We start from the raw sequence: 57,671 nt of genomic DNA on the forward strand, positions 1-57,671 counted from the left end.
GAATTGGCTCTTTCTTTACAGTAGATAGTTTTTAGAATATCAATTTAGCTGAAAAGTGATAGTTTTTCAGCAGCCTCCATAAAACAGGAAGTTCTCTTCTCTCGATTCTCTTAGGCTTCTTGGATTTCAATGCCTTCAATAACCACATCATGCACCGGTTTGTCTTGTGGTCCCCGTTGCACGTTTTGAATTTCGTCTACCACGTCCATGCCTTCAACCACATGGCCGAAAACCGTATGACAGAAGTCCAACCAAGGCGTGCCCCCTTGTTTGTAAGCTTCAATGACTTCTGATGGATAGCCCGCGCCTTCCAATTGACCTAACATGTTGCCAGGAACGTTTTGATTAGAAACGATGAAAAACTGGCTGCCGTTGGTATTTGGCCCCCGGTTAGCCATGGACAAAGCGCCCCGAAGATTGAAGAGTTCTTTGGAAAACTCATCTTCAAAATCGCCGCCAAATGAGCTATCCCCACCCATACCAGTACCGGTTGGGTCGCCCCCTTGGATCATAAAATCAGGGATTACTCGGTGGAAAATCACCCCATCGTAATAGCCTTGTTTGGCCAATGTTTCAAAGTTTTCAACAGTTTTTGGGGCAATTTCAGGAAACAATTGAACCAAGATATTGCCACGGTTGGTTTTGATTAAGGCTTTGTGGCCAGTTTGTGCTGCTAAAGATAATTGTGGAAATTCAGACATCTGCGTCACTCCTTCAAAATTTAGTACGTCACTTCCTACGTACACACTTCCCCTGCTTCATCCACTTGACTGGATCAATGACAGGGCTTTTCCTAGTACCATGATAGCAGAAAAGCATAAGTTTGCCACCAAAAAACTCATTATCATTGAAACTCCAGATAAGGGTTGCTATAATGCCAGTTAGAAAATGAGAAAGATTCTCAATTAAAACGCTCGGCTCTCTTTACCAGCCGTGCCTCTTGAAATCAACATTTTCCCAAACCAACCTTACTGGAGGATATTCCATGGAAATATATGACATCACCATCGTCGGCGCCGGGCCAGCTGGGCTTTTTGCAGGCTTTTATGCTGGCATGCGCCAAGCCAAGACCAAGATAATCGATAGCTTGCCCCAACTAGGCGGACAGCTGGCCGCCCTTTACCCCGAAAAAATGATTTACGATATTCCCGGCTACCAAGCCATCAAAGCCGGCGATCTAGTCACCAATTTGAAGGAACAGCTAGCGACTTTTTCTCATACGTATGCTTTGGAACAAGAAGTGACTGGTATTCAGCCTTCAGCAACTGGCTTGATCACCGTCACTACCAACCGGGAAACCCACTATACCCGGTCTTTAGTGTTGGCTTTGGGAAATGGCTCCTTTAGCCCCCGCCGCCTAAAACTCCCAGAAGCCCCCCAATATGAAGGCCATGGCTTGGATTATTTCGTCGCTGATTTGGCAAGCTATGCCGGAAAAGACGTCGTAATTGCCGGTGGTGGCGATTCTGCTTTGGACTGGGCGCTGCTGCTAGCCCCCAGCGCCGCTTCTGTGACCCTCGTGCATCGTCGTGATAATTTCCGTGGCCACGAACACACCTTAGCTCAAGTTCTGGCGCACGACAATATCACGTTGAAGACCCCATTTATCATTGATCAGCTTACTGGCCAAGAGCACCTCCAACAGCTTACTTTGACTCATACCAAAAGTGGGGAAAAAGAAACACTGGCTTGCGATCAATTATTGGTCAGCTATGGCTTTACCAGTAGCCTCGATCTTAGGGATTGGCAGCTAGAGGGGGATCGTCGCGGCATCACGGTAGCTTCTGATATGAGTACTTCGCTGCCAGGCGTCTATGCTTGTGGTGATATCGCCAGCTACCAAGGGAAGGTCAAACTGATTGCCGCAGGATTTGGGGAAGCCCCCACTGCCGTCAACAACGCCCTTTATTACTTAAATCCAGAACAGCATCTCCATCCCGGTCACTCCACTAGCCTGTTCAAAAAAGTGAGCAATGGTGACGAAAAATGACAACAGCTTTCCCCACTGTCTGTCGCTTTGTATCAGGGCTTCTGAATGTTTAGGAAAACATAAGATGAGATATTTTTGACAAAGAAGCAGTGTTCAAATATGCTTAATTATGGTACGATATCTTTATGTAAGTGTTTTCAAAACGAGGACAGCCCACCTGAAAATCCAGAAAATCCCACAGCTATTTGCATTTTCAAGTACCTGTCTCTCACGAAAAAGGCTGTCACCTGGTGTTCGCCAAATTTTCAAGAACACGGTATAAAAGGTTGCGACAGCAGTTATTGGAGGAATGAAACATGGTAATCGAAACAAAAACATTAGAAGAAGAAGCCCGGGAACTATTAAATAGTCGCGGAGTTAGCTTGAAAGACATCGGGGATTTGGTTTATTTTCTCCAAAAAGACTACATCCCGAACATCACTTTGGCCGAATGCATCGCCTCCGTCGAATCGGTATTGACGAAACGGGAAGTCCACAATACGATCCTCACTGGTATTCAACTGGATATCTTAGCAGAAAAAGGCGAATTACTGGCTCCGTTGCAAGAAATCGTCGCGGAAGATGAAGGCTTATACGGCATCGACGAAATCCTCGCTTTGTCCATCGTCAATGTCTACGGCTCCATCGGCTTTACCAATTACGGCTACATCGACAAAGTGAAACCAGGCATCTTGGCAGAACTTAACGCCCATGACGGCAAAAACGTCCACACCTTCTTAGATGATATCGTGGGTGCCATCGCCGCTGCGGCTGCCAGTCGTCTAGCTCACTCCCACCCATCGAAATCCCATTATATTGTGCAATAATAGCATAAGAAAGGCTGAACGAACTCGTTCAGCTCTCGAGAATTAAGGCGAAACCGACACATGATGTTCTTTATCATGAGTCGGTTTCGCCTTAATTTTAGAAGATGCTAGCTGGACTTAGCGACTCTTGCTTAGTCCAACTGTATGCGGTAGCTGAGCTAGTTCGTGAAGCCAGACATTGTTAGACTAAGGTATTATAGAATTTTCACTTGTGAAAATTTTATAATACCTTAGTCTAAGAAAAAAAAGGCCACCAACTGAAAAGTGCTTCGGTTGGTGGTCTTTGTTTGGAAATATAAAAACAGCCACTAATCCGACCTACTGGAAAAGCGACTGTTCATGCTGGTCTATGCTAGTCTATTTCTTCAAAGAGCGGCGGCCCCAGATGACCATGGCCAAAAAGAAGACTTCTAACAAGACAAAGGCCAAAATAAAGCAATGCATGAAGAAGGTTTCGGGCAAGACGTTGATGATGGGGTCAGTGGCAGGATCAAACAGCCAGTCGTCATTGGCAAAAAATAACTCGTGGAACTTGACGAAAAAGGTATCGAAACCCACTGCCATCACGGAACCCAATAACACGGGAATGATCATCCCCCATTGAAACGGCCGCACCAATTTAAATAAGCGCCCTGTCTTTTTCAATCGACGAAGATACCAAATCGCTGGTATAACTGAAAGAATCAAGACAGCATAATTCAAAATAAAGAGCTTCTTCACATCGACAAAATGCCCCCGCCCAGCCTCTGACATCGGAAAGTCCGGCAGTGCTAAGGTCTGATTGAAGGGATTATTCAAAAAAGCCATCAGCTGATCGAAGTTTTTCAATAACGTCTCCCGGCTCATATCCACCCAATCCAAAATGTCTAAATGCTGAATGTCAAACACATACAGCGGGCGAAAATTGATCGTGATAGTGATCGCCAAGGTCAGTAAAAATAAAAACAAGCAAAGTAAGCCGAAGATTTCGCTAATGCGCCGTGAATCCTTCACCGCCGCCGTCATCGGTCAAACTCCCATTCATCCAAGGAGTCAATCACAAACGTCGGGGCTACTGGCAAGCTAGGTACCGCTTCTTTCGGGGTAAAGCCAGAGAGGACCAACAAGGAGTCGATGCCGTTATTGATCCCGGAACGGATATCCGTTTCATAGTTGTCGCCGACCATCAAGACTTCTTCTTTCGATAGACCGATGCGTTGGACGGCTTTTTCCATGATGACGGCTTCTGGTTTGCCGATAAAGATCGGTTTTGTTTGCGTTGCCGTCTCCATGAAAGCAATCAAAGCCCCTGCTCCAGGCATCAAGCCGCGTTCTGTCGGGATGTTTTTATCAGGATTCGTGCCGATAAACATCGCCCCTTTTTGAATGGCTAAGGTAGCGATCACAAACTTCTCGTAAGTCACATCATTATCCAAGCCCACCACGACATAATCGGGTGCCTCTTCATCCCAGACAAAGCCTGCCGCCAATAGCAAATCAATCAAGCCGGCTTCACCGATGGCATACACTTTGTTGCCACGGCCGGCATCTTTCATGTAATCGATGGTTGCCAAACTTGCGGTATAGATAGTCTCGGCCGCCACATGGATATCAAACATCTTGGCCAACCGCTCTTGGACGGTCTCCGGGCTGCGGGTGGTGTTGTTGGTCACGAACAAAAAGGGCAAGTTGCGCCGTTGCAGTTCTTCCACGAAGCGTTTGCCTGCTGGAATCGGTTCGCTGCCGCGGTAAATCGTACCATCTAAATCAATCAAATAACCTTTATATGTCAAAATTAATCTTCTCGTTTCCTGATAGTATAGCCGCCTTTTTTGCCACTCTTATGGGCTGGTTGGCTGGGCTTCGTCGGTGTTGCTGGTTTTTCTTGGCGATTTTTGATCACTGGTCGCCGTTTTTGGTTGAGCTTTTCGCGGCGTTCTTCGATAAAGGCTTGGCCGGTAGCCGGGCTTTGTCGTTTGTTTCGGGAGTCGCTAGTTTTGTTTTGCGAGTTGCCACGATTGTTGCTACGGCTGTCTGAGCGATTGTCGTTGCCCGTCCGTTTTTGATTGCCTCGTTGATTGCCCCGGTTGTTACGAGTAGCGCCGGACTTTTTGCTTGTGCCACTGGTATTGCCTTCATTGCTTCTTGGGGAACCTGCGGCATTTTCTTGGTAGCTTTCCTCGCGACTGCCCTTTTTACGACGGCGACGATTGGAAGTCTTCTCCCGCTTGCCGCCGATGCGCTTGATGACAAAGTAGGCGCAGCCAAAGTTACAGAACTCATACAGATAATCTTCCAAGGTGTCGATGCGTTGTTCCGGCAAGGCTTTGCGGTCATCGGCTTCAAAAAAGCCCTTCAGCCGCAACTGCTCATAGCCCCAATCCCCCACGATGTAATCGTAGCGGGCTAATACATCACTGAAACGCTCGCCAAGTTTTTCGGCATTGAAACCCTCTCGATGATTGGCTACCAACTTGTATTCCCGTTCGCCTACCATCAAATCGGTTTCGTTAAGCAGCGTCACCGGTTCACCTTTGGGAGGTGCCGCTGGTGTTTCATCTTGGGTCACTTCTTCAAGGACTTGCGCCAGTTCATCTGCGATAGTTGGCGTGTCGGTTTGTTTATTTTTTACCTCTGAGGTTGTTTTTTCATCAGAGTTTGCTTTGTTATTGGTCATTTTTCCACCACCTGATTGATGGACTTTTTCCCAGATTGGCAAAAAGTCTCGCTAGATTTCATTATACCTTGTTTTTAGGTCAAAGGGTAGTGACTGTGTAAATAGCTCGCCACCACCGAGCGGATAAACTCGGGGAACAAAAACTCATGGCGACCTTTCAGCTCAATCGTCGGGAAAAAAGGAACAAACATGAAATGATCCACGGTGGTAAAGGTGTAGTCCGCCTTAGGATCCACCGGCTTATCCAGCCACAAGACTTGGTGATTGACGTCATCATAAGTGATCCCGGAATAGACAATCTCCCCGAAAATCTTCCCGCGAAAGCCCATCCCCACCATGGGAAAACGCCGCAAGAAACCGCGATTTTTCTCCATTTCCAAAACCATCCGCTCCAAATCTTCCCCCGTCAAGGTCACGCGGATCAAATGCATCGGATGGGGCAAACTCTCATGAAGCATATCCTGATCCACTACCCCCGCTGGCAAAGGTGCCAAAAACAGCCCACTGCTGAGAATCGCAGCTGCGGTTTTCCCTCGCACTTTAGCCGCTTCTAACGCTGTCTGGATCAAAGGAAACTCAGCTTCCAAATCCAAGGATAAGTCATGAGGGAGTCTAGCCACTTTTTGTTCCTGCAATAAATGATGCCCCGTCGCCAGAAAGTTTGCCACTTCTTCCTCATCTTCAGGAAAGACCGTCAAACTAGCGGTAGCAATCGTGTGGGCCTTGGTTTCCACCACGTGATGCTGATCGTCAAGGAGAAGAGCCACCTCCCCGATATGCTCCCCAAACCGCCCCGCTGCCGCCAACTGGACCCCATTTTCCAGACGACCTTTCGCAAACAGATGATGGGTATGGGACCCCAAAATCACGTCAATGTCCGGCAGTTGCTGGGCGATATCCAAGTCATCGACTACCCCCAGATGGCTCATAAGCACCAAGACATCCACCTCTTTTTTCAATCGCAGACACAAGCTGGGTAAAATCTCCATCGGCTCCCGAATATCCCAACCATTGGGGGCATAAGTCAAAGGAAACGCCGCCGTCATGGCAATCAGGCCAATCTTCGTGCCAGCAGCCGTAGTGATTATTTTATAGGGTTTGCACCAAGCGGGCATTTGCAACGTGGTTTTATCGTAAAGATTAGCCAGTAACACATCAAAATTGGCTTCATCATAAAGATGATCCAAGTCCCGCTTGGAATTGCCCGTGCCTTCGTTATTGCCAATCGTCGCCGCATCGTAGTTCACTTGGTTCATCAATTGAATATTGGCTTGCCCATTGGTGGCCTCGGTCAAGGGGTGCCAACGATCCACAAAATCCCCCAGATCCACCGTGATCACTGTCTGCCCCCGGTCTTCAATCTCCTGTTTCCGTTGGTTAAGGTAACGGCGAATTTTGGGCCAGTTTTCCAGATGGGAATGCAAGTCGTTGGTATGAATTAACGTAATTTTTTCCATCAGTCATCCCTCGTTTCTTCAAGACTCAGTCTACCATAAGATATTCTAGACTGCTTACAAAAAGTACGCTTTGATTGGATTTTGACAAATATTTCACTGAAAACCTTTGTTAAATAAGGATTGACAGAGAACAGTCGTTATCAGTATACTAAAATGAAACAGTATCCGGCGGGTGTCAGATGCTGTTTTTACATGTTTTCAAGGAAAGGACGAATGCAATGCAAATCTTGGGCCTCCGTTTTGGCTTTCGTAATATTAAGACTGGAGTCAGTGTTTTTCTATGTATTTTGATCAGTTTTTTATTACAACGGGAAACCTATGTTGTGGCTTGTATCACGGCGATTTTTACCATCCGAGACGACCATGTGAATACCGTCCGCTATGGCAAACACCGCATCATGGGCAACACATTTGGCGCCATCGCTTCCATGATTTGTATCTTTATTTTCAAGACATTTGGCCAATCAAAACCTGTCCAGTTGGTGGCGATTCCGCTTGTGATTATGTTGATTATCGCCTTGTTGGCTCGCTTTGATTACCACGAAGGGACAGTGGGAGCTTGTGCGACGTTACTGACGATTCTCTTTATGATTCCCAGTTACGATTCCTACCATTATGCTTTCAACCGCGTCATCGATAGCATTATCGGCATGTTTATCGCCATCGCCGTCAACCGCATCTTACCCACACCGGAAACTTGTGAAAAAGCCTCGGCTGATGCTCCTTCAGCTGAAATCGACTAACATGCAAAAACCAGTTACCTCCTTGGCTGAGGCAACTGGTTTTTTGCTTATTTAAATTCGGTAATTTCGCTAGCGGACAAACGGACTGAGGAATAGCCCTCTTCTGCCCCTTTCCCAATAGACAAAATTATCACTGGCAAGTAGCGTTCCTTGTCCAAACCAACCGTTTCCGCTAACAACTCTGCTTCAAAGCCACCGATGGGATTGGTTTCGTAGCCGTGAGCACGGGCCACTAACATCAACTGCATCGCTGCTAGACTTGAGTCGATTTTCACCACGTCGTTCATATGTTCTTTGGAGAAATTTTTGTAATAAGGGATGATCGTTGCTAACTGTTGATCCCGCACTTCTGGAGGCATCTTGCCTTCCTCCACCGCCCGATTGTAAATCGTTTCCCCATATTCGTAACATTGCAAATCACCGAAAATCAAGATCATCGCTGAAGAAGTTGCGTTTTGGCGGGTATTGAAACGAAGCAAAGGTTGCAATTTGGCTTTTTCAGCTTCACTTTCCACCACCACAAAGCGCCAAGGCTGCATGTTGACCGAAGAAGGTGCCGTCACCGCTTCATCGATCATCGCTAGCATTTCTTCATGGGGAATTTTCACCGTTTCATCATATACCCGCACCGATTTTCTTTCAAAGACAATATTTTCAAAATCATTGTTGCTTCTTTCTGACATTTGAATCCTTCTTTCACTGTTGTATTTTTTTAAGCAATCCCAACAACATTTTTGCCTCTTCCTCACTTAAATTCAACTGTATCAAGGATGGCGCGTCACGATGCGTCCCTTCACACCGACTCAAAGCACTGCTGGCAGTCCCTGTCAGCTGCACAAAGACTTCTCGATGATTGTCAGGATTACGTTTCCGGAGCACATAGTTTTTCTCTTCCAACACTTTCAAGTGGCGAGTCACCGCTGCGCTATCGATTTTCAACACCTCTTGCAAAGCAGACTGCAAACAAGAACCGTTTTCTTTCAAAAACTGCAGCAACTCATAGCGGGTCAGACTAAACCCTGTTTCTTTTTCAAATTTGCTGGTCATTTCCTGATTGGCCAACTTCAATTGATAAAACAATTGGCTCGTTTCTCGTAAGTTCATCGTGTCCCCCTCGTTTACAATTGACTTGTCAATGATTGACCAGTCAACTATAAATAAAAGTCAGAAAAATGGGTAGTGATTTGCTTGTGAAGAGGAGGGTATGGATATACATCTAGTAAGGGAATCAAAAACAGCAAGCTCTAGGTCTGTTGTCCCATACTTGCTGTCTTTTTAAATATTTAACTAATTAAACGAATCACTTACTTCACGCAAAAGCTACTGTGCCACCTGAAAGACCACGTCGTCAAATCCTTCTTGCTCCAGGTAAATGTTGGCATCTTCTTTGTAGCCGGTGTAGTCAAAAATCCCATAAGTAATATTTCCCTCTTGATACCCGCGATTCCACTCATAATAGTTCGTTTCCCCATTTTGCTCCACTCGTAGACGCTGACTATTGTCTTTGCCTTCTTTCGCCCGCTGTCTTAATAAAGCACTACGTTTTTCAGCATCTGAAATTTTCACGACAAAGCCACTAGGATAAGCGATACCCTCTGCAACTGGCAACTCAGATTGATTTTTTTGTTTGTAACTGATTCCAGCAAACTTTTCCATATCCTTATTGGCGACCGTAAAGTTCCAGTTCCCTTTTGCCACCGCAAGGACCTCCACTGTCGACAATCCAGGCTGCGGATTTTCAATTTTTTCAAAGCCGCTAATCTTATCAATTGTGATGTTTAAGCCAGCAATTGTTGCATAGCCTGCAAAGTTTGCTGGATGGGCAGCCATAAAATAGAACATCACATGGTTAGCCGTATCCAAATGAGGCGTAATACTCATACTACCTTCATCTAGTGTTACACCCTCCGTCGTCTTAATGCTGATCTTTGGCCAAAACTCCCTCACCAAATCCTCGTTTTTCACCATCTCTTGATTTTTAGAATAATCAATTGTCAAGGTAAAACCTAGCTCGATATCATCCACATATATACGTTCCAAAGTTACTGACACGTCCTGATCGACAGCTACCAAGTTTTCCTCTCGCACAAAGTTGTCTTGCAGAACCGATTGTGGGAAGAACTTCATCTGGATAAATGCCAAAGCCGATGCCCCGGGTGCGGTCTGAGAAAATATCCCCCCGGCCACCAATAAGACTGCCGCCACGATTCCCAATCTTCCCAGCAGACGCCGCCGTTTTTGCTGCTTACGAATCTTCCCGTAAGCCGCCTCTATTTTCCCCCGAACTTCTGGTTCCATCGCCATCTTGGCATCTCCCTTCAAAGCTTTTTTTAGTTGTTGTTCAAATTCAGTCATACCATTTCCTCCTTTTTCAAATCCAGCGCCTTACTGTTTATAAGCGGCTTCCAACAAATTACGCCCGCGGGACAGCCGTGATTTCACGGTACCAATGGGGAGATCTAGAATCTCGGTAATTTCATTGAGACTTAAATCGTTGTAATAAAATAAAATCAACGGAATTTTGTAAGTGTCGGCAATCTCTCCGATTAACTCATTTAGCTCCAGTTTATCCGCCAAGTAATTCACGGATTGGTCGTGCTCCTCGTATGCCAACTTGTTATTCTTTTCCAAATACTTCTTGCAATTGTTCACCAGAATTTTGTAGATCCAAGTGTTGAAATATTTGGGACTTTTCAGCTTTTTGATATCTCGGTAACTGATGAGTATCGTCTCTTGCATCACATCGGCCACATCGTAGCTATTGTGTAAAAAACGCTTTGCTGTCAAATACAAGACCTGCTCATAGCCGGTGATCAGCTGGATAAATGCCTCATGATTCCCCCTTTGTGCCTGCCTGACTAAAAATTCAATGTCTTCCATAACGCCCGCTCCTTTTTGACTCTCTACTAATTAGAGTCGTTGGGGTGGTAAAAGGTTCCCAACAAGCACCTATTTTCTTGATTAAATATGCTGCTAGTTTTTATGTTGCTGTCGTCAAAAAAAAGCGTCCACAGAAAGTCACGTTTCTGGTGGACACTTCTTTACCAAATAAAACAAAAAAGACAGGCCCAAAAGCCTGTCCCATCACCTATGTATCGGACACATGGCTGCAACTGCTTAGGGCTGCTTTCTTCCGAATCTGACCCACTTCACTGCCCAGCCATTGTCCTAGCCTTTCGGCAAAAACTAGTATAACCCAAATTTAGTTCCTTGGCTAGTCTTTTTGAGAAAAATCATTTTTCACGGCTTTTCTTGCTTGTCTAAGGGTCAATCCAAATCGTCCCTCTCCTGCTGGTTAGTTGACAACTGTTGCAGGGCTTGGGTTTGTTGGGCGATCCGGGCAGCGACTTCAGCTTTGCGTTGTTGTTTCCGGAGTTTTTGTCGTTGCCGAATGCCCCGGAAAAAGTCCGTCAACAAAGCGCCACATTCCGCTTCCAAGATTCCCCCTTCCACGTAGGACCAATGATTGAAACGCTCATCTGTCAGCAAGTTCATAAAGGTGCCGGCCGTGCCACCTTTGGGATCGTAGGCGCCAAAGAAGACTTCCTCCACCCGGGATAAAAGCATCGCCCCACTGCACATGGGACAAGGCTCTAAGGTGACAAAGAGCTGTGACCGCTCCAAGCGCCAACTATCAATTTTGCTACAGGCTTCCCGGATAGCATACATCTCGGCATGAGCAGTGGCATCTTGGGTTTCTTCGCGACGATTGTGTCCCCGGCCGATGACTTCTCCATCTAGCACTAAGACACAACCGATGGGAACTTCCCCGATTGCTTCGGCTTTTTGGGCTTCGATCATCGCCAAGCGCATATAGTGTTCTTTTTCCCTCTGGCTAAGAGTCGTTGTTTTTTCCGTCATGATAGTTCTCATCTCCACCTTATTCACTGGTTGCGGATTCTAACAAGGTCAAGGTGCCGGCCTCTAGGTCTAGCTTAGCGGCGACCCCTAAAGGCAAGGTCCACTTCGGCTCGGTATGCCCAAAGTTACAATTGTAGACTACCGGCAAGTCTGGCAAATCAAATTCCCGTAAGACCTTTTGAATCACGTCTTGGTATTCCTGGAAGTAAGTTTCTTCTTGAGGTTTTCCAAATAAAATCCCGTTGACTCGGCTGAGGTTGCCCATGATCCCCATGGTTCGTAGTTCCCGTTCCACCAAATCAGGGACTGGCATTTCTTCTGAGGTTTCCAAAAGCAACAAGGCTCCGGCAAAATCCTCTGGTGTCGAATACAGCGGGGTGCCCCGCAACATGGCCAAGACTTCTAGGCAACCACCCAGCAAGCGACCAGTCACCTGACCTTTCCCTTGCAACACCAAAGGCCCGCGATCCGGTTGGAGCTGACGACGCAAGGGCTGGTTGGCGATTTCCCAAGGTAAAAATTCGCTGGTCCAGTTTTCCCGCCAAGGATAGACATAGCCGGTGGTATCTGCCATCAAAACTGCTTCAAAGACCTCACGAGTGAAGGCTGGAACCCCACCATTTTCTGCAAAATCCACCAGCAGACAGGGTCCGTAAAAAGAGCCCACTCCCGCCATACGAAACAACTGGTGAACCGAAGTCGAATCCGAATAGCCGATAAAAGGTTTCGGATGCTCCCGCAAAATCTGCAAATCCACATGCTGAAAAATACGATAACTTTCACTGCCGCCAATCGTCGACAGGATGGCTTTAATCTCTGGATCCAGCAAAGCTTGCTCCAAATCCCGCGCCCGCCCTTGCGGATCCGCATAGGCCGACTGGACATCTGCCAAGGTATGGGGCATTTCCACTACCTCAAACCCTAACTCCTGTAACTGGCGCTTGCCTTGTTCATAGCGCCACAAAATAGCTGGTTCACCGGCTAGTCCTGCCGATAAAGCGATGGTTGCGATTTTATCGCCAACGTGTAAACGGGCTGGTTTTTTCATCGAAAGGCCTCCTCCAAACGTTGCTAGTAGTATACCAAAAGTCTTCCCTTCTCGCGATAGCGGTGCATTTTTTTCATCTAAAAAATAACTCTTCTTTCCCATATTCCTACGGGTAAATCCCTTGTTCCTCGTTTCTGGCACCTTAATAAATAGCCCCATGACCCTAGTATTTCCTCTAAAAAACCAGTAAAATTATAACTAATCAGCACGCTAAAAATTCCCAAAGAAAGCCAGGTGCAAAGATGTTTGATACCGAGAAAGTCAAAGGCCTCAATGAATTGGAAATGGTGGTCTATCGCTATATTATCGAAAACGTCAGTACCCTTTCCTCCCTCACCATCCGGGAAATGACGGAAGCGGCTCATGTCTCCACGTCGACGATTTTGCGAACATTAACGAAACTTGGCTTTGGTGGCTTTTCCGAGTTTAAATACTTCATCAAAGAAGAACAGCAAAAAAAAGAGCGCTCCTTTGATTATTTCTATGATGCCACTGTGCAAGTGGATCATTTTTTGAAACGGGTCAATGATGACAACTACCGAGATGTTTTGCAGCCGGCAGTGAAGATGATTCTTAATAAGCGCCACATCGTCTTTACCGGCATCGGTACCAGTGGCACGCTGGGGTTGTACGGCAGTCGTTATTTTGCCAATATGGAACTCAATGCCTATAGTCTGGCAAATCCCTTTGCACCGATTCCGCCTCGTGGCTTGGAAAACACGTTAACTATTATTTTATCCGTCTCTGGTGAAACCGAGCAGATGATCGAACAGGCCATCGCCTTCAAGCGCTACGGTGCCCAAGTACTCAGCATTACCAATGATGAAAATTCCACCATTGCCCGCATGTCGGATTACAACATTTCCTATTATATGCCAGAAGTCGGTAGTCCCGTGGAAGATCATGTGAACCTCACCACCCAAGTCCCCGTCATCGCCTTGATCGAAATCTTAGCCCATCAAGTGGCAAAAAAATTGCATGTCATTGAAGAATGACTGCTACTATCGAAAAACTCAGCGACTCCCTAGTTGCTGAGTTTTTTTGGTAGACTTGTCACCTAAAAATCCTCAAGTTATAAAAATTTTCCCAAAAGCCAGTTCGCTAGTCTGAAGGTTGCTTTCCACCAGCAACCTTTTAACGGAAGGCGGGGTAATAAAGAGGCTCCACAGCGTCCCTTAGCTCTTCTAATCTGTCTTCTGATGCCTGCAATAGCCTCTTTTGTTTTTTCCTACGAAACATGTTTCATAAACTCCTCAACCGCTACCATTTCTTCTAAGCAGCCGGTATGATAAAGATGTAAACGGTACCCTTTAGTGCTAGCAGGATATCCGCAGGGCCCTTTCACGCTATTATTTCTTTTGGGAAGTCACTGTTGCGTCGGCCAACGTCACAGAAAAACTCACCGACTTGCCATCACTACATTTTTTGACAAGGAGAGAAGAAAATGAATGAATTTATTAATGAAAAAGTATTGCCCCCGGTCTTAAAATTTGTCAACACCAAGGCCATCACCGCCTTACGTAATGGGATGTTGTACACGATGCCTTTTACTATCGTCGGATCGATTTTCTTGCTTTTGGCAAACTTCCCGATTAAAAGCGTCAGCGATTGGGTGACCAACAGTGGTCTAGCCAACTATTTCAATGAAGCTTTTGGTGCTTCTTTTGCCATTATGGCGATTTTCGCCGTAGTGGGTATTGCCTATTCTTATGTGAGAGATTCCGGCTTTGAAGGTCTGCCAGCTGGGATGATCGCCTTAGTGGTTTTCTTGATGACCCAGACTTCTTCCGTCACTGATGGCCAATCCGGCGTGACGATTGGCAATGTTATCAACAAAACTTGGACAGGTGGTCAAGGGATGATCGCTGCCATCTTGGTCGGATTGTTTGTCGGTTGGGCCTATGTCTGGTTTTTGAAACGGGACATTCGCATCAAATTGCCTGAACAAGTTCCCACTAACGTCGCAAACTCCTTATAGTCGAAAATGGCTTTGGCGCCCGGGATGAGGTCTTGCCTAATGGTGAGATCCACGACGACTATCGGATTGCTTACCTCCAAGCCCATATAAAAAGCATGAAAGACGCTGTGGCTTATGATGGCATCGATTTGATGGGCTATACACCTTGGGGCTTCATCGATCTTGTTTCCGCTGGTACTGGCGAAATGTCCAAACGCTACGGCATGATTTATGTCGACTTGGATGATCAACTAGCAGGAAGTGGCCAACGCCTGAAAAAACAATCCTTTGACTGGTACCAACAAGTCATCCGATCCAACGGTGAAAAATTGGATTTCTAAGCTCCGTTTTCCCTCCTAATCGTCAAGCCGTCGACGAAAGCCAGACTCTCGTAACCAACACTTCTACTTTACGATTAGTTGCTATACACAAAACCACCACTAGCCTAGGTTACCCGTTCATTTCCTAGGCTGATGGTGGTTTTTTGTGATCCTGTGGGTTTACCTGTAGTCATTCCTTTACAGATAAGAAGACAAGAGGAACGTGCCTCCAGAGAATTCCCCGGGTGGTAGCGGGACCGACCAATGTCAACCAAGGTACATGTTTGTTTGGCTAGTACATCTTAGTGAACTCTGCTTAGATGAACTGTAGGCACAATGCTCCTTAGCCCGCCCAAATCCTGGTATATTAACCTTTTTGATGCTTAAATCTTTACCTTTATGTATCACAAAAGCCGGACGCCTATCGCAATAATTTGCGAAAGGCGCTGGGCTTTCATTTCTTATTTCTTCAACGTTGCCAATTGACTGTACACTTGGGAACGTTCTTCCATGTCTTTCACGGTTTGATCCAACATGTCGTCCACTTCTTCGCTGCTTTCTTTAATATTTCGCAACGCAGAGAAACGCACTTGGTTTTCCATGAAGGCCGTCATCTTGCTGTAATCTTGTTTTTTATAGTCGATACGCATTGGATCTTTGCCTTTTTCTTTGAGGCGTGGATCGTAGCGGTACAACTGCCAGTAACCAGATTCCACAGCTGCTTTGGCGTTGTCGATGGATTTGGACATGCCGCCGCGGATACCGTGGTTGATACAAGGGGTGTAACCGATAATCAATGATGGTCCAGGATATGCTTCTGCTTCCATGATGGCTTTGATGGCTTGCATTGGGTTTGCTTCAATGGAAATTTGGGCCACATAGACATCTTGGTAGGCAATCGCCATCATCCCTAGATCTTTTTTCTTGTTTTTCTTCCCGCCGGCTGCGAATTTCGCAATCGCTGCAGAAGGGGTCGCTTTCGACATTTGGCCGCCGGTATTGGCGTACAATTCATTGTCCATGACGAAGATGTTGACATCGGCACCGGTAGCCATCACATGATCGATCCCAGAGTAGCCGATATCATACGCCCAACCATCCCCACCAACAATCCATTGCGAAGTTTTGACAAACATGTCGGCTTGCGCCAAGATGTCGGCAAATGCTGGGTCGTTTTCGGATTTGACCGCAGCGATAGCTTTGGCCGCCCGTTGTTGGGTACCTTCACCTTCGTGGACGTGTTCCAACCAATCTTCTAACAAGTTTTGGGTTTCAATCGAGCCTTTTGCTTCCGCCAAGACTTTTTCTACAGCTGTCGCTAGGCGTTTGCGTTTGGTTTCATTGGCGATATACATCCCCAACCCATATTCGGCATTGTCTTCAAACAAAGAGTTACTCCAAGCAGGGCCGCGACCATCGGCATTGGTGGTATATGGTGTCGCTGGTGAAGAACCGCCCCAGATAGAAGAACAGCCCGTAGTATTGGCGATCATCATGCGATCTCCAAAGAGTTGTGTCAGCAATTTGATATATGGGGTTTCGCCACAACCAGCACAAGCTCCGGAGAATTCCATCAATGGTTGTTCCAATTGTGAGCCTTTGACTGAAGCTAGTTTGAACGGATTGGCCTTTTGCCGTAACGTCATAGCAAAGGCCCAGTTCATCGCTTCTTCCTTCATCTCTTCATAAGGTTTCAGCACCAACGCTTTTTCCTTGGCTGGGCAGACTTCCACACAAAGGCCACAACCGGTACAGTCTTCCACCGATACTTGGATGCGGTATTGCGTACCGTCTACCCCCTTCATATCCCGAGTGATAAAGCCAGCTGGCGCTTCTTGCATCTCTTGGTCATCCGCCATAAATGGACGAATCGCTGCATGAGGACAGATGAAGGCACATTCGTTACATTGGGTACAATTATCCGGCAGCCATTCCGGTACTTCCAAAGCGATACCGCGTTTTTCGTAAGCCGCGGTCCCCATCGGCATTTCGCCACCTAGCATGCCATTGTTGATCAAATCCCCGACTGACAAAGCATTGCCTTCTTGGCGATTGATTGGTTCCAAAATATTCTTCACATAAGCTGGTTTGTCACTGACATCTGTGACTTCTTCTTGCAAGACGATGTGGGCCCATTCTGCTGGCACAGCGACTTTCACCAAAGCTTCGAAGGTTTCATCGATCGCTGCCCAGTTGTTTTCGACAATCTTGCGGGATTTCTTCCCATAAGCTGCATCAACTTCGGCTTTCAACAACGGTAAGAAGGTCTCACGATCCATGATATCCGTCACTTCAAAGAACGCTGCCGAACAAACGGTGTTGATCCGGCGCCCTAAACCATTTTTCACAGAAATATCCATGGCGTTGATGATATAGAAGTTAATATCATGTTGGGCAATGTATTTTTTCAGGCGATTTGGTAAGTTTTGTTTGACTTTTTCTTCGTCCCAAACGGTGTTCAATAAGAAAGTCCCGCCGTCTTTCAAGCCTTTTAACAAGTCGTATTCGTGAATGTAGGCACTGTTATGACAAGCAATGTAGTCGGCCGCTTCCACATTGTAGGTAGATAAAATCGGATCATGACCGAAGCGCAGGTGAGAAATCGTTACCCCACCGGATTTTTTGGAATCGTAGGCAAAGTAAGCCTGGGCGTACATGTCGGTGTGGTTTCCGATAATCTTAATAGCCTGTTTGTTAGCCCCTACCGTCCCATCGGAACCAAAGCCCCAGAATTTCGCTTGGAAGGTGGAATCTGGTGTCAAATCTAATGTTTCCAACAATGGTAAGTTGGTATGGGTGACATCGTCATTGATGCCCAAAGTGAAGCGGAATTTCAACTGTTCCACTGGCAATAATAAATGATCAAAGACTGCCACGATTTGGTCAGGTGTCACGTCTTTTGAAGCAATCCCGTAGCGTCCACCGATAACCAATGGCCGATTTTCATGACGGAACAAGATGGATTGCACATCCAACAGCAATGGTTCCCCATCAGAGCCTGGTTCTTTGGTGCGGTCCAACACGGCAATTCGTTCCACGGTTTTCGGCAATTTTGCCAAAATATTTTCAGTTGGAAACGGCCGGTATAAGTGAATGTTGATATGTCCCACTTTGCGCCCTTGAGCGTTGAGGTAGGCCACTGTTTGTTGGATCGTCGGTGAAGCTGAACCCATAGAGATGATGACTTCCGTGGCTTCTGGGTCCCCGTAGTAGTCCACCAAATCATAGTTGGTGCCCCGTAACTCGTTGATTTTACCCATGTATTTTTGGACGATAGCCGGCATGTCATCATAATATTTATTGACCGTTTCCCGTTGTTGGAAATGAATATCTGGGTTTTGGGCAGTTCCAGAAACAGTCGGATGATTTGGGTTCATCCCCCGTTTGCGGAAGTTTTCTAGAGCTTCCCAAGGCATCATTTCTTTCAAATCTTCGTAGTCCAACACTTCGATTTTTTGCAATTCATGGGAAGTCCGGAACCCATCAAAGAAGTTCATAAAGGGCAAACTGCCTTCAATCGACGCCAAATGCGCGACTGCTGACAAGTCCATCACTTCTTGGACGCTACCTTCTGCCAACATACAAAAACCAGTTTGGCGGGCAGCCATCACGTCACTGTGGTCCCCAAAGATGGATAGCGCATTGGTGGATACCGCCCGCGCTGCCACATGAAAGACCGTTGGCAACAATTCACCAGCAATCTTAAACATGTTAGGAATCATCAGTAATAGCCCTTGTGAAGCCGTATAAGTGGTAGTTAAGACACCGGTTTTAAGTGAGCCGTGAACCGTACCTGAGGCGCCGGCTTCTGACTGCATTTCCACTAAGTTGACTGTTTCCCCGAAAATATTTTTTTGTTCATGGACGCTGGCCCATTCATCTACGACTTCCGCCATAGTGGAACTTGGTGTGATGGGATAAATTGCGGCAACTTCGGTAAAAGCGTATGAGACATAAGCTGCAGCAGTATTGCCATCCATCGTTTTCATTTTTTTCATGTCGCTGTTCCCCTCGATTCTGATTGATCGCCTGTCTGGTGTAACATTTCAGGCGGATGACAGTCCCCAAAAGGCCATCATCCCGTTTTCTAGCTATCAGTAAGCGCTTACTCCAACTGATAGTTTACTCCCCTGTGTCAAGTAGGCTGGAGGAACTCGTTACCCTTTCGAAAATACAGGGGCAACCGCGACATGGTTGGCAGATAGCTCTTCCCATGCATCGGTTGCGACTATATTTCCAAGGGACTAGTTCATGAAGCCAACCCTTGTAAGACTGGTGTTTCCTTGTTTTGACTTGTGAAATCTGATAATTTCTTAGTCCCGTAAAGCGTTTCGTTTGCCGTTGGATTAGCAAAAATCCTTATGGCCATCTAGGTTCCGCCGTAAGTAGCTGCTTCCGGCGGGCTGGTCCTATCGGAAAGTAGCGGTGATTAGACCGTCACTTCCGCTTTTTTCGTTTGAATATACTGGTCAATTTGGGTGGCTGCCACTTTCCCGGCTCCCATCGCCAAAATGACGGTCGCCGCGCCAGTCACGATATCTCCTCCGGCAAAGACCCCCGGAATCGACGTTGCCCCAGTGGCAGGATCAGCATCGATATAGCCCCAACGATTGAGTTGTAATTCTGGGAAAGTATCCAACAAGACCCGGTTCGCTCCTTGTCCGATGGCTTCAATGGCCGTATCGGCTTCCACGATAAATTCACTACCAGGAATGACTTGTGGACGGCGGCGTCCGGATTCATCCGGTTCCCCCAGCTCCATCTTGACGCATTTGACAGCGGTTAGTTTCCCTGTGCCGTCATTCAGGTATTCAATCGGATTGCTCAACCAATGGTAGTTGATGCCCTCTTCCACGGAATGATGGTACTCTTCTTCGCGGGCTGGTAATTCTTCCCGAGACCGACGATAGATGATGGAAACATTTTCTGCTCCCAAGCGTTTTGCCGAACGAGCGGCATCCATCGCCACGTTGCCGCCACCGATTACCACCACGTTTTTGGATTTTTGGACGGGGGTGTCATAGGTTGGAAATTCGTAGCCTTTCATCAAGTTGATGCGGGTCAAATATTCACTAGAACTGTAAACGCCATTCAATGACGTCCCCGGAATACCCATGAAGTTTGGTGCGCCGGCGCCAACAGAGAGATAACAAGCATCAAAGTCCGCCATGATTTCCTCCATCGTAATGGTTTTCCCCACCACCACGTTGGTTTCGATGGTTACGCCGGTCGCTTGAATCCGCTCGATTTCTTTTGAGACGATAGCTTTCGGCAAACGGAACTCAGGAATACCGTATGTCAGCACCCCACCGGGCATATGCAAGGCTTCAAAGATCGTCACTTCATAGCCTAGTTTAGCCAAATCACCGGCTGCCGTAAGTCCGGAAGGTCCTGAACCGATGACCGCAACCTTGCCTTTGTCGTGAGAAATAGCCAAAGGTTCGATGGGCTGTTGCAAAACCCAGTCAGCCACCAAGCGTTCCAACTTACCGATAGCTACCGGTTCAAACTTCTTGGATTGGCCTAAGCGGCAAACCATTTCACATTGTTTCTCTTGCGGGCAGACCCGGCCACAAATCGCTGGCAAATTGGTGTATTTGCTCAAGATTTCTGAAGCCGCAGCCATATCCCCTTCTTCAATCTGTTTGATAAAGCCTGGGATATCAATCATCACCGGGCAATTTTGGATACAGGGTGCGTTTTTACATTGGAGACAGCGACTTGCTTCTAGCTGCCCTTCTTCTAAGGAATACCCAAGAGCGACTTCCGAAAAGTTTTGATTACGAATTTCCGGTGCTTGTTCCTTCATGGGCGTTTTTGTATAACTGCGCTTAGCCATGTTGTGTCACCTTCTTTTCATAATCTTCGTTTGCTACGGTTTCCTCATTGCGATACTGACCCATCCGATTGACAAACTCATCCCAGTCAACTCCGGCCCCCAAAAATTCAGGGCCATCAACACAAGCAAACTTGATTTGATTGTCCACCGTCACCCGACAACCGCCACACATCCCGGTTCCATCCACCATGATTGGATTCAAGGAAACGTAAATCGGGACGCCGGCTGCTTCAGCGGTCAACGTACAGAATTTCATCATGACACTGGGACCAATCGCCCAAGCCATGTCGATGGTTTCTTTGGCAAAGACTTCCTTCATGGCATCGGTAACTAAGCCTTTTTGGCCTAGGGAACCGTCGTCGGTCATGAGGATCAGCTCATCAGAGTATTGGCCACACTCTTCTGCCAAAATCATCAAATCTTTATTTTTAGCACCGAGAACGGTAATCACATGATTGCCAGCTTCTTTCAAGGCTTTGACGATCGGGAACAAGGCCGCAATGCCGACCCCGCCTCCGACTAACAAAACGCTACCATAATTTTCAATATCAGTGGCTTTTCCTAATGGCCCCACCAAATCAGCTAGACTTTCACCAGCTGTTAAGGTGGCGAGTTCAGCCGTGGATTTGCCGATTACTTGAAAGATCAAACGGACAAGCCCCTTTTCAACATCGGTATCCACGACGGTCAATGGAATTCGTTCCCCATGTTCGTTGATGCGCAGGATGACAAATTGACCGGCTTTGGCCTTTTGTGCAATCCGTGGCGCTTCAACGTAAATCTCAAACTCGATTGGATTTAATTCTGTCTTTTTTACGATTTTAAACAACGAATGATTCCCCTATCTATGTGAGACTGCGCTACCCAAGCTTTACGCTCCCCCTTGCAGTCAGTCTTTTTCTAATCCTTAAGCGGTCGCTTCCACCATGGCTTTGACGAAGGCTTTCAAGACCACTTCATCTTCATCGTCATAAGCATTTTCGATCTTCACTAGGTCAGCACCTTTTGTCGCGCCAGTTTTGCCAAAAGCTTCTTCAAAGTCGATCGCTGCTTGGCAGAAGTAATCCGGGTACAACTCGCTGTCACCAGACCCAACGACACCAAAGACTTTGCCTTCCAGTTCTTGTTCAGGCAGTTCTTCAAAGAAATCTTCCAAGTCAAATGGAATTTCGCCATCGCCATCTGTATAAGTGGCTACCACGCAGATATCGGCCTCTTCGAAAGTATCTTCATCGGCATCGTCCGCTTCAACCAATTCCACGTCGACGTCCAAGGCTTTGAATTGTTCTTCTAAGAATTCGGCAATCCCTTCTGTGTTCCCAGTTGCGCTTGCGTATACAATTTTTGCTGCTGTCATTAAAATCTTCCTCCTTGATTTTTCTTTCACGGCAAAAGTGCCAGTTTTAAAAACATAAAATAGAATTAAGTAGATTTTACCTGATTCTATAATACTTCATTTGTGTGTATAACTGAACAAATTTTTAGGTTTTTTTTGCATTTTTATTGCTGCGGTTGACATCACTTGCTAAAAAAGCTTGGTGTATCGCTCTTTTAAACAAATAATGAAAATTAGCAATTTTCTCACATGTAATCGTTTTTATTTGGTACAATAACAATGTCCCCGAAACTAGCGGGAGCTTACTACGACAAACCGGCTATACTTGTGGACTGGTTCAGCCCTCTTGGTAGCCAAGTGAAAGGAAGTGAAGACACCTTTCTTGCCTGCAAGAAACTGTCGCAAACATGAACAATCATACCAAAAGCAATGCCCTCTGGATCACCCAAACAGCCATCATGATTGCCTTAATCGTCGTCATTCAAGCAACGACTAGTGGTCTAGGTCAATTTGTCACCGGGAGTCTGGTGAACCTGATTTTGATCCTGACGGTCGCCTTGGCAGGTTTTACCAGTGGCTTGACGGTGGCCTGTCTTTCACCAATCTTTGCCTTTATCTTTGGCATCGGGCCTCAGTTTCCCCAAATTATCGCCTGCATCATGGCGGGCAATGCCGTGTTGGTCACTGCTTGGTGGCTCATCTTAGGGAAAAACGGCCACACGCAGTACCCCCGAGTGGCAGCAGCGGCCCTTGTCGCAGCCCTCTTGAAATTTACCATCCTCTGGCTTTTAGTCGTCAAAATCGTCGCCCCTCTAGCCAGCAATATCCCGGCACCTGCTAAGCAAAACCTAGCAAAGATGTTTAGCACGCCGCAATTGATCACGGCCTTAATCGGTGGCGGAATCGCCTGCCTGCTCCTCCCCCAGTTAGCAAAAGCCTTAAAACACCGGCCAGCTAACCAAAAAACCACAAATTAATTTGCTAGGATAAAACGAGGATACAGTAAGTAAGGTGAGGTAGCGAACACGCTACGTCACCTTTTTTAGCACCAAATGGCTGATGACGGAGCTCTATCCTCAGGCACCAAATCAGTTGCTTTTTCCAAGGACTCGCTTTTTCGCCAAATAAAAAACTGGTAGAAGTTGCCCTTGGTAAAGGAGCGTCAGCAGGCTGACGGACCCTTTTGCACCAAGACAGACTTCAACCAGTTTCAGGATCATTTCAAGGGACGTAAGAGGAACAATAAAACTACTGGACTTCCAGTCGTTCTTGGTAACTCGTGTGTAACAGATGATGAGCTTTTAAGCTACCAGGTTCACCCAAGTATTCGGCGTACAGACGTTGCACCACCGGGCTTTCATGGGAGCGACGAAGGGTCTTCTTTTGATCCTCAGTATACAAGGCCGCAGCGCGCAAGCCTTGGAGATCGACGAAATTGCGGACCGAGGCTGGTTGGACTGGTTGACCACCACCATTGATACAGCCGCCAGGACAACCCATGACTTCGACAAAGTGATAGGTCTTTTCCCCTGGGATGATTTTCTCTTCCAAGAGACGTTTGGCATTGCTGATCCCGGAAGTCACGGCGATGTTGATATCTTGCCCATTAATCCGGTAAGTGGCTTCTTTAATGCCAGCCATTCCCCGGACTTCATTAAACTCTAAAGGCGCCGCTTGTTCGCCGACTAAGCGTTCCACCGCCGTCCGCAAGGCGGCTTCCATCACCCCACCAGATGCACCGAAGATATAGCCGGCACCAGTAGCTTCCCCTAAAGGATTGTCAAAGGCTTCATCTTCCAAATAGGCAAATTGAATCCCAGCTTTATCGATCATGCGGGCCAATTCCCGCGTCGTCAACGCCACATCCACATCAGGGAAACCGGCTGCCGCTTCGTCTTCCCGTGTGACTTCAAATTTCTTAGCGGTACAAGGCATGATTCCCACCACGAAAATCTTTTCCGGGTCGATGCCCATTTTTTCAGCATACCAAGTCTTGGTCAAGGCTCCAAACATCTGTTGCGGGGATTTACAGCTAGAGAGATTAGGAATCATTTCCGGATGGTAAGATTCACAATATTTTACCCAACCTGGGGAACAAGAGGTAAACAGCGGGAACGGCCCGTTGTTGTTGACTCGTTCAATAAATTCATTGGCTTCTTCAATGATGGTAAAGTCAGCGGCAACGTTGGTATCAAAGACTTTGTCGAAGCCTAAGCGCCGTAACGAAGCCACCATTTTGCCTTCCACATTGGTCCCAATCGGCATGCCAAATGCTTCACCTAGAGTCACCCGAATCGATGGTGCGGTTTGTACCACCACATATTTTTCTGGATCCGCCAAGGCTTGCCAGACTTCCGCCGTCTGGTCTTTTTCGTGAATCGCCCCTGTCGGACACACGACGATACACTGCCCACAGGAAATACACGCCACATCCCCTAAGCCTAGCTCATAGGCGGAACCGATGTGGGTGTTGAAGCCCCGGTCATTTGCGCCAATCACCGCTACGGCTTGGCACTTATCACAGGCCGCCACACAGCGTTTGCAAAGGATACATTTGTTGTCATTGCGAACCATGTGAACGGCACTATCATCGAATTCCCACTGGTTGTTTTCACCGTTGTAGTAGTCTTCATCATCGACGTTGAACTCTTTACACAGCTTTTGCAATTCACAATTGCCACTGCGAATACAAGAGAGGCATTTTCGCTCATGAGTGGACAAGATCAACTCCAAGGTCAATTTGCGGGAATCAAAGACTCGTTGGGAATTGGTGACGATTTTCATGCCTTCGCGAATCGGATAAACACAAGCCGTGGCGAGGTTTTTGACCCCTTCTACTTCCACGACGCAAATCCGACAGGCACCGATTTCATTGATTTCTTTCAGGTAACACAACGTCGGAATATCGATATTGTTTTCCCGCGCTGCTTGTAAAATAGTCGTGCCCTCTGTTGCATAGCAGGATTGACCATTGATAAAGATTTCGATTTTATTCATAGTAGTACTCCCCTCCTAATGCACATAGATGGCGTCAAAGCGACAAGTATCTTTACATAAACCACACTTGATACACGTTTCTTGATCAATTTCATAAACTTTTTTGACTTCTCCACTAATCGCTGACACCGGACAAACCCGGGCACAGGCAGAGCAACCGGTACATTTTTCCGGATCGATGCTGTACTGGATCAAGTTTTTACAGACTCCAGCTGGGCAACGACGCTCTTGCACGTGGGCCAAGTATTCTTCTTTAAAGTAATGATAAGTGGATAACACCGGGTTTGGCGCCGTTTGACCGAGTCCACACAGGGAGTTTTCTTTAATATGATGGCAAAGTTCTTCCATCTTATCCAAATCCGCCATCGTTGCTTTTCCGAGGGTAATTTTATCCAAAATTTCCAATAGGCGCTTGGTCCCAATCCGACATGGCGCACATTTCCCACAACTTTCTTCCACGGTAAACTCTAGGAAGAACTTGGCGATATCCACCATACAGTTGTCTTCGTCCATGACAATCAAGCCACCAGAACCCATCATCGAACCGATTTCCATCAAATTATCATAGTCAATCGGTACATCATAGTGTTCTTCGGGAATACAGCCCCCTGAAGGTCCCCCTGTTTGGGCGGCTTTAAAGGCTTTACCGTCAGGAATCCCACCGCCGATATCTTCGACGATTTCTCGCAAAGTGGTCCCCATCGGAATCTCCACCAAACCGGTATTTTGAATCTTGCCCCCCAAAGCAAACACTTTGGTCCCCTTCGACTTTTCGGTTCCCATGGCCGCAAACCACGCCGGGCCTTTGACGAAGATTTGCGGGATATTGGCTAACGTCTCCACGTTGTTTACCGTGGTTGGTTTGCCAAATAACCCCTTCACTGCTGGAAACGGTGGACGTGGCCGCGGTTCTCCCCGCCGACCTTCGATACTTTCCAACAAGGCGGTTTCTTCCCCGCAGACAAAAGCCCCCGATCCCAACCGGATATCCAATTGGAAGGAGAAGTTACTACCAAAAATATTGTCCCCCAATAAACCATTTTCCCGCGCTTGTTGGATGGCAATTTTCAACCGATTGACCGCCGTCGGATATTCCGCCCGCACGTAGACATAGCCTTGATTGGCCCCAATCGTGTACCCGGCAATCGCCATCGCTTCAATCACCGCGTGGGGATCGCCTTCTAACACCGAGCGATCCATAAAGGCGCCGGGGTCCCCTTCATCAGCGTTACAGACCACATATTTTTGATCCCCCGGGCTATTTTTGGCGAAGGTCCACTTCATATAAGTCGGGAAACCAGCTCCTCCCCGCCCCCGCAGACCAGAGATTTTCAGCTGATCCAACACGTCATCTGGTGAATACTCGTGAACCACTTTTGCTAACGCTTGATAGCCATCAAAGGCGATATATTCCTCGATTTTTTCCGGGTCAATCCGGCCACAATTTCGCAGCGCCACCCGTTCTTGTTTGTGATAAAAAGGTGTATCCATCAATTTACTGATGACTTCTTTGGTTTCATGGTCATGGTAGAGTAGTTTTTCGATGGGCTCACCACCGATTAAGTGTTTTTCCACGATCTTTTTGGCATCTTTAGGGCCCACTTGATGGTAAAACGTCCCTTCTGGATGGACGATCACGATTGGCCCTTGGGCACATAGCCCAAAACACCCCGTCGCCACCACTTCCACTTCATCAGCCAAGCCATGAGCGGCCAACTCCAGGTGTAGATTATCAATAAAGTCCCGGCTTTTAGAAGATAGACAGCCGGTCCCGGCACAGACCATGATTTCCCGTTTTTTCGTACCAAGAGCTGTCTCGCCGCCTTCATCCAGACGGATCGCGACTTTTTGGCGATATTGTTTTTTTAACTCATTTAGTTCTTGCCAAGTTTTCATAATGCAATCCTCGTTTTCTAGATTATTTGGCTATTCAGCCTTGCTTTCTTTGATATATGTCGCCAGCACCTTATCCCCTTTTTTAGTGGTAAGCCGACCGTAAACTTCTTCGTTTACCGTCAAGACTGGCGCCAAACCACACGCTCCGATACAGCGGCAGGATTCCAAGGTAAACAGCCGATCCCCAGTGGTTTCCCCAGCCTTGATTCCAAGCGTCGTCTCATAGGAATCTAAAATATTCCCCGCCCCTTTGACATAGCAGGCCGTCCCCATACACACACTAATCGTGTATTTGCCCCGCGGTACAAAGGTAAACTGAGAATAAAAGGTCGCGGTACTATATAACTTTTCCAACGGTACCGCCAATTCTTTGGAAATGCGTTGCAACACTTCAATCGGCAGATAGCCATAAATCCGTTGGGCTTCCTGTAATGCCGGCATTTGCCCCCCTGCCTGACATTTCAGTTTTTGTAAGACCTCGTTTAGTTCGTCGTACTGACTACTCGTTTCGACGAATTCAAAGGCAACCGTTTGTCCACTCATAATGAAATATTCCCTCCCCAAATGAAATAAATAGTTAAAATACAATAATTATAGCGCTTACAATTATCATTTTATCAAATTTTTCCGTGAAAATGTGAACTATCTCGGAAAATGAGGAGGATTATCGGTGATAATCGTTTTCAATCGTGGGCAGCAAAAGGAGAAAAAACGTCAAAAATCCTAATGTTTTACGACGTCTTGTGAACACTTGAGCGAGATTTAGCAGCTTCGTGGGACCCTTGCTGCGCCAAGATGATTCGTCAAAAATAGTCCCGAGTATTTTGGTCTGCTCCTGTTGGGTGATTTTTCGCCTGAGAAAGTCGGGCTTTTTTCAGCTGCTTTGTTTGCTAAAAAACAGTTGCCACTTTGGACCTTTCCCCCGAGCAAGTGAACATTTTCATGAAACCATCAAAAAGATATTGCATTTTTCTTAAAATCCCGTAAAGTAGTACACGGACTTATTAAATAGGTAAGGAAATCGCCTGTTACCTTAGCGAGAAGAGTGCTTTGATACGACTTATTTTTACATACGACTAGCCGTCAGTACCCCCTGCTTGGGATCAATGAGTGAGTTTCCACCTGACTTAGCGAAAGGAGCTCTTTTATGTTTTCACCTGCAGAAATTGTCGATATTTCCATCGACAATGGTATCAAAAAAATCCAAAAACCCCTAACCGCCAAGCTGATTTTAGGCTTTATCGGTGGTGCCATGATCTCTTTAGGCTATCTGGCATACATTCGAGTGGCTGCTTCGATTCCGGCTGATTTGGCCAGTGTGCAAGCTTTGGTAGGGGCCAGCGTCTTCCCGATTGGCCTAATCGTGATCTTACTAGCCGGCGGTGAGCTAATCACCGGTAACATGATGGCCGTGGGGATCGCCTTTTTTGACAAGAAAGTCAGTTTCAAGGAACTTTTCATCAACTGGGTCACCATCACCCTCGCCAATATCGTGGGAGCTTTGTTTGTGGCGTATTTCTTTGGTTATGTCGTGGGTTTGACTCACAGCGGGGTTTACTTGGAGATGTTGGTGAGTTTGGCTCATCATAAAATCGAAGCCAGCTGGGTCCAAGCCGTGATTTCCGGGATTGGTTGTAACTGGTTTGTCGGTCTGGCCTTATGGTTGTGCTACGGTGCCAAAGATGGCGCCGGCAAGATTTTGGGCATCTGGTTTCCTGTCATGATCTTCGTTGCCATCGGTTTTCAGCATAGTGTGGCCAACTGTTTTGTCATCCCCGGTGCGATTTTTGAAGGCCACGCCACTTGGATGGACTTCTTGAAAAATTTCGTCTTCGTCTATCTTGGCAACATCATCGGCGGTTCGATTTTTGTTTCTGGTTTCTATCATGCCAGTTACAAACACCATTAAGCAAAATAAGAAAAACGGTCCGATTCTCCAGCTTTGGCGGAGAATCGGACCGTTTTTGTTGTCTGTTTTGATTGTTTTTTACAAGACGTGGTCAAGCAACCCTTCTAGCTTGCCTTTCAAGCTATCGGTGGCTTCTTTGACATTTTCACCGTAAACGGAGATTTGCTTGCGGCTGTCTTTAATCTTGCCCATCACGTTCATCAATGAATCCAAATCGTCATCGGACAGATCATCCACGACGTTTAACATTTTTTCGTTGCCGTCAAACTTGTCGTCTACGAATTTTTTTACTTGGTGGCGATTTTTCTTGTGGCGAATCACATCTACCATAGTGTCGGATACGATTGCTGCCGAGACGATGCCGGCAACGGCTGCCACACTCAGACCGATAGCAACTTTTGTCGATGTTTTCATGAAAAAAACCTCCTGATTTAGTGGTAACGACGCTTCCTCCTCTATTCGAGAATCCGTATCACAAGCTATGCAAAAAGCAACGGCTAGGGAAGTTTCGTTACGCGATTTTTGGAGTAGTTTATCTGGCTACTCCCTACTCTTTCATGATAGCACAGGGGCTTTTTTTAGGATAACAATCGGCTTATCCTGCTGGAAAAATCAGCTATTTCCCACATTTTCGTGACCGTCCCAAGATATTGGCCGCAATGATTACTTGAGAGGGTCCACAACAAAACGCAGGCCTTTGGGATAAAAGTTTTTCACGACTCCTTGGACTTGTTTGCCAAAGCCCACTGGAATATCCGCCACCGTCAACAACACCCAACCTGCGTTGCCACTAGCGGTGAAAGTGGCACCGGCGACATATTTTTGCCAGTCCGCCAAGGTGATGGCTAGGCGCTGACTCGCAGCCACTGCTGGTGCCGTCATGGCTAGGTTGAAAGCCGGTTCTAGACGGTTCTTCTTCACCTGGGCCATTTGCACCCCGCTGCGCAAAACTCGGATTCCCCGCAAGTCAGGGGCACTTTCTGGCACCCACCAGATGTAGTCCCCAAACCGTTCGGGACGGCCAGTCTGGTTGGGTAGCGGAAACTCTTTAGTAAAGGCTTGCCAGAGCGGTTCTAGCTCTTTGGATAGCGGGGTTTTCTCGGCTTTTTTATGCTTGGCTTTTTTGGTTTTGGTGGCTACTTTGGGCGTGGGGTTTACCCCATGGAAGCGCAACTTAGCGGCAAAATGCCCTTCTCCTTGTCCTTGTTGGGGCCACAATCTGACGGTACCTTCCAAACCTGGGACGCTTCCCCACTCCGGCCGGCCATTCGCCGTGCCTTCGATGGCAAGGGGTATAATGGTCAAAGGAAAGTTTGTGACTAGCCAACTGATGATGGCTTCATTTTCTTCTGGCGCAAAGGTGCAAGTGGAATAAATCAGCTCTCCTTCTGGTGCCAACATCGAAACTGCCGCCGTCAAGATTTCTTTTTGCCGCGCCGCACACTTGGCTGGAGTATCCGCCTGCCACTCCGCCACTGCCACCGGATCTTTGCGGAACATCCCTTCACCTGAGCAAGGAGCGTCCACTACGATACGGTCAAAAAAGCCGCTAAATTTAGGGACCAATTCCGCCGGCGCATGGTTGGTGACCAGACAGTTGGTAGCCCCCCAGCGTTCGAGATTTTCTGAAAGAATCTTGGCTCGTTTGCTGAAGATTTCATTTGCTACCAGTAGGCCTTGGTTTTGCATCTGAGCCGCCAGCTGAGTGGATTTGCCCCCCGGCGCAGCACAGAGATCCAAGACTTTTTCTCCCGGTTGGGCTTGGGCAATCGCCGCGACAATCATGGCACTAGGCTCTTGGCTGTAGACATAGCCCGCCTGATGCAATAAACTATGGCCTCCCACCGTCCCCAGATAACTTTCTTCCCCAAAAGGAGCCGGGATCAGTTCTTCTGGGCCAAACTGGGTCAGCATTTGCCGATAAGCAGGTTTCAGAGAATTGACTCGAAAAGCTTTTTGGGGTGTCCCCGTGGCAATCGCCGCCAAAAAAGCCGGCGCCTCGTCACCTAGTAATTTGCTATATTTTTCGATAAATGGCTTCGGTAACTCCATTTTTGCCTCCATTTCCGGCACCACCATTAGGTCCCGAATCTTTGATAATTGGTCTAAGATAAAAGAAAAAGAAAAAAGGGCGATTCACTTCCCGAGAACGCCTTAGTCAGCAAGGAAAAGACCAGCTTTCCGCCAATCAGTCCTACACTGGCTAATTGCCACGCAAAATAAGACGAAACCAACTCCAGGCCTGTGCCTTGCTGCTAGTTGCGACGGGTATTTACTTTTAGCTGATACACTGCCAGCAATGAAATCCGGCTGTTTCATCCAGCTGAATAGTGGGGCCCTCTTTCAACGTGTTTTAGTATATACGGGATTGGCTAGGTTGTAAATTGGTAGCTTTTATTGAAGAACCCGACCAAAAATAAACAGATTTTTCGTTTGGCTTTTGCCGGTCTAGCTACCGTCAAGCCAATTCCTAGGTCGCTAAATTGCACCTTTTTTGTACCATCGAGAAAACAGGCTGAACTTCTCGATAATCCTTAGTCTATGAGAAAGCCGGCCGGTCTTGCTTCCGGAGAATGCCTCGGGTGATAGTGGGACCGGTAAGATTTAGCGGGCATCATAATGACGGCATGATAAGTCACTTAATTCCTGAACCATCAAGCTTTTTGAAGCTAAATTTTTTGTAAGTTCTTTATCTATAAATAAAACCTCCCAAACTCTTTTAAATCAGAGTTTGGGAGGTTTTTGGTATCCCGTCAGTGCCAAATAACTAAAGCAACTGTTGCTCAAAAAAGGCTGCGACTTCTTCCATAGTAGACACTTGCACCAAATGACGGGCATCTTCTTTAGCAAAGGCCAGCTGTTGTTCCGGATGTTTGTCCACAAAAGACGCGACTTCTTCAAAAGGAATCTTTTCATCTTGACGACCGTGCCAAAAGTACAAAGGCCGCTTTTCCAATGTTTCAGGATGCCGACTCAAATCATAATCTTCTATCCAAGAAAGCAAGTGAACAAAATCTTTCGGTAACTTCATCCCTTCTTGGGCTCCCCGGCGCAACATGTAATCTCGATATTTCGCCGGACTAGGCGTCCCCATTACACAAGCTGCGGCGGTGATTTCAGGGTGTTGGGTCAAAAGGGCACAGGTAGTCATGCCCCCCATGGAAACCCCGCCGACACCGATTTTATCCGTCACCAAGTTCAGTTTACGAAAATAATCCAGCAAATACTCAAACTCAAAAAGATTGCTATAAATGCTACTCCAAAAAGTTTGCGAAATAATGGGAGATACGGGTCGCAAGCGTTCCCCGTGATTGTCCGCATCGGGCAAAATCACCCGCATTCCCTTAGCCGCTAATTTCCGTCCTTGGGTCAAAACCAATTCTTTTCGCGTTTGCCAGCCATGGTAGTACACCACTAATGGCAACCGATTATGAACGTGTTCTTGGTTAACTACTTCAAGTAAAGGAATCGCTCCTACTTGTCGCTTCCGTACAGTCAATTTCATGTGGGACTCCTTTTCCTTACTACCTTAACCTTTTGATTACAAAACCGTATTTAGTTTAGATGCTTAGTTTAAACGGCTTAGTTTACATTCATTTTTGATCCAACAATCTTGCATTAATGGTTCTAGTATACTTTCTACCCACACATTTTGAAAGATATTCCACTTACTCTAAGTTTGAAGCTCAAAGGAAAATGACAAATTGCTTTGTACTTGACATTTGCCGGTCTAGCTACCGTCAACCCGATTACTCCGGAGCTAAATTTTATCAGCTCTTTATCTACAAGAAAGCCGCCACCGCGAATAAAATCGTGGCGAAGGCCTCCCCTAACTATTTATCTTCCTTGAAACCAGCGATACACGGTGACCATCGACCCTGCTGTCAGCTGCCTAGCTGGTGGTTGCTCCACCAAACAATTGCTATGGTGTATTTGTTGAAAACGAGCAACTGGTGGCTTTTTGGGGACCAAGGTGACTTGACCGTTGGCGCTGTAGCCGCTGATAAAGCGCCGCAGCTTGCTTCTTTTCCCTTCCCCGGCCAGTAAGAGTTGCTGTTCTTTTTTCAACTCAAAGATCGGTGCTTGATAAAAATGCGCCAACAGCGACCAATAAAACAAATGAAAATCCACGAGGGTTGCCAACGGGTTTCCCGACAAGCACAGTATGGGAATCCCTTCCCAGACTGCTGCCATGACGGGGGTGCCAGGTTTAAAGGCTACAAAATGAAACAAGCTTTCCGCTCCAAGCGCCGCAAAGGTCTGTGGCAAAAAATCTTTTTGCCCGACGGAGACCCCTCCTGTGGTGAGGATTAAATCGGCCTGGGGTGCCACTTGTTGGAGTTGTTGGGTAAATTGTTTTGGGTCATCCCCACAGATGCTTTGCCAGACCACCTCTCCACCAGACCGGCGAATATAGGAGGCTAAAACATAAGCTGAACTATTGTAGATTTCGGTGGCGGCTAAAGGGGTTCCCACTGCTTTTAGTTCGCTACCGGTGGCAATGATGGCTACCCGCAGCTTTTTTTTGACCGCGACGGTGGCTGCCCCGATACTGGCTAAAACCCCTAAGCTTTCACTTGTGATGTATTGGGAAGCCGCCAGAACCGCCTCTTGAGCTTGGAGGTCTTCGCCAATCCCGATATAGTGTTTGCCTCTGGGAATTTCTCGAAAAAGCTTGACCTGCGCCTGCCCGTAGTCAGTCCACTCCTGCGGCACGACACTATCCACCCCGACAGGTAAAGCCGCCCCCGTCATCACCCGGACAGCTGTGCCTGGTGGTATCTGCAAAGCTGATGGGTCATCGCCGGCAAATAAGCAGCCTACCACCGGCAAAACTACCGGCTGAGCAGCAGTGGTGCCCACGGTACTGCTAGCTGCGACCCCATAGCCATCCATCGCAGCTCGGGGAAAAGCCGGAACTGCCCTCGGAGCCCGCACAGTTTCAGCGGTGATCCGCCCTTCACAGTCGGCTAAAGGCAGCCGTTCGACTTTTGTTTGAGGGGCCAACCGTTCTTTGATAGCTAAGACCGCCGCTTCTAATTCAATCATTTTGTTTCCCCATCTCTTTATCTCGTCTCGTTAAGGCAATGGTTCGATGGCCACTGCACAAACTTTGTATTCCGGAATGATGGCGATGTCGTCAAAAACCGCATTGGTCAGTTCATTGGCATTGCCGTCTTCAAAATGGAAGGTCATGAAAGACGCTCCCGGAAGGACCTTGTCTCCCACGACTGCTCGGGTTTCGATCGTCCCTCGCCGGGAAGAGACCCGCACCCGACTGCCATCGCTGATTCCCATCATTTGGGCATCCTCACGATTGAGCTCGATATAAGAATCCGGAGCCAGCTGATTGATGCCAGCTGTTTTCTTGGTCATGGCTCCCGTGTTGTATTGATAAAGCATCCGGCCAGTGGATAGTAGATAAGGATAGTCCGCGTCAGGCAATTCTTTGGCCGCATGATAATGCAAGGCTTGAAACAGGCCTTTGCCACGGGCGAATTCGCCGATGTGCATGATGGCCGTACCTGGATCTTTGAGACTTCGACAAGGCCACTGGAGCCCTGCGATGTTTTCCAGACGTTCATAAGTGACTCCGGCAAACGTCGGTACTACGCTGGCAATCTCTTCCATAATTTCTTGGGGTCCTTGGTAAGCCATCGGATACCCCATGCGCGTAGCAACTTGGCAGAAGACGCGGAAGTCCTCCCAGCCAGAACCCACCGGAGCCACAGCTTGCCGCACTCGCTGAATCCGGCGCTCGGTATTGGTGAAGGTGCCGTCTTTTTCGGCAAAGCTAATCCCCGGCAAGACGACATCGGCATATTTGGCCGTTTCCGTCAGAAATAAATCTTGCACCACCAGAAATTCCAAACTCGTCAACGCATGGCGGACATGGCTTAAATCAGGATCGGTCACTGCTGGATCTTCCCCGAAAATATACAACCCTTTGATTTCGCCACGACTGGCTGCTGGTAAGACTTGGGTCGAGGTCAAACCGATTGCTGGATTGAGGCGAGTTTGCCATGCGCGACTGAATTTTTCAATCGTAGCTGGATCAGCGACCTTCTGATAGCCGGGAAAATCAAAGGGAGAACAGCCCATATCACAAGCCCCTTGGACATTGTTTTGACCCCTTAGTGGATTTACCCCACAGCCGGAACGTCCGAGTTTGCCTACCAACAAAGCGATATTGGACATACTCATGACGCCTTCTGTCCCACTGGAGTGTTCTGTTACCCCCAAACAATAAATGATCGGCGCCTTGTCCGCTTTGGCATATAAGCGAGCTGCCGCCACTAAATCGGCTTCGGCAATGCCACAGATTGCAGCGACCTTGGCAGGAGGATAGTCCGCGACCACTTGACGCAAAGCCGCAAAACCTTCCGTACGTTGGGCGATAAAGTCCATGTCCGCCAAGCCTTCTTCAATGATGACATGCATCAAGCCGTTAGCAAAGGCCACATTGGTACCGGCTTTGATTTGCAAATGCAAGGTAGCTTGATGGGCCAAGTCGATTTTCCGAGGATCGACGACGATCAGCTTGGTGCCTCGTTGCACCGCTTGGCGAATTTGCGCTCCGATCACCGGATGGGCTTCAGTCGGATTGGATCCCACCAACAAGATGACGTCCACATCTCCGGTGATATCGGCAATCGGATTGGTCATGGCGCCGCTACCTAAAGTCATCGCCAACCCATGGACGGAAGCCGAGTGACAGACCCGGGCACAGTTGTCGACATTGTTGGTTTGAAAAGCGGTGCGTACCATCTTTTGAAACACATAATTGTCTTCATTGGTGGAGCGAGAACAAGAAAAGCCCGCCAAACTATCGCCACCATAGGCTTCTTTCAGGAGACTAAAGCCTTCCACCACCGCATCGAGGGCTTCTTCCCATGTGGCTTCTTCAAACTGGCCATTGCGTTTGATGAGGGGTTGTTTCAGGCGCTCGCCGCTGGTGACAAATTTATAGGAGGCAAACTTCCCTTTGACACACAGCAGATTTTGATTGGCTGGTCCCTCTGCCGGCTCCACATCGACAATTTTGCCGTCTTTGACAATAAAGTAAAACTGACAACCAGTGCCGCAGTGAGGACAGGTGGTCAAAACTTTTTCCGTCTGCCATTTGCGATAGCTTTGATGGCCTTTGGTGCTCAAAGCCCCCGTCGGACAAACCGAGACACAGTTGCCACAGGATTCACACAGAGACTCGCTCCAATTGCCACCGCCACAAGGAAGCATCTTGGTATCAAAGCCTCGATTGGCGGTACGGATGACATCCCGGCCCTGCCGCATTTGACAAACTCGAGCGCACCGCCGACACATGATACATTTTTCCGGATCGTAATCAAAAAAGGGATTGCTAGTATCTTTTTGATTGGGCAATTGCCGTTTACCAGTAAAACTCGTGGCCCCGACCCCGTATTCGAGACAGTAATCTTGCAAGCGACAATCTCCGTTAGCACTACAAGTAAAGCAATCCAACTGATGGTTGCTGAGTAATAAGTCCAAAATAAACCGGCGAGCGTTGCGCACTTTCTCACTTTGGGTATAAATGACCATCTGCTCTTGGGCGTGGGCGGTACATGCAGTCACCAAGCCCCCCTTGCGTCCGCCTTCTACTTCCACGGTACACATCCGACACGAGCCGTCTGGGGACAGTTCTTTTAGATGGCACAAGGTGGGAATCGTAATCCCGGCTTGTTGGGCAGCTTCCAAAATCGTCTGGCCTTTTGCCACTGTGACTTCTTGACCGTCAATGGACAAAGTCACGGTCATCGTTTTTTCTGTTGTTTCAATCATAACCAAGTTACCTCGACTTTCCGCTGTTGGACTGTGGGTTGGATTTTTTCTTGAAAATCTTGAGGGAAAGCAGCCAAACCGCTGGCAATCGCATTTCCCGCTGACTGTCCGAGGCCGCAAGCCGACAACATGGTGATCTGGCTAATCATCCCTTGCAACACTGCCAGATCCTGACGATCAGCTTTTCCTTGTTGGATTTTTTCCATCAATTCCAACTGACGTAAGGTGCCCAGCCGACAAGGGGTACATTTGCCACAGGATTCATGGGCAAAAAAGGCGGCCACTTGCGTCAAGTAATCCACCAAGTTGACGCTGTCGTCCAGTACCACTAGGGCACCACACCCTACAGAAACGCCATGCTCCCACAAGTCTTCATAAGAATAGCGGCACGCTGCTAGAGCATTCAAATCACCAATCATCCCCGATTGACCGCCAAAATGAGCAAACTTCAGCGGACGCCCGGTGCTGCTACCACCGCCAAACGCCTCGCTATTGATCAGTTCCTCAAGGGGCGTCCCCAGTTTAATTTCATAGAGGCCCCGGTGTTTCACATGCCCGGTTAAGCAGACCAACTTCGTTCCCCCGCCGCCTGCTGTCCCTAGCTGGCGGAAATAACGGCCCCCTTCCCGCAAAATAACCGGAATACCAGCGAAGGATTCCACATTGTTCACTAAAGTGGGTTGGCCGTACAAGCCGACATCTGCCAAGTGAGGCGGTTTGACCCGAGGACGCCCCGTCTTGCCTTCGATGGAATTCAACAAAGCGGAGTTTTCCCCACAAACATACGCCCCCGCCCCTGAAATAATCTTGATTTCAAAATCAAAGCCGGGAATCCCCATGATGCTTTGTCCCAAAAACTGGGCCTTTCGCGCATTTTCCAAGGCTTGACTAAAGCGTTCATGCACCTGGCGATATTCGCCCCGGATATAGATATAGCCTTGGCGGGCATCAAATAATCGACCGGCAATAGTCATGCCTTCGATAATCGCCAGCGGGTCTTGTTCCAATAAAGCCTTGTCTTTGTATGTGCCTGGTTCCCCTTCGTCGGCATTACAGACGATGTACTTTTCTTTGCCCACAGCGTGGTAGAGATGGCGCCACTTTTTGCCTAAGGGATAAGAAGCCCCGCCACGCCCTAGCAGTAACGCTTCATCCAATTCGTCTAAAATCGCTTCTCCCGATAACTGCAACGCTTTTTGCAAGCCTTGATACCCGGCTTGTTGCACATATTCCGCCACTGCTGTCGGATCCTTGAGGCGACCAAAGCGGGCCGTCAGTACTTTTTCTTCCATGATTTTCCTCCTATAAATTCGGATACTGCCCATTACGCAAATCCGTCAGCAGCTGGTTTATTTTTTCCGGCGTCAACTGGGAAAATACCGTGTCCTTGATCTTGACTACCGGGTCTTGATTACACGCCCCAAAACAGGGAATCCCATGGTACATGAAGAGACCGTCGGGGGTTATTTGATTTTCTTTGACTCCCAGCTGTTTTTCCAACTGGGCAAAAACCAGCGGACCATGGGAAAAGTGACACGGGCTGCTATTACAGACTTTGATCACATATTTGGCTTGGGGCTGGTCTTTTAAGATGGCATAAAAGCTGACGATTTCAGACACGCGAGTCGGCGTCACATGCAGACAGTTCGCTACTAACTGAATCGTCTCGTCATCCAAGTAGCCTTGTGTTGAAGCAAACTGAAGGTCCACCAAAATGTTCAAGATTTGTTCCGGATTGGCCTGGTATTTTTCGATAATAGCTAATTTTTCATCCAAGGTTAAAGTCGTCATCATATCCTCCAAAATTATTTAGACATTGCCCAAGCAAGCTGGCGCCAATCAAAGTCAGTCGCTTTTTGCAGCACGACATCTGCCTGCTGAAAGACGACCGCCGCACTGGGTTTCGCCTTTTTTTGATTGTCCATCATCACAAATAACTGCGGACGGACAACTTTTCGTAACGTATTCGATTCACAAATCAGCCAAGCCTCTGGGGGAAGTTGTCGATAAATCTCAGCAAAACCCGCTGCTAACTGTTCCTCCACCGCCTTCAGTAAAAAGGTTTTGGTACTGCCGGCAGCCAGCATTTGGCAAGTATCTTTGGAGCCTTTGGTAACCGTCTCTTCCTGCCATTCATAGCCACCGGTAAAGGCGGTACAAATCCCACAGCCTAATCCACCTCGTTGGCAATGGCCCTTTTGCTGGGGCTTGATGGTAATGATTTTGAGGCTATACACCGGTCGTTCCTGACGCAAATGCCGAATCAACTCCAGAGCCAAAGTGGTCTTGCCACTATTGCGTCCGGTAGAACCGATCTGGATGACCCGAGGGAGATAGGGCTCAGACATGGTTTTCATGATCTACCTCCTGTGGGCGCGGATTCAGTAAAATCAACGGAAAAGCGACAAAAAGGGCCCCACCGATGGCATTCCCCAGCCCGACAAACAGCAAGTTTTCCCCGATTTGAGCCAGAGAAATCCCGCCGCCAGCAAAATAATAAGCTGGCAAAATAAAGGCATTGGCCACCACGTGTTGGAGGCCGCAGACGACAAAAATCATGATGGGAAACCATAAACTAAACATTTTTCCCAAAAAATCTTTGCTGACGGTGGCCATAAACACCGCCATACATACGAAAATATTACAGCCAATACCAGAAACCACCATCATCAAGGGCCCATCTGCCAGTTTGGCCGTAGCCACAGCTACGGTTTTAGCCAAAAAGCTGCCCTCGCTCAAGCCTACAAAATGCCCAAAAAAGAACGCTACCAAGGTGCCTCCCACGACATTTGTCAGAAAAACCAACAGCAAGTTTTTCACCAAATCTCGCAAAGCAATGCCGTGATCCAAAAACGCCAGCGTCATCACCAACATATTTCCCGTCAAGAGCTCTCCACCTAAAAAAGTCAAGGCGATCAAGCCGATAGGAAAGACGCAGGCTCCTAAAAAGGTGGCCACGCTCCCCCACTGCTGTGGCACGGCGCCACTGACTCGCAAAAAAGCCAAGTACCCAAAAGCAATCAAAGCCCCGGCATTGATCCCCAAAATCACCAGTTGGGCCAGAGAAAGTTTCGTCTTGGTCTTGGCTTTTTCAATCAAAAGATCCATGGCTTCTCTAGTCGTGTAACTGTTCATCCCATTCCCTCCGCTTTCTGCCAATGGCTTAGTTCTTCTGGGGTGTTGACGTTGGTAAACAGCAACTCCTCGGTGGCTACTTTTGCCACCTGTAATTGGGAAAACTGTTGTTTGATCCGTCTTTGCCCCTGATGCAATTGCTTTTGAAAAATCGGTAAACAGGACTGATGGTAAAAGCCAAAGAGGGGTTCCAAGCGCCCCTCTCGTTGATAAAGCACAACCTGCGACTGACTTCCCTGAGCTGCCAAAGCGGAAATCGCCGCCAGCGGTTGCTCCGGCATATCACAAGCCATCACAAAAGCATAGGGCGTCGTGATCTGCTCCAAAGCAGACGCAATTCCTCCTAAAGGACCACAAGCTGGGTAGCGATCTTCCCAAATCACCAGCTCACGAAAGGCCGCCTGCCCCGCAAAATGTCCAGCTTGATCCGTCATCAAAACTACTTTGGGGAAAAGCTGTTGCAAATGCTGGGCGCTCTTTGCCAAGACAAACTGACCATCGATTGTTAATAGCGCCTTGTTGAACCCCATCCGGCGACTTTTTCCCCCGCATAAAATCACCGCTGTTGCCTCTTTGATCTCCATCAACGACACCCTAACTTTTTTTCTGATTACCTAATTTTTTTTCAGTTTCAGTATAGTCACTTTCCCGTTTGAAGTCAACGGTAATTTGAAAGCGCTATCCAAAAAGTATTTGTGCCTCACTCTTTTGGAGGGAGTAGGAGCATAGAGCAGAGGCGGCTGATTTCCGGAAAGACCACCCTGTTTTCGTGATATTCCCTTGATTTTCTTGGTTACTTTCCCCGCTATTGGCTTCTTTTGAACAACTGCTCCCACCAGACGTAAAAAGCGCCCGACTCAAGCCCCTGTTGGAAGAAACGCTTTTAGCGCAAAAAAAGCCTATCTTCCAGCATGCAATGGAAAATAGGCTTCTTCTTTGTATTTGTTAGAGGACTTCTTCAACGCTAAGAAACATACTGTGCTTTGTCATTTCTCTTGGCTTGATTGTTCTGCTGTTGGTTTGGTCAGCGTTACAGGGTGTCGGTGCCCATCGATGGCCAAAGCCACCAAAGCGATGACCAAGAACGCAACATTGAGGTCTTTGGCCATTTCCAAGACGGCTTTTTCTTGCAGGCTAGCAGCGGTATAAGTCGTCAAAATCCGCAAAGCACTTTGAGGCAAGCCTTTCAACAACAGCAGTCCCGACAACATCACCAGCAAAATCCCTTGGTGAAGCAAACTGCCTTTGTTCTGCAAGGTAAACTTGGCTAAGAGGCGTTGATTTTCAGGCAAAGTCGGCTGCCTTTGATACACGTCGTTTAGCCAAGCGGTAGTCATGCTGCGAAACAGACTGAGGACTGCCAAACCCAAGCTGATTTTGGGAAACAAGAGGAAAAGAAGCAGTCCCACCACTTGTCCCAGCAGTAAAAGCTGTGGCGCCCACGTTTCCCCCACTCGAGCCAAAAGTAGTGGCCGAAGCAATAACCCCAGCACCATCCCTAAAATATACGGCAGAAAGACCCGCATCGGCACTTGGCTAGCCCCTTCCACCGTGCTGACATACAGGGAGCCAAAGAGAAATAGAAAATTCGCCACCATCCCATTAGCCCCAGTCAGCCAAACCAACCCACGAGGCAAACGCTTCTGGGGGCTATTAGGCGCGGTTAATAAGACCAGAAGCACAAAAATAATACAAGTGGCCATCAGGATTAAGCCGCTTTCCCAGCTGGCCACAACATTAGGTAGCAGCGTCAACAGGACCAACAACAATAGAAATCCTGTAAAGAGACCCACCTGCTTTGCTTGCAAGAGACGCTTGCGAAACCCGGCAAAATGCAGATCAAAATGGGGATAATGAGTCACCGTATGGTAGCTGGCAACATAAAAAATCGTATAGGCTGCAAACGAAAAAGTCCGCCCTGCCACGCTTCCCACCGATAAGGTCAAAAATAGTACACTCGCTAAAAGCATACCTCCTACCATATAAGCTGGCTTCAAGGTTTGATACCCCGTGGCAGCCTCCTCTTGATCCACCGTCAGTTTTGCTGGCAAAAACCAAGCCGCTGAAAGCCCCAAAGCAAGTGCCGCCACCTTGTAGAAACTTGGAAACATAAAACCCAAAGTCCCCACCAAGGAACCGCCACACCCCAGCAAAATCGCAATCATCAGCAGCGTATAGCTATTGACTCCAGTAGGCATTGCCCGCAACAAAAAAATCCCCGTCATGCGAAACGAATAAAATAAAACAAACGGCACCAGACTCCTCCAAGTCAAGCCATCACTGTAATTTAAAAAAAGTAAATAAGGCAAAAAGCTTAACGTATTGCCTAAAAGAAAAGGCGTACTGCGACTAAAGAACCGCAGAAAGTCTTTGATCTTGCTCATTTATAAAAGTCTCCTTCATCAGCGCTTGCAGAGCTTTCCCCACCCTCGCGAAAAATAGAACCCGTCATATTCTAAGTTTTTCTTAAGTTTAGCATGGAGCAGGGCTGATGTCGAAAATCTGAAACCTAGAGGGCTTAGTAAGCTTGTCCGCGAGACTTCTTGAGAAAACAAAAACCGACGAAACCCGTGTTCCGCCAGCTTCTATGTAGCTACTCGTTGGAGCCAGTGTTTTTGGTTACGTCAATTAAAAAGAACCCTCGCTGCTCTCGCTGAGGGTTCTTTTTCATCCGTTTGACTTTTCTACGGCTGCCAGTGATTTGGCAATCAATGGGCCAGCCACGTTGTCATTCCAAAAAGTAATCAATGGTCCGGTAAGAAAGGCATTGATAAAGGTCCCCACACCCACGGGTCCACCGAGGAAGAAACCCAGCAAGGTAAAGGACACGTCTTGGATGATCCGCACCACCCGATAAGGCCAACCAGTATGATCGACAATCGTCGGCGCACAGGCATCATAAGGCGCAGCTCCCAGATTTGCCCCGGTATACAAGGACACGGCAAAAGTGAAAATCACGGTACCTACCACCAAAAAAAGAAGCTTCATCGGTAGGGTTTCCGCCTGAATCCCGACTTTTTCAAACAACGCCGTAAACATATCGATGAAAAAACCGGTAAAGACCATGTTCACAACCGTCCCAAACCCGATATATTTCCGGCCAAATAAAAAAATTAACAGTAAAAAAACCAGATTCAAACCCAACTGATAGACCCCCAAAGACAAGCCCAGCATCCCCGAAATGGCAATATTGGCTGAGGTATAAGGGTCCATCCCCACATGGCCTTCCCGTAAAATCGTGGCGCCAAAGCCTAAAATCAATACGCCAAGGGTGGCATAAGCGGCTTGTATCAACTGGCTCTTAGTTATTTTAATCATCACATACGGCTCCTTTCCAGTGTTAGCTTCAACTACGTCTCCAAAAGCAACAACTCCGATCCTGCAAAGAACCGGAGTCGCTTTTGATTTTACGCTCCTTTAGCGGTCATCATTGCGACCGCCAAACAACAACACCAAGCGCAAGAGTTGCAACGCAGTACTGATCGCCGCTGCCACATAGGTCAAGGCGGCTGCAATTAGGACTTTACGGGCTTGAGGAAGTTCTTCTTCCGTCAAGAGGCCGCCTTCAGCCAAAATCGACAAAGCCCGGCTAGAGGCGTTGAATTCCACTGGCAAGGTGACGATTTGGAACAACAGGGCCAAGGAAAAGGCGATTAGCCCTAGTTGAATCAAGGCTTGCGTCTGTAAAAACAAGCCAATCAAAATTATCGGCATCGCCATGGAGGAACCGATATTGGCCACGGGGACAATCGCTGCTCGCAATCGCAAAGGGAAATACCCTTTGGCATCTTGCACCGCATGCCCACACTCATGAGCCGCCACACCGATAGCAGCGACGGAGGTGGATTGAGCGGTTGCTTCTGACAGGCTCAACATCTTCGTGCCTGAGTTGTAATTATCCGTCAAGTCGCCGGCGATTTGCTGGACGCCGACATTGTGGATATTTTGACTATTCAAGATGTACTGGGCGGCTTTTGTCCCAGTCACCTGATTACGACTTTTCACTTGATCGTATTTACTAAAGGTACTTTTGACGTAAGCTGAGGCGGCCATCGATAAGACCATCCCGATAATCACCAAAATCATCGTGCCGTCAAAAAAACCAAAACCATATCCCATAGGAAACATCCTACTCACCTCATTCATACTCTAACGAAGCCTAGTGCAAAATCAACACAGGATCATCCCCATGCTTACTCAGCTGCCGCTTCGTCTGATTTCTTATAGTATACAAAGCCTTGATGAACTTTTTGTGAACGATGCTTGGAAATCCTGCGAGCTTAGATTTTCTTGACAAATTCCGATTTCAAGGACATCGCTCCGAAGCCGTCGATCTTACAGTCGATGTTGTGATCCCCTTCGACTAAGCGGATATTTTTGACTTTGGTGCCTTGTTTTAACGGTCCGGTAGCGCCTTTGACTTTCAAATCTTTGATGATGGTGACGCTGTCGCCTTCTTGTAAAAGATTGCCATTTGCATCTTTCACCACTAGGCCAGTTTCTGCCACGTCGGCCTCGCTCCATTCGTGTCCGCATTCTGGACAGACAAACAAGCCACGGTCTTCATAGGTATAAACGGAGGCACATTGGGGACAATTCGGTAATTGAGACATTTGCTTCATTCCTTTTTGTGTAATTTTTTGTGATGTTTCCTATTGTACTTGAAAAATTCACTTCTGAAAAGATGAAAAAAAGGGGTCCGCCTTTAAAAAGGAAACTTTCAAAAAAATAACCAACTTACACTTTTGTCACCTGTGCTTTTCTCTTTCTGCTTTTTCCTTCATATATAAGGGATGATTTTGTGCTAAAAGGCTTCCATCCGCAAAACTTAGGGAATTGTTAAGCCGGGAAATTTTTACAAATTCCCTAACGATTTTCCTTGAAGCCGGCTGTCAGTTGTCCTATCATTAGCTTAAACATAACGAGGAACAGATGATTGAAAGATGAAAGGTGGGAACACAGATGGTTGTCTTAGATTGGATCAATAATCAGCTGGCTTGGCTGCCTAATTATGGGAAGGTCATCGCCTGGCTATTGCTAGGTGTATTGGCAATCTTGGTGATTTCACTTTTGTTTAGCCTCATTTTGAGTCCTTTTATGTGGCTGTACAATCGTTTCACCGACAAAAACACCAGCAATGTGATGGAAAAAGATGATTTTGTGATTGGCGAACTGACGGAAAAAATCCATGGTTCCTCGATTGGTGAAGTGATGGTGACGGGCTCTGAACAGGCGCGCTCAGTCCATCCAGCCCGGTTGTACAGGGAAGCAGAAGCCACGAATGGTCTCTTGCTTCCAGTTGGTACCAAGGTTCTGATCATCGATTTTGATGAGCGGGGCATTGCCTTAGTTGTGAAAAACAAAGCCTTTATGAAGGAGTGAGAAAGCTATGTTCGGTTTTATTTTAAGTCCAGTGTTATTGATCATTCTCTTAGTCGTCGCCCTTTTGATCTTTTTGATGGTGCGCTATCGCATCGGGAAGCCTGATGAGGCCTTGATCGTGACGGGTTCTCTTTTGGGGAAAGAGGGCATCAAAATTTTGAAAAACAGCGGGACTTTTGTGATTCCCATCATCCAAAAGGCCCACAAACTCAGCTTGCTGACCCATAAATTGGAAATCGGCACGCCAGAAGTCTATACGGAACAAGGGGTCCCAATCAAAGCTTCCGCCACTGTCCTGGTGAAAGTGGGCAACTCCACAGAAGCCATCAAGACCGCGGCCGAACAATATTTAGGCAAGTCCACAGATGAATTAGAAGACGAAGCCAAAGAAGTCTTGGAAGGTCACTTGCGGGCTATCCTCGGGACCATGACGGTGGAAGCAATTTACAAAAACCGCGATGATTTCGCCGAACAAGTCCAAAACGTCGCCTCCACTGACCTGAAAAAAATGGGGCTGGAAATCGTCTCCTTCACCATCAAAGACGTCTCCGATCCTAACGGCTACTTGGATGCCCTCGGGCGGCCACAAATCGCCGAAGTCAAAAAGAATGCGGAAGTTGCCGAATCCAACGCGCTTCGGGAAACCCGGATCAAGCAAGCCGAAAACGAACAGTTGGCCCAACACGAAGAAATTCGTCGGAAAACCGAAATCGCTGAAGCCAACAAGGATATGGCTTTGAAACAAGCCCAATACCAACAAGAACAAGAAGTTGCTCAAGCCCAAGCGGAACAAGTGGCCGTGGCTGAAAAAATGAAAGTCAACTTGATTGAACAAGATAAGAATATCGAAATCCAAGCCAAACAAGCCGAACTGACGGAAAAAGAACTCAATGCTACCTTGCGGAAAAAAGCCGAAGCCGACAAATACGTGGTGGAACAAAACGCCTTGGCAGACAAAGCCCGGGAAATCGCCCGTGCTGAAGCCGAAGCGGAAAAAGTCCGCCTAGCTACCCAAGCGGAAGCGGAACGAATCGAAAAACTCGGGAGCGCCGACGCCGAAAAGATCGCCAAAGTCGGTCAAGCCGAAGCCGAAAGTCGCGAAAAGATGGCCATTGCTTTGACCAAACTCAACGAAGCCGGGATCTTGATGGAATTCATCAAAGTCTTGCCAGCCATCGCCAAAGAAGTCAACGCCCCACTTTCCAACATCGACAAAGTGGTCAGCTTTGGCTCCGGCGACGGCCTGCCTGAAATGGGCCAAGCCGGACTCGCTCGCACCTTTGAAACCATCAAAGAAACCACTGGCCTGGATTTGGTCACCTTGATCAATGACTCCATGTCCACTCGCACCGGCAACCGGGAACTCGTCGCTGCCGTCACTGAGACGCAACCAGCCCCTGCGGCACCAACTTCTGCCGTTGCCGAAAAACCGGCTCCTGCTAAACCCGAAACAGAAAAACCAACCCCAGATGATGACCAACCTGGCCGCGGTTCGAAGTACAATATTTAAAGAGGAAACGCCGTCAACTCAAGGAAGTTGGCGGTGTTTTTTTGATACACTAAGGTCTTATAAGTTTTAATCGATGGTACAAAAATGGTGAAATTTAGCTCCGTAAGAATTGAAATAGCTGTAGCTGGACCGGGAAATGCCAAATACAAAGCAATTTGTCATTTCCCTTGGAGCTTCAAACTTAGAGTAAGTGTCACAAGTGCCACCAACTCTAAGTACATTTGCTAGTCTTTCTTAGCGGTCTCTGCTTAGAAATGACTGTATGCGCAATGGTTTTATAGCCATCTCACATCCTGTGAGCGACTGCTATTCCAATTCTACTCCGCTAAATTTCACCATTTTTACGATAGATAGCAGGTTTAGAAATCATAGAATTACTTAAAATGAATTAAATATAAGAAGTTTATCAACAAAACCGGTTGGTCTTGTTGTAGGTGAGTTCCTCAGGTAGTAATGTCAAGAATGTCCGAGGGCTAAAGAAGCCTATCCCATACAGTTCACCTAAGTAGAGTTCGCTAAGATGAGCTAGCAAAATGACAACTGTCCTTTGGTTGGCACTTACCGGTCCACTACCACCCAAGGGATTCTCCGGAAGCAAGTCCGGCCGGCTTTCTTAAGGTATAAGCTGGTCTCCGTGAAGATGTTGGATTAGTTGAGGGCGACTTAGCCAGCGGCCGCACTATCTCCACTACTAAACCAGTTGCACCCGAAAGACTACTGGCAAATCATCTGTCACTGGAACTCCGCTAATTTCCAGTCCATTGGCTGTCTGTTTCCAAGGGACCGTCGCTTGGCCCAGTTGGCTGACTTGTCGAATAATCCCATTGAACAGCGGTTTATGACTGGCATCATTCACACCTAGTGCAGGCAAGCGGTAGACGCCATCTGCTGTAGGACGCAAGACAGTGGCATAGATGCTGTCCCCATTGACTGTGTAGCGGATATCCTCAGAGGTAAACTCTTTTTTGATTCCATCAGCAAATTGACCTTCGACGATTTGGGTCGGCCCCTCACCATACATTCGCCAGACTTTGGCACCATAGATAGCTTCTCCGTTGACTTGAAGCCATTGTCCCATGGTTTGGAGAATTCTTTCCTCTTCAGAACTGATTGTACCGTCTGATTTCGGACCGACATTTAAAAGCAGGCGCCCGTTTTTGCTGACGATATCCACCAAGTCGCAAAGCAAATCCCGCGGGCTTCGGTAATGATTATTTTTGGTATAGCTCCAAGAATTCAAGGCCATCGCTGTATCTGTTTGCCAAATAAACGGCTTCGTATCAGCAAATTGCCCCCGCTCGATATCCACCACGGCTGTACCAAACATATAACTATCATGTTTATAATTGATCACCACTTCAATGCCCCACTCAGCGGCACGGTTGTAGTAATAGGCGGCGAGTTTTTGCAGATAAGGTTTAACGGCTTGATGCTGAATCCACCAGTCAAAATACAAAATTCGAGGACGGTAGCTATCGATGATTTCGCAACAGCGGGCTAACCAATCTTCCAAAAATTCTGCTGTGGGTGTCGGCTGGGATTGCAAATCATGATGGGCAGCTTCTTTTTCCGCTGGCCAATAAAAATCTCCCCGCTGCATCTCCCCTTGGACATCACTGGCAAACTCTCGCCCATGTCCCATGAAAAACCAATGCTCCACTCGATGGCTCGAGGCTCCCAAAGTCAACCCTTGTTCCACAAGTGCCGCCTTTAATTCCCCCAGAACATCCCGCTGTGGCCCCATCTGTTTGGCATTCCACTGGGAAAGTTCACTGGCATACATCTGAAACCCATCATGATGCTCCGCCACTGGCACGACATACTGCGCCCCGGCATCCTTGAAAAGTTGGGCCCATTTTGCTGGCTGCCACTTTTCCGCCTTGAACAAAGGAATCAAATCCTTGTAGCCAAAAACTTGCTGATCCCCGTAATGTTGCCGATGATAGGCAAATTCCGGTGAGCCTTGGATATACATATTGCGAGAGTACCATTCGCTCCCAAAGGCTGGCACACTATAGACACCCCAGTGAATGAAAATACCAAACTTGCTCTCTTGATACCATTTAGGTGGGGTATATTGTTGCAAGGATTGCCAGTTGTCTTGGTAAGGACCTTGTGCGATGATTGCTGCCACTTGAGCCATTTTTGCTTGTAAATCGTACATGGAAAAGCCTCCTATTTTTGCAAATTGTGATAGCCTTATTCTAGCGGCTATGCTATTTTTACATAAGAGACACAGCGGACGTTTTTAGCAAAATAATGTCGTGATTTGACAACTGGAGGAGCCATGGAACCTTTTGCTTTTTATCCCAAATTAGCTTTTGAGCTAGGTAAATTACAGATTCGCATCTTGCGGGTTAGTGGCGGACCAATTTTTGCGCCCATCCCGCCCCATCGTCACGGGGCTGATCACTTTGAAATTCACTTTTGTGTGGCAGGTTTTGGCTGGGTCGAAACGGCCTCCCAGCGGATTCTTGTAGAAGCAGGCAGCCTTTATATCACTGGTCCGGGGATTACCCACAGTCAGTTTTCCGATCCCCAACAGCCGATGGAAGAATACTGCCTTAATCTTTTGATAACGAGCGAGCCCCCCCCACTTTCCAGCGCTTTGGAGTCGTTAGCAAATTATCAAACGAAGGATTTAGGGAACTTAGAGCCCCACTTTGCGACAGTGGTGACAGAATTACGGGAAATGCCAGCCTTTTTTGAAGAAGCCGTCATCGCCGAAATCCAGCAACTTCTGATTCGACTGTTGCGAGCTTCTGGATCAGAAACCGTGCTGAAGACGGCCCTCTCTACTAACGAGACTTCCTTTGATACCAGCTGGGAACGGGACTTGATGATCGATCAATATTTCTTAGCAGGCACCGGTGAAGCTTCCCTAGCAGATCTTGCAAATCAGCTCCATCTCAGCAGTCGTCAAACCCAACGTCTAATTCGCGATTTGTACGACCAAACCTTCCAAAGTAAGCTGACTGAAGGACGCATGGCCGCTGCCAAGATGCTGTTGCGAGAAACCCATGAGGCCATTTCGCTAATTGCCGATAAACTCGGTTACGCCTCGCTGGAGCATTTCAGCCATTCCTTTAAAAAGCAGTGCCAAGTCGCCCCCAGTGACTATCGAAAAGCCCATCAGCAAGACTAACGGGCTTTTCTAAAACTGTTGTTTCATAGCTAGCTGAGAGCTTGGGAATGACTTTATTCACCAAGCAATTACTCAAAGGACAATTTCTCACCAAATCAACCGAAACTGCAACAAAAAAAACACGATCCCAAAGACCGTGTTTTTTCACTGTACTTCTCATTTTCTCAAAGCTCTTCTAACCCATCTGCATCCAACACCGCTACCTTGAGCCCTTTGCGTGCAATCAAGCCGCGCGTTTCCAATAGTTTGAACTTGCGGGAAAGGGTTTCGGGGGTGGTGCCGAGATAGGCTGCCAATTCCTTCATCTTCATGGGAATTGTCAAACTTGGTGATTCGCTGGCAAGCATCAGATCCGTCAGGTACTTCGCCAAACGCTCCTCGACTTTTTCCATTAAAAGAAACTGGGTCTGTTGTTCGACGGCGGTCATTTTGTCGGCGGTGAGTTCCAAAAGTTTCAGGCTGAGTTGTGGGTATTGCAATAACAAGTCTTGAAAATCGGATTGCTTCAAGACACAGACTTCGGTGGGTTGTAGGGCTTCAGCAAAAAAGTCGTCGTTTTTGGCCCCAAAGAGTTGGCTTTCTCCTTCATAGCCACCAGGAGCCACCACTCGCAATAGCTGTTCCCGCCCGGCTGGGGAAAGTTGGTAGACTTTCAAATTGCCCCGGGCGACGATCACCAGTTGGGGCTCGCCATCTGGAGTCAAAATTTGTTCTCCTTTGGCAAAGCTGCGGTGATGGACCAGCTGATTGATTTTTTGTTGGTCAGCTAGGTCCAAGTGATTAAATAACGGAACCAAGGTGACACAGAGGTGCTCTTGGTGGTTTATTTTCTCTGGATGGTTCTTATGCGATGATGACATTTGAGGCACAATCTTCACAGCCTTCCTGTTTGTTTACTCACTGACTCGACTGGGCCTCATCTGGATCTGGAGGTTAGTCTTCGTCATCTTCTTCTAAGTCTTCCATCACCTCATGGCCTAAATAACGTTGCAAGACGGCGCTTTGGTGCTTCAACCAAGCATACAAGGTTTGCAAAAGTTGCGCCAAGCCAGGCTTTTCTTCCTTTTCGGCGAGGGCCATTCCCCGCGTGACAAAAAGGAGTTGCGTGTTGAAATCCTTCACGGTGTCAAAAATCAAGGTGCTAGTTTCTTCGTATTTTCGCTGGCCACTTTCTTCCAGCATGCTATAGCGGTTGAATTCTTCAGTGGTGGTGGGAATGACTTCTCCTTCATCTAACATCAGTTGGTTCAATTGGTCAAGAAACGCGCTTGCTTCTGTTAAGATTTTTGAAAACTCGCTGGTGATGAAAAAGGCATCTGGTCCTTTGGCGTAATATCGACTTTGCCATAACTTGTTTTCTTGGATTTTGAGATTGCTGATAATATGCCCAATCATCGCCCCAGCAGTCGGGGTATGGTGATCGATTTCTGCTTGGGCTTGTTCGGCTTGATATTTTTCTGCTGGCGTCATTTAAAGACATCTTCTTTCTTGGGGAATAGGTAATGCTGGCATTTGACAGCTACTTAAGATCACAACAACTAGATTGCTTTGACTTTGACAGATTCCACTTCGTAACCGAGGTTTTCGATGACTTCTTTTAGTTTGTCGCCACTGGTTTGGCTGGCATCGATATCGGCTTTGACTTTGCTGGCGTTAAACAAGACTTTGACATTTTCGACTCCGGGTTGTGCTTTGACCCCTGCTTCGATTTTTTGCATGCAGCTTGGGCAAGCCAAGGCACCTAATTGTAAAATTACTTTTTCCATGAGAATTCTTCCTTTCATTTTCTAAACTGGGAAAGCGGGGGATGGGCACCGACGCCTTCTCGATACTTTGATTATAGTTGGTTTGTTTTGAAAAAAACTTGATAGCCGTCAAGATTGGCGTTTTTTCGTTTAATTTTTTACCGGAATGGTCGTCGGGGTGCCTGCCAGAGCTTTTGTCGGGGATGATTTCACCCGGTAGCCAAGCAAGCGCATACCGTTGACTACCACCACCAAAATGCTCAGCTCATGGACTAGCATGCCGCTAGCCATATAGATGTAGCCCACGATCAAGCCAACTAATAAGAACAACACCACCCCCACAGCGATTAAGATATTTTCTTTCATATTTAGGACGGTTTTTTTCGTCAGACCGTATGCTTGGACAAGGTTGGCAAAGCTGGATTGCATCAATACCACATCCGATGTTTCCACAGCCACGTCAGTGCCGTTGCCCATCGCGATCCCGATATCCGCCAAAGCGATGGAGGGACTGTCATTGACTCCATCCCCCACGAAGGCCACCTTGTGTCCTTGGGCTTGTAGCTGGCGGACATAAGCAGATTTGTCTTCTGGCAATAATCCCCCTTGCACCACATCTAGGCCGAGAGTTTTACCGACTAAATCAGCGGTAGCTTGGTTGTCCCCGGTTAACATCACCAATTGCTTGGCCCCCATTTGCCGGAGTTGTTGTAAGGTTTTTGCGGCTTCTGGCCGGATTTGATCTTTGATGCCGATCAAAAGGGCTGGTGCTTCGTCGATGGCGACGAACACCGTGGAATGCCCGCTAGCTTCAAGCGCCGTCAAATCTTGTTGCAAAGCCGCTGTCAACTGGATCTTATGGCTTGCCAAAAGTTTTCCATTGCCTACTAATACCTGATGATTTGCGACATTGGCTGCGATACCTTGACCTTTGATGACTTGCGTCTGACTGACGACCGGATACTCTTTGACTGCGGCATAGTCCAAAATTGCTTGTCCTAGGGGATGGTCACTTTCCCGTTCCACAGCAGCGGCTAAAACCAAGGCTTCTGCGGGAGAGATCTTGCCATAGCTAGTCACCTTAGCCACAGTGGGTTTGCCATCGGTTAAGGTGCCGGTTTTGTCGAACACGAAGGTATCCACCTTGCTAAAGCTGTCCAACACGTCCCCACCTTTGATCAAAATGCCGTGCTTGGCACCATTGCCAATCCCCGCCACACTGGAAACCGGCACGCCAATCACCAACGCTCCTGGGCAACCCAAGACCAAGATGGTGATGGCCAAGCGTAAGTCAGCAGTGATCACTCCCACCACCAAGGCCAGCAACAAAACGGCCGGTGTGTAATATTTGGCAAACTTATCGATAAAACGTTCCGCGCCAGATTTGGCATCTTGGGCTTCTTCTACCAACTCGATGATCTTCCCAAAAGTAGTATCCTCCCCGACTTTTTCCGTGGTAACTTGCAAGGTACCATTTTCCAAAATCGTACCAGCAAATACGCGGTCCCCCACGGTTTTTGCCGCCATTTTCGATTCGCCGGTGACGCTGGCTTCATTCAAATGACCGCTACCACTAGCGATGACACCATCCACCGGTACCTGCGCTCCGGTCTTGACCAGTAGGCGATCTCCGGCGGCCACTTCATCGATTGCCACTTTTTCAAGTTCCCCCTCAGTGCCCACCAAGATGGCCGTAGCGGGTGCCATCTTGGTCAAAGCGCTGATGGCTGAGCGGGTTTTTTCCAAGGTTTTTTGTTCCAATAATGCGCCGAATAAAAACAAAAAGGTCACGATGGCGGATTCGTTGTATTCACCGATGAAAAAGGCCCCTAAAACGGCAATACTGACCAAAAGCTCAATGGAAACCACCTTCACCCGCAAGGCTTGATAGGCTTGTAGCGCAATGGGCACAAAACCCAGGATCGACGCGAGAATCATGGCGCCTTGCCACCCTGCTGACCAGTGAAATCCCCACTGGAAAAGATAAGCGGCTACGATTAGGCCCCCGCTGATGATGGCGAGGTGATTTTTATGTTGCAAAATTTGACGTTGCATTTTCATGACAGTTCCTCTTTTCTCTGCTTTCTGATTGACAAGGTCAGTTTAGCGCCTTTGACCGAAGAAAGAATTGATGGGTATCAAGAAAACGAGCGATGGTGTCAATAAATTGCAAAAACCACCAGCAAATTGTCGAAACAACCTACTGGCAGTTTTATTAATCAATCCTTTCTAGCCATCAACACGTCACGAATCCGAGAATCGGTGAAATCATCAATCACCCCTGCCACCTGTGGGAGTGCAGCTAGCTGAGCCCCGTTGTCATTGGTGGTGATGGCAAAAATCTTGGCCGCAGCGGCATTATGAGCGGCTTGAATACCGGAAAGCGAATCTTCAAAGACGAGACAGTCGCTAGCAGGCACCTGGATTTTCGCCGCAGCAGCCAAGTAATAATCCGGTGCCGGCTTGCTCTGGCGCTCGCCATTGTCATAGACGATTTGCTCATAAGCGAACCATTTTGCCAAGTCGAAACGTTCAAAATAAAAATCCAAATTCCCCTTCCCCGCAGCTGTAGCAATATTGAAAGGAATCTTTTCAGCCTGCAAAAAATCCAGCAATTCCGGTAAGCCCGCGGTCAAATGAGCCTCTTTGGGATGACTACGGACCATATCCCGATAGATATCTTCCTTCTTTTCTCCCCACTGGAGGGCAGCAGCTTTGGTAAAGGGGCGTTCAAACAAGTACTCCAACACCAGACGATTATTTTTACCATGGACATGTTGGTCAAACGCCTCGCGACTAAGTTTCTTGTGAGCTTCCTTTTCAGCAAATGCTAGCCAAGCCGCTTCGTTAAACGTGGAATCTTTAAACATCGTGCCGTTAAAATCGAACAATACACCTTTAATCATAGGTCTCTCTCTCTTTTCCAAAATTACTATCACTCAAGTGTTAGCGATCGCTATTTTCCACGTACGCATTAAATTTTTTGTTGGACATCAAGAATGGAAACCACCAAGAGTCTCGTTACCCAAGGAAACTGCTGCTTTTTCTCCTCGAAGTCAACGCCAGCTTCCACAAATTGGCCCGTTCCTAGGACATGAAACCCAGCTCCTGGGCCGACTGTTCCTTCCACTTCCTTCGATCCAAAAGTCAATAAAACATGGTTGTCCTTCAAAAAATCAGCCTCAATACTGTGCATGCCTGCTGCGGGAATCAAAAGCGTATCTGCTTTGACGGTAATATAAGACGCCCATGTGTTGACTACGTGGGCCGGATTGCCATTGATAGTAACAATCGTAACCGGCCCTTCATGAGCAATAACTTCTAGAAACTTCTCGTTCATAACTGTCCCTCCTTTTTTATTTCTCATTTAGTATACCACCCACTCGACAAATCTTTCCTAAGTAACGTCTATGGGGCGACCACGATTTCGAAAAAATGAGCTCAGATTTTTGATATAGCGATTTATTTGGATTACCCTAATAGCGTTAAGAGGTTCATGGGCAACACTAGACCGGCGAGAGTTAAGGACCACTAGCAAAGAGGAGGATGCAACATGAAAAAAATTCGTTTAGTTCGAGCTTATGACCAGCAAAAGCTGCGAAACACAAAAGGGTATAAGATTTTAGTGGATCGTCTCTGGCCACGGGGGGTGTCCAAAGCCGACTTACCTTATGAATGGTGGCTAAAAGAACTTGCCCCGAGCCACGATTTGCGCTCGTGGTTTAATCATCAAGATGACCGCTATGACAAATTTAAAGAACAGTATCTTGCTGAAATCACTAGCAATCCTTATCGTCCAGCCATACTAGCGTTTTTAACCATCGTCAGCCAAACCCAGGACCTGATTCTCATCTATGGTGCCAAAAATCAAGAACACAATCAAGCGGTTGTCCTCAAAGAATGGCTAGAAAAAAGCCTGATACATTAGCTTTTATAGAGCATAACTATTTATAAGTCATTTCTCTATTAAAAGCGAAGGCACCCTTCAAACAACAAATACAAACAGCCAAACGAACAGGGATGGGAACCTGATTCGTTTGGCTATTTAGGGCTCTGTTAGCGTTGGTGCTCTGTTAGGAATTATCCCTTTTCAGAAGCACCGGAGACCCCATCGATTTTAGGTGGGGCGGCCGTTGTCGTTGCACCAGCGGCAACGGCAACTTTGGCCGGTTTTTCAGAAGCGCCGGAAACAGCATCAGTGGTTACAGCCGAAGTCGTTGGCGCTTTTGTGGAAGCGCCAGAGACACCGTCCACTGGAGTAGCAGGCTGCTCGTTACTGATTGGCGTTCCTTCTGCCGTCAAAAGCTGGTAGCCGGTTTGTTGCAAATACCAGTCGATCCACGGTTGTAAATCTAGGATATATTCATTAATGCCAGCATAGTTACCGGCTTCATCGTGAATCGCTTGGTAATTATGAACGACAAATTGATTGGGCCCATGATTTGGTACATGTACGCGGATGCGGTCTTGGTTGCCGCTGCGTAATTGTTGGATAACCCATTCAACATTTTTGTAGGCTTTGGGTGGGTGACAATTGGCTAAAGGATTCCCGACTTGTCCCGGCTGCCGTTTTGCTAACATGTCCTCAGCTTCGGCATTGTGGTTGTAGTATAAAAACTGATTGTTGCTATCGGCATAAGTGAGTTCCAGCGGCATGGAGTTCAAAAACCAGTTGAGTTGATCGACAGTCAACAATCCTCGATCTAGCTGCACATAGGTGTTGGCAGTGACGGCACCGACTTGTTCAGCGGCTTGTTCAAGCCAATCATCTGCGGCCATCTCGACATTGGCGACCGTCGTTTCGATTTGGCCAGTGGCATGCAAATCTTCTGGTGGCATCTGGTATTCAGGCGTTTCTAGGACAGAAATAATCTGGATAAAGTGACTGAATTTCTCTAAGACACTCCCAAGAAATTGCTGTGTCCCTGCTGATTTTAAGTTGCCCAATTCATCAAAAGCTTCGGTAACTGAGCCTAGCAAAAATTCATTGCCAGGCATCACCACAGCATTGACCCCAGGAGAATCCAAAATTTGCCGCAAATGCAGCTGGGCGCGGGACGTTCCTTGATCATAATAAGATGCTCCGACAATCAAGACTGGTTTGTTTTCAAATGGATGGACTTTAAAGGAAAGCCATTCGATTGCACTTTTTAGCCCGGCCGGAATCGTATGGTTATGCTCGGGGGTAGCGATAATCACACCCTCTGCTTGCATGATTTTACGGGTCAGATTTTGGATAGCCACACTATTGGTCTGGTCCTCATCTTGACTAAACAAAGGCAAATCACGTATTTCTAAAATTTCCAAGTCAAATAAGTGACTGTATTGGCTGGCAATATATTGAAGTAATAAGCGGTTGTAAGAATGTTCTGCATTGGAGCCGACGATGCCGACTAATTTCATATTGATCGCTTCTTTCTTGTTTTTCGTTAGATTGGGAGCCTTTGGTAAGAAGGCAGCAGGCAAGCTTTAGAGGGCTGATCCTTTTTTCCAATCAAAATTGGCGGCAGCCACTTTGTCTGCTTCCAATGTCTCCGTGAGTTGTTTGGTAATGTCTACAAACAGACAGAAATCGTGAAATAATCCCGTTAAACGTTGTACTTGTTCTGCGTCTTGCAATTGGCCCTGGTCATCAAAAGCTGCCAAGGAATGCCCCAATAGAAATTCGGAACTAGGCATGATGCGAGCTTTCAATTCTGGTGCATCCAACATTTGGCGCAAATGTGCTTGCGCCCGGGAGCTTCCCAATGTGCCATAAGAACAGCCGGTAATCATGACTGGCTTGTCGACAAAAGGATAGACGCCATAAGACAACCAGTTCAATACATTCATCAAGGCTGCTGGTGCACTATGGTCATACTCTGGCGTACTAATAATTACCCCATCGGCCTGTTCAATTTTTTCGACTAAAGGTAGGACTGCAGATGGCAAGACCTTATTTTGCGGTTTATTAAACACAGGCAAATTACCAATTTCCACTAATTCGATTTCGGCCTCTGAGGCAAAATGTTGCGCCATATATTGCAAAAGTTTGCGGTTGGTCGAGCCAACGTTGGTCCCGCCAACGATTCCAACAAAATGTTTCATCAATTCCACTTCTTTCTTCATAAATAGGTTGCTTTTTTTGATACCGCAACCT

The 57,671-nt window shown here is 47.4% G+C and carries 50 protein-coding genes, 1 other RNA gene and 3 pseudogenes; 12 read left to right on the plus strand and 42 right to left on the minus strand.

Translation table 11 applies throughout. The features are described from left to right. Positions 1-110 precede the first annotated feature (110 nt). Complete coding sequence (locus ACO03U_RS02995; RefSeq protein WP_204685655.1) at positions 111-701, minus strand: peptidylprolyl isomerase; 591 nt, start codon at positions 699-701, stop codon at positions 111-113. Between the two features lie 284 nt (positions 702-985). Here ACO03U_RS02995 and ACO03U_RS03000 point away from each other — a divergent pair, with 284 nt between their 5' ends. Together ACO03U_RS03000 and ACO03U_RS03005 are read left to right on the plus strand one after the other, a co-directional pair. Beyond that, a complete protein-coding gene (locus tag ACO03U_RS03000; RefSeq protein ID WP_204685653.1) occupies positions 986-1,990 on the plus strand; it encodes an NAD(P)/FAD-dependent oxidoreductase in 1,005 nt (334 codons plus the stop codon). Positions 1,991-2,286: 296 nt separating this feature from the next. Continuing rightward, on the plus strand, positions 2,287-2,796 hold the full coding sequence (locus ACO03U_RS03005) for a phosphatidylglycerophosphatase A family protein (protein WP_161869356.1): 510 nt from the start codon (positions 2,287-2,289) through the stop codon (positions 2,794-2,796). 357 nt (positions 2,797-3,153) lie between these two features. On the opposite strand, the gene ACO03U_RS03010 is transcribed toward ACO03U_RS03005, so the two are convergent. The 4 genes and pseudogenes from ACO03U_RS03010 to ACO03U_RS03025 form a co-directional block, all read right to left on the minus strand. Continuing rightward, positions 3,154-3,801 (minus strand): TIGR01906 family membrane protein, encoded by a 648-nt coding sequence (locus ACO03U_RS03010; RefSeq protein ID WP_204685651.1) that lies wholly within the window; start codon positions 3,799-3,801, stop codon positions 3,154-3,156. Then, positions 3,798-4,568, minus strand: coding sequence for a TIGR01457 family HAD-type hydrolase (locus ACO03U_RS03015; protein WP_204685649.1), 771 nt, complete (start codon positions 4,566-4,568; stop codon positions 3,798-3,800). The genes ACO03U_RS03010 and ACO03U_RS03015 overlap by 4 nt, the downstream gene beginning before the upstream one ends. Before the next feature lie 263 nt (positions 4,569-4,831). Continuing rightward, a pseudogene (locus ACO03U_RS03020) lies at positions 4,832-5,452 on the minus strand (YutD family protein); the annotation flags it as partial. A gap of 74 nt (positions 5,453-5,526) precedes the next feature. Continuing rightward, entirely contained in the window at positions 5,527-6,909 is a 1,383-nt protein-coding gene (locus ACO03U_RS03025) for a bifunctional metallophosphatase/5'-nucleotidase (RefSeq protein WP_204685647.1), read from the minus strand. 218 nt (positions 6,910-7,127) lie between these two features. On the opposite strand from ACO03U_RS03025, the gene ACO03U_RS03030 reads away from it, so the two are divergent. Further along, entirely contained in the window at positions 7,128-7,652 is a 525-nt protein-coding gene (locus tag ACO03U_RS03030) for an FUSC family protein (RefSeq protein ID WP_204685646.1), read from the plus strand. Positions 7,653-7,699: 47 nt separating this feature from the next. Here the strand turns inward: ACO03U_RS03030 and ACO03U_RS03035 are convergent, their stop codons facing one another. From ACO03U_RS03035 to ACO03U_RS03065, 7 genes are all read right to left on the minus strand, one after another. Continuing rightward, positions 7,700-8,335, minus strand: a complete 636-nt coding sequence (locus ACO03U_RS03035) for a nitroreductase family protein (protein WP_204685645.1) — start codon at positions 8,333-8,335, stop codon at positions 7,700-7,702. 13 nt (positions 8,336-8,348) lie between these two features. Next, positions 8,349-8,756: a MarR family winged helix-turn-helix transcriptional regulator gene (locus ACO03U_RS03040; RefSeq protein WP_161869349.1), complete on the minus strand. Its 408-nt coding sequence runs from the start codon at positions 8,754-8,756 to the stop codon at positions 8,349-8,351. A gap of 216 nt (positions 8,757-8,972) precedes the next feature. Further along, on the minus strand, positions 8,973-10,007 hold the full coding sequence (locus ACO03U_RS03045; protein WP_204685644.1) for a DUF4179 domain-containing protein: 1,035 nt from the start codon (positions 10,005-10,007) through the stop codon (positions 8,973-8,975). A 30-nt stretch (positions 10,008-10,037) separates the two neighbouring features. Further along, a complete protein-coding gene (locus tag ACO03U_RS03050; RefSeq protein WP_204685642.1) occupies positions 10,038-10,532 on the minus strand; it encodes an RNA polymerase sigma factor in 495 nt (164 codons plus the stop codon). 209 nt (positions 10,533-10,741) lie between these two features. Then, an RNA gene (gene ffs, locus ACO03U_RS03055) (signal recognition particle sRNA small type) lies at positions 10,742-10,826 on the minus strand. 93 nt (positions 10,827-10,919) lie between these two features. Beyond that, the gene (tadA, locus tag ACO03U_RS03060) at positions 10,920-11,513 is read right to left on the minus strand and encodes a tRNA adenosine(34) deaminase TadA (RefSeq protein WP_204685636.1); all 594 of its coding nucleotides are present in this window, start codon (positions 11,511-11,513) and stop codon (positions 10,920-10,922) included. A gap of 19 nt (positions 11,514-11,532) precedes the next feature. Next, a complete protein-coding gene (locus ACO03U_RS03065) occupies positions 11,533-12,561 on the minus strand; it encodes a S66 family peptidase (protein WP_204685634.1) in 1,029 nt (342 codons plus the stop codon). Positions 12,562-12,803: 242 nt separating this feature from the next. Here ACO03U_RS03065 and ACO03U_RS03070 point away from each other — a divergent pair, with 242 nt between their 5' ends. The 3 genes and pseudogenes from ACO03U_RS03070 to ACO03U_RS03080 form a co-directional block, all read left to right on the plus strand. Further along, positions 12,804-13,556 carry a MurR/RpiR family transcriptional regulator gene (locus ACO03U_RS03070; protein ID WP_204685632.1) on the plus strand — a complete coding sequence of 251 codons (753 nt, stop codon included), beginning with the start codon at positions 12,804-12,806 and terminating at the stop codon, positions 13,554-13,556. A gap of 449 nt (positions 13,557-14,005) precedes the next feature. After that, a pseudogene (locus tag ACO03U_RS03075) lies at positions 14,006-14,533 on the plus strand (PTS transporter subunit EIIC); the annotation flags it as partial. Next, positions 14,524-14,859, plus strand: a pseudogene (locus ACO03U_RS03080) (family 1 glycosylhydrolase); the annotation flags it as partial. The pseudogenes ACO03U_RS03075 and ACO03U_RS03080, both read left to right, overlap by 10 nt. Positions 14,860-15,299: 440 nt before the next feature. Here ACO03U_RS03080 and nifJ read toward each other — a convergent pair. The 4 genes from nifJ to ACO03U_RS03100 form a co-directional block, all read right to left on the minus strand. Continuing rightward, on the minus strand, positions 15,300-18,836 hold the full coding sequence (gene nifJ, locus ACO03U_RS03085; protein ID WP_204685630.1) for a pyruvate:ferredoxin (flavodoxin) oxidoreductase: 3,537 nt from the start codon (positions 18,834-18,836) through the stop codon (positions 15,300-15,302). A 431-nt stretch (positions 18,837-19,267) separates the two neighbouring features. Continuing rightward, positions 19,268-20,677 (minus strand): NADPH-dependent glutamate synthase, encoded by a 1,410-nt coding sequence (gene gltA, locus ACO03U_RS03090; RefSeq protein WP_204685628.1) that lies wholly within the window; start codon positions 20,675-20,677, stop codon positions 19,268-19,270. After that, complete coding sequence (locus tag ACO03U_RS03095) at positions 20,670-21,506, minus strand: sulfide/dihydroorotate dehydrogenase-like FAD/NAD-binding protein (protein ID WP_204685626.1); 837 nt, start codon at positions 21,504-21,506, stop codon at positions 20,670-20,672. Before ACO03U_RS03095 ends, gltA begins: the two co-directional genes overlap by 8 nt. 78 nt (positions 21,507-21,584) lie before the next feature. Continuing rightward, positions 21,585-22,034, minus strand: coding sequence for a flavodoxin (locus ACO03U_RS03100; protein WP_161869340.1), 450 nt, complete (start codon positions 22,032-22,034; stop codon positions 21,585-21,587). Between the two features lie 386 nt (positions 22,035-22,420). Here ACO03U_RS03100 and ACO03U_RS03105 point away from each other — a divergent pair, with 386 nt between their 5' ends. After that, positions 22,421-22,990 carry an ECF transporter S component gene (locus tag ACO03U_RS03105; RefSeq protein ID WP_204685625.1) on the plus strand — a complete coding sequence of 190 codons (570 nt, stop codon included), beginning with the start codon at positions 22,421-22,423 and terminating at the stop codon, positions 22,988-22,990. A 271-nt stretch (positions 22,991-23,261) separates the two neighbouring features. Here ACO03U_RS03105 and ACO03U_RS03110 read toward each other — a convergent pair whose 3' ends face one another. The 3 genes from ACO03U_RS03110 to ACO03U_RS03120 are packed head-to-tail and all read right to left on the minus strand — an operon-like array spanning position 23,262 to position 27,449. Next, positions 23,262-25,010, minus strand: coding sequence for an NADH-dependent [FeFe] hydrogenase, group A6 (locus ACO03U_RS03110; protein ID WP_204685623.1), 1,749 nt, complete (start codon positions 25,008-25,010; stop codon positions 23,262-23,264). A gap of 15 nt (positions 25,011-25,025) precedes the next feature. Then, complete coding sequence (locus ACO03U_RS03115) at positions 25,026-26,906, minus strand: NADH-ubiquinone oxidoreductase-F iron-sulfur binding region domain-containing protein (protein ID WP_204685621.1); 1,881 nt, start codon at positions 26,904-26,906, stop codon at positions 25,026-25,028. Between the two features lie 30 nt (positions 26,907-26,936). Then, positions 26,937-27,449, minus strand: a complete 513-nt coding sequence (locus tag ACO03U_RS03120; protein WP_204685618.1) for an NADH-quinone oxidoreductase subunit NuoE family protein — start codon at positions 27,447-27,449, stop codon at positions 26,937-26,939. A 604-nt stretch (positions 27,450-28,053) separates the two neighbouring features. Between ACO03U_RS03120 and ACO03U_RS03125 the strand changes: the two genes are divergently transcribed. Further along, positions 28,054-28,815: a formate/nitrite transporter family protein gene (locus tag ACO03U_RS03125; RefSeq protein WP_161869336.1), complete on the plus strand. Its 762-nt coding sequence runs from the start codon at positions 28,054-28,056 to the stop codon at positions 28,813-28,815. A gap of 78 nt (positions 28,816-28,893) precedes the next feature. On the opposite strand, the gene ACO03U_RS03130 is transcribed toward ACO03U_RS03125, so the two are convergent. The 14 genes from ACO03U_RS03130 to ACO03U_RS03195 all read right to left on the minus strand — a co-directional run bounded on the left by ACO03U_RS03130 (position 28,894) and on the right by ACO03U_RS03195 (position 44,363). Continuing rightward, positions 28,894-29,229 carry a hypothetical protein gene (locus ACO03U_RS03130; RefSeq protein WP_161869335.1) on the minus strand — a complete coding sequence of 112 codons (336 nt, stop codon included), beginning with the start codon at positions 29,227-29,229 and terminating at the stop codon, positions 28,894-28,896. A gap of 249 nt (positions 29,230-29,478) precedes the next feature. Beyond that, the gene (locus ACO03U_RS03135) at positions 29,479-30,867 is read right to left on the minus strand and encodes an RsmB/NOP family class I SAM-dependent RNA methyltransferase (RefSeq protein ID WP_204685616.1); all 1,389 of its coding nucleotides are present in this window, start codon (positions 30,865-30,867) and stop codon (positions 29,479-29,481) included. Positions 30,868-31,582: 715 nt separating this feature from the next. Then, entirely contained in the window at positions 31,583-32,320 is a 738-nt protein-coding gene (locus tag ACO03U_RS03140) for an alpha/beta fold hydrolase (RefSeq protein ID WP_204685612.1), read from the minus strand. A gap of 332 nt (positions 32,321-32,652) precedes the next feature. After that, positions 32,653-33,864: a molybdopterin molybdotransferase MoeA gene (locus ACO03U_RS03145; RefSeq protein WP_204685610.1), complete on the minus strand. Its 1,212-nt coding sequence runs from the start codon at positions 33,862-33,864 to the stop codon at positions 32,653-32,655. Positions 33,865-33,894: 30 nt separating this feature from the next. Continuing rightward, a complete protein-coding gene (fdhF, locus tag ACO03U_RS03150) occupies positions 33,895-36,615 on the minus strand; it encodes a formate dehydrogenase subunit alpha (protein ID WP_423104391.1) in 2,721 nt (906 codons plus the stop codon). Beyond that, the gene (locus ACO03U_RS03155) at positions 36,612-37,907 is read right to left on the minus strand and encodes a complex I 51 kDa subunit family protein (RefSeq protein ID WP_161869330.1); all 1,296 of its coding nucleotides are present in this window, start codon (positions 37,905-37,907) and stop codon (positions 36,612-36,614) included. Before ACO03U_RS03155 ends, fdhF begins: the two co-directional genes overlap by 4 nt. A 10-nt stretch (positions 37,908-37,917) precedes the next feature. Further along, positions 37,918-38,406 (minus strand): NADH-quinone oxidoreductase subunit NuoE family protein, encoded by a 489-nt coding sequence (locus ACO03U_RS03160; protein WP_161869380.1) that lies wholly within the window; start codon positions 38,404-38,406, stop codon positions 37,918-37,920. A gap of 14 nt (positions 38,407-38,420) precedes the next feature. Further along, positions 38,421-38,972, minus strand: coding sequence for a hypothetical protein (locus tag ACO03U_RS03165; RefSeq protein ID WP_423104392.1), 552 nt, complete (start codon positions 38,970-38,972; stop codon positions 38,421-38,423). Continuing rightward, positions 38,956-39,750, minus strand: coding sequence for a formate/nitrite transporter family protein (locus ACO03U_RS03170; protein ID WP_204685608.1), 795 nt, complete (start codon positions 39,748-39,750; stop codon positions 38,956-38,958). Before ACO03U_RS03170 ends, ACO03U_RS03165 begins: the two co-directional genes overlap by 17 nt. Continuing rightward, entirely contained in the window at positions 39,747-40,334 is a 588-nt protein-coding gene (gene mobA / locus ACO03U_RS03175) for a molybdenum cofactor guanylyltransferase (RefSeq protein ID WP_204685606.1), read from the minus strand. Before mobA ends, ACO03U_RS03170 begins: the two co-directional genes overlap by 4 nt. Positions 40,335-40,736: 402 nt before the next feature. Then, a complete protein-coding gene (locus ACO03U_RS03180; RefSeq protein ID WP_204685604.1) occupies positions 40,737-42,134 on the minus strand; it encodes a hypothetical protein in 1,398 nt (465 codons plus the stop codon). Between the two features lie 283 nt (positions 42,135-42,417). Next, complete coding sequence (locus ACO03U_RS03185) at positions 42,418-43,068, minus strand: YczE/YyaS/YitT family protein (RefSeq protein ID WP_204685602.1); 651 nt, start codon at positions 43,066-43,068, stop codon at positions 42,418-42,420. Between the two features lie 99 nt (positions 43,069-43,167). Continuing rightward, positions 43,168-43,878 (minus strand): zinc metallopeptidase, encoded by a 711-nt coding sequence (locus ACO03U_RS03190; RefSeq protein ID WP_161869324.1) that lies wholly within the window; start codon positions 43,876-43,878, stop codon positions 43,168-43,170. A gap of 152 nt (positions 43,879-44,030) precedes the next feature. Continuing rightward, a complete protein-coding gene (locus ACO03U_RS03195; protein ID WP_161869323.1) occupies positions 44,031-44,363 on the minus strand; it encodes a zinc ribbon domain-containing protein YjdM in 333 nt (110 codons plus the stop codon). Positions 44,364-44,712: 349 nt separating this feature from the next. On the opposite strand from ACO03U_RS03195, the gene ACO03U_RS03200 reads away from it, so the two are divergent. Both ACO03U_RS03200 and ACO03U_RS03205 read left to right on the plus strand, forming a co-directional pair. Next, the gene (locus ACO03U_RS03200; protein ID WP_204685599.1) at positions 44,713-45,132 is read left to right on the plus strand and encodes a hypothetical protein; all 420 of its coding nucleotides are present in this window, start codon (positions 44,713-44,715) and stop codon (positions 45,130-45,132) included. Positions 45,133-45,139: 7 nt separating this feature from the next. Next, positions 45,140-46,642 (plus strand): flotillin family protein, encoded by a 1,503-nt coding sequence (locus tag ACO03U_RS03205; RefSeq protein ID WP_270790133.1) that lies wholly within the window; start codon positions 45,140-45,142, stop codon positions 46,640-46,642. 691 nt (positions 46,643-47,333) lie between these two features. Here the strand turns inward: ACO03U_RS03205 and ACO03U_RS03210 are convergent. Next, a complete protein-coding gene (locus ACO03U_RS03210; RefSeq protein WP_423104393.1) occupies positions 47,334-48,806 on the minus strand; it encodes an alpha-L-fucosidase in 1,473 nt (490 codons plus the stop codon). Positions 48,807-48,929: 123 nt separating this feature from the next. Here ACO03U_RS03210 and ACO03U_RS03215 point away from each other — a divergent pair, with 123 nt between their 5' ends. Continuing rightward, entirely contained in the window at positions 48,930-49,787 is an 858-nt protein-coding gene (locus ACO03U_RS03215) for an AraC family transcriptional regulator (RefSeq protein WP_204685598.1), read from the plus strand. Positions 49,788-49,951: 164 nt separating this feature from the next. Here ACO03U_RS03215 and ACO03U_RS03220 read toward each other — a convergent pair whose 3' ends face one another. From ACO03U_RS03220 to ACO03U_RS03245, 6 genes are all read right to left on the minus strand, one after another. Next, a complete protein-coding gene (locus ACO03U_RS03220; RefSeq protein WP_416336778.1) occupies positions 49,952-50,647 on the minus strand; it encodes a Crp/Fnr family transcriptional regulator in 696 nt (231 codons plus the stop codon). Between the two features lie 73 nt (positions 50,648-50,720). Continuing rightward, a complete protein-coding gene (locus ACO03U_RS03225) occupies positions 50,721-51,257 on the minus strand; it encodes a ferritin family protein (protein WP_204685596.1) in 537 nt (178 codons plus the stop codon). Between the two features lie 68 nt (positions 51,258-51,325). Beyond that, the gene (locus tag ACO03U_RS03230) at positions 51,326-51,553 is read right to left on the minus strand and encodes a heavy-metal-associated domain-containing protein (protein WP_204685594.1); all 228 of its coding nucleotides are present in this window, start codon (positions 51,551-51,553) and stop codon (positions 51,326-51,328) included. 129 nt (positions 51,554-51,682) lie between these two features. Continuing rightward, entirely contained in the window at positions 51,683-53,593 is a 1,911-nt protein-coding gene (locus tag ACO03U_RS03235) for a heavy metal translocating P-type ATPase (protein ID WP_204685592.1), read from the minus strand. A 158-nt stretch (positions 53,594-53,751) separates the two neighbouring features. After that, positions 53,752-54,438 (minus strand): HAD family hydrolase, encoded by a 687-nt coding sequence (locus tag ACO03U_RS03240; RefSeq protein WP_204685590.1) that lies wholly within the window; start codon positions 54,436-54,438, stop codon positions 53,752-53,754. A gap of 68 nt (positions 54,439-54,506) precedes the next feature. Next, on the minus strand, positions 54,507-54,872 hold the full coding sequence (locus tag ACO03U_RS03245) for a pyridoxamine 5'-phosphate oxidase family protein (RefSeq protein ID WP_204685588.1): 366 nt from the start codon (positions 54,870-54,872) through the stop codon (positions 54,507-54,509). A gap of 213 nt (positions 54,873-55,085) precedes the next feature. Between ACO03U_RS03245 and ACO03U_RS03250 the strand changes: the two genes are divergently transcribed. Continuing rightward, entirely contained in the window at positions 55,086-55,460 is a 375-nt protein-coding gene (locus ACO03U_RS03250) for a DUF488 domain-containing protein (RefSeq protein ID WP_204685587.1), read from the plus strand. A gap of 152 nt (positions 55,461-55,612) precedes the next feature. On the opposite strand, the gene ACO03U_RS03255 is transcribed toward ACO03U_RS03250, so the two are convergent. Together ACO03U_RS03255 and ACO03U_RS03260 are read right to left on the minus strand one after the other, a co-directional pair. Beyond that, a complete protein-coding gene (locus ACO03U_RS03255; RefSeq protein WP_204685586.1) occupies positions 55,613-56,935 on the minus strand; it encodes an NAD(P)H-dependent oxidoreductase in 1,323 nt (440 codons plus the stop codon). Between the two features lie 66 nt (positions 56,936-57,001). Beyond that, positions 57,002-57,619 (minus strand): NADPH-dependent FMN reductase, encoded by a 618-nt coding sequence (locus ACO03U_RS03260; protein ID WP_204685585.1) that lies wholly within the window; start codon positions 57,617-57,619, stop codon positions 57,002-57,004. Positions 57,620-57,671 lie beyond the last annotated feature (52 nt).

Source organism: Enterococcus diestrammenae, from assembly GCF_049384045.1.
Lineage (GTDB): Bacteria > Bacillota > Bacilli > Lactobacillales > Enterococcaceae > Enterococcus_C > Enterococcus_C diestrammenae.

Bases quoted from the DNA above. Each gene is read 5' to 3' on its own strand.
- ACO03U_RS02995 (WP_204685655.1), bottom strand. From the start codon at position 701: ATGTCTGAATTTCCACAATTATCTTTAGCAGCACAAACTGGCCACAAA.
- ACO03U_RS03000 (WP_204685653.1), top strand. From the start codon at position 986: ATGGAAATATATGACATCACCATCGTCGGCGCCGGGCCAGCTGGGCTT.
- ACO03U_RS03005 (WP_161869356.1), top strand. From the start codon at position 2,287: ATGGTAATCGAAACAAAAACATTAGAAGAAGAAGCCCGGGAACTATTA.
- ACO03U_RS03010 (WP_204685651.1), bottom strand. From the start codon at position 3,801: ATGACGGCGGCGGTGAAGGATTCACGGCGCATTAGCGAAATCTTCGGC.
- ACO03U_RS03025 (WP_204685647.1), bottom strand. From the start codon at position 6,909: ATGGAAAAAATTACGTTAATTCATACCAACGACTTGCATTCCCATCTG.
- ACO03U_RS03030 (WP_204685646.1), top strand. From the start codon at position 7,128: ATGCAAATCTTGGGCCTCCGTTTTGGCTTTCGTAATATTAAGACTGGA.
- ACO03U_RS03035 (WP_204685645.1), bottom strand. From the start codon at position 8,335: ATGTCAGAAAGAAGCAACAATGATTTTGAAAATATTGTCTTTGAAAGA.
- ACO03U_RS03040 (WP_161869349.1), bottom strand. From the start codon at position 8,756: ATGAACTTACGAGAAACGAGCCAATTGTTTTATCAATTGAAGTTGGCC.
- ACO03U_RS03045 (WP_204685644.1), bottom strand. From the start codon at position 10,007: ATGACTGAATTTGAACAACAACTAAAAAAAGCTTTGAAGGGAGATGCC.
- ACO03U_RS03050 (WP_204685642.1), bottom strand. From the start codon at position 10,532: ATGGAAGACATTGAATTTTTAGTCAGGCAGGCACAAAGGGGGAATCAT.
- tadA (WP_204685636.1), bottom strand. From the start codon at position 11,513: ATGACGGAAAAAACAACGACTCTTAGCCAGAGGGAAAAAGAACACTAT.
- ACO03U_RS03065 (WP_204685634.1), bottom strand. From the start codon at position 12,561: ATGAAAAAACCAGCCCGTTTACACGTTGGCGATAAAATCGCAACCATC.
- ACO03U_RS03070 (WP_204685632.1), top strand. From the start codon at position 12,804: ATGTTTGATACCGAGAAAGTCAAAGGCCTCAATGAATTGGAAATGGTG.
- nifJ (WP_204685630.1), bottom strand. From the start codon at position 18,836: ATGAAAAAAATGAAAACGATGGATGGCAATACTGCTGCAGCTTATGTC.
- gltA (WP_204685628.1), bottom strand. From the start codon at position 20,677: ATGGCTAAGCGCAGTTATACAAAAACGCCCATGAAGGAACAAGCACCG.
- ACO03U_RS03100 (WP_161869340.1), bottom strand. From the start codon at position 22,034: ATGACAGCAGCAAAAATTGTATACGCAAGCGCAACTGGGAACACAGAA.
- ACO03U_RS03105 (WP_204685625.1), top strand. From the start codon at position 22,421: ATGAACAATCATACCAAAAGCAATGCCCTCTGGATCACCCAAACAGCC.
- ACO03U_RS03110 (WP_204685623.1), bottom strand. From the start codon at position 25,010: ATGAATAAAATCGAAATCTTTATCAATGGTCAATCCTGCTATGCAACA.
- ACO03U_RS03115 (WP_204685621.1), bottom strand. From the start codon at position 26,906: ATGAAAACTTGGCAAGAACTAAATGAGTTAAAAAAACAATATCGCCAA.
- ACO03U_RS03120 (WP_204685618.1), bottom strand. From the start codon at position 27,449: ATGAGTGGACAAACGGTTGCCTTTGAATTCGTCGAAACGAGTAGTCAG.
- ACO03U_RS03125 (WP_161869336.1), top strand. From the start codon at position 28,054: ATGTTTTCACCTGCAGAAATTGTCGATATTTCCATCGACAATGGTATC.
- ACO03U_RS03130 (WP_161869335.1), bottom strand. From the start codon at position 29,229: ATGAAAACATCGACAAAAGTTGCTATCGGTCTGAGTGTGGCAGCCGTT.
- ACO03U_RS03135 (WP_204685616.1), bottom strand. From the start codon at position 30,867: ATGGAGTTACCGAAGCCATTTATCGAAAAATATAGCAAATTACTAGGT.
- ACO03U_RS03140 (WP_204685612.1), bottom strand. From the start codon at position 32,320: ATGAAATTGACTGTACGGAAGCGACAAGTAGGAGCGATTCCTTTACTT.
- ACO03U_RS03145 (WP_204685610.1), bottom strand. From the start codon at position 33,864: ATGATTGAATTAGAAGCGGCGGTCTTAGCTATCAAAGAACGGTTGGCC.
- fdhF (WP_423104391.1), bottom strand. From the start codon at position 36,615: ATGATTGAAACAACAGAAAAAACGATGACCGTGACTTTGTCCATTGAC.
- ACO03U_RS03155 (WP_161869330.1), bottom strand. From the start codon at position 37,907: ATGGAAGAAAAAGTACTGACGGCCCGCTTTGGTCGCCTCAAGGATCCG.
- ACO03U_RS03160 (WP_161869380.1), bottom strand. From the start codon at position 38,406: ATGACGACTTTAACCTTGGATGAAAAATTAGCTATTATCGAAAAATAC.
- ACO03U_RS03165 (WP_423104392.1), bottom strand. From the start codon at position 38,972: ATGAAAACCATGTCTGAGCCCTATCTCCCTCGGGTCATCCAGATCGGT.
- ACO03U_RS03170 (WP_204685608.1), bottom strand. From the start codon at position 39,750: ATGAACAGTTACACGACTAGAGAAGCCATGGATCTTTTGATTGAAAAA.
- mobA (WP_204685606.1), bottom strand. From the start codon at position 40,334: ATGGAGATCAAAGAGGCAACAGCGGTGATTTTATGCGGGGGAAAAAGT.
- ACO03U_RS03180 (WP_204685604.1), bottom strand. From the start codon at position 42,134: ATGAGCAAGATCAAAGACTTTCTGCGGTTCTTTAGTCGCAGTACGCCT.
- ACO03U_RS03185 (WP_204685602.1), bottom strand. From the start codon at position 43,068: ATGATTAAAATAACTAAGAGCCAGTTGATACAAGCCGCTTATGCCACC.
- ACO03U_RS03190 (WP_161869324.1), bottom strand. From the start codon at position 43,878: ATGTTTCCTATGGGATATGGTTTTGGTTTTTTTGACGGCACGATGATT.
- ACO03U_RS03195 (WP_161869323.1), bottom strand. From the start codon at position 44,363: ATGTCTCAATTACCGAATTGTCCCCAATGTGCCTCCGTTTATACCTAT.
- ACO03U_RS03200 (WP_204685599.1), top strand. From the start codon at position 44,713: ATGGTTGTCTTAGATTGGATCAATAATCAGCTGGCTTGGCTGCCTAAT.
- ACO03U_RS03205 (WP_270790133.1), top strand. From the start codon at position 45,140: ATGTTCGGTTTTATTTTAAGTCCAGTGTTATTGATCATTCTCTTAGTC.
- ACO03U_RS03210 (WP_423104393.1), bottom strand. From the start codon at position 48,806: ATGTACGATTTACAAGCAAAAATGGCTCAAGTGGCAGCAATCATCGCA.
- ACO03U_RS03215 (WP_204685598.1), top strand. From the start codon at position 48,930: ATGGAACCTTTTGCTTTTTATCCCAAATTAGCTTTTGAGCTAGGTAAA.
- ACO03U_RS03220 (WP_416336778.1), bottom strand. From the start codon at position 50,647: ATGTCATCATCGCATAAGAACCATCCAGAGAAAATAAACCACCAAGAG.
- ACO03U_RS03225 (WP_204685596.1), bottom strand. From the start codon at position 51,257: ATGACGCCAGCAGAAAAATATCAAGCCGAACAAGCCCAAGCAGAAATC.
- ACO03U_RS03230 (WP_204685594.1), bottom strand. From the start codon at position 51,553: ATGGAAAAAGTAATTTTACAATTAGGTGCCTTGGCTTGCCCAAGCTGC.
- ACO03U_RS03235 (WP_204685592.1), bottom strand. From the start codon at position 53,593: ATGAAAATGCAACGTCAAATTTTGCAACATAAAAATCACCTCGCCATC.
- ACO03U_RS03240 (WP_204685590.1), bottom strand. From the start codon at position 54,438: ATGATTAAAGGTGTATTGTTCGATTTTAACGGCACGATGTTTAAAGAT.
- ACO03U_RS03245 (WP_204685588.1), bottom strand. From the start codon at position 54,872: ATGAACGAGAAGTTTCTAGAAGTTATTGCTCATGAAGGGCCGGTTACG.
- ACO03U_RS03250 (WP_204685587.1), top strand. From the start codon at position 55,086: ATGAAAAAAATTCGTTTAGTTCGAGCTTATGACCAGCAAAAGCTGCGA.
- ACO03U_RS03255 (WP_204685586.1), bottom strand. From the start codon at position 56,935: ATGAAATTAGTCGGCATCGTCGGCTCCAATGCAGAACATTCTTACAAC.
- ACO03U_RS03260 (WP_204685585.1), bottom strand. From the start codon at position 57,619: ATGAAACATTTTGTTGGAATCGTTGGCGGGACCAACGTTGGCTCGACC.